The organism is Streptomyces sparsogenes (genome assembly GCF_001704635.1).
Taxonomy (GTDB): Bacteria; Actinomycetota; Actinomycetes; order Streptomycetales; family Streptomycetaceae; genus Streptomyces; species Streptomyces sparsogenes.
Genome location: NZ_MAXF01000028.1, coordinates 1 through 57671 on the forward strand (window position 1 = coordinate 1; position 57671 = coordinate 57671).

At 72.8% G+C, this 57671-nt stretch carries 52 protein-coding genes and 2 tRNA genes (1 of these 54 running past the window's edge); 12 read left to right on the forward strand and 42 right to left on the reverse strand.

The window, feature by feature from the left end:
- Window positions 1–1104: 2-isopropylmalate synthase (locus BBH68_RS05350; protein WP_141712953.1), on the reverse strand; the 1104-nt coding region annotated here is incomplete at its 3' end.
- A 340-nt stretch (window positions 1105–1444) separates the two neighbouring features.
- Between BBH68_RS05350 and BBH68_RS05355 the strand changes: the two genes are divergently transcribed.
- The 3 genes from BBH68_RS05355 to BBH68_RS05365 all read left to right on the forward strand — a co-directional run bounded on the left by BBH68_RS05355 (window position 1445) and on the right by BBH68_RS05365 (window position 4794).
- Complete coding sequence (locus BBH68_RS05355) at window positions 1445–2539, forward strand: M4 family metallopeptidase (protein WP_065959234.1); 1095 nt, start codon at window positions 1445–1447, stop codon at window positions 2537–2539.
- Window positions 2540–2566: 27 nt separating this feature from the next.
- Window positions 2567–2833: a protealysin inhibitor emfourin gene (locus tag BBH68_RS05360; protein ID WP_065959236.1), complete on the forward strand. Its 267-nt coding sequence runs from the start codon at window positions 2567–2569 to the stop codon at window positions 2831–2833.
- Window positions 2834–2976: 143 nt separating this feature from the next.
- Window positions 2977–4794, forward strand: a complete 1818-nt coding sequence (locus BBH68_RS05365; protein WP_245737905.1) for a cholesterol oxidase substrate-binding domain-containing protein — start codon at window positions 2977–2979, stop codon at window positions 4792–4794.
- Window positions 4795–4834: 40 nt separating this feature from the next.
- Here BBH68_RS05365 and era read toward each other — a convergent pair whose 3' ends face one another.
- The 13 genes from era to hrcA all read right to left on the reverse strand — a co-directional run bounded on the left by era (window position 4835) and on the right by hrcA (window position 16795).
- Window positions 4835–5800: a GTPase Era gene (gene era, locus BBH68_RS05370; RefSeq protein WP_065959238.1), complete on the reverse strand. Its 966-nt coding sequence runs from the start codon at window positions 5798–5800 to the stop codon at window positions 4835–4837.
- 50 nt (window positions 5801–5850) lie between these two features.
- A complete protein-coding gene (locus tag BBH68_RS05375) occupies window positions 5851–6213 on the reverse strand; it encodes a cytidine deaminase (protein WP_065959239.1) in 363 nt (120 codons plus the stop codon).
- A 93-nt stretch (window positions 6214–6306) separates the two neighbouring features.
- The gene (locus BBH68_RS05380; protein WP_065959241.1) at window positions 6307–7620 is read right to left on the reverse strand and encodes a hemolysin family protein; all 1314 of its coding nucleotides are present in this window, start codon (window positions 7618–7620) and stop codon (window positions 6307–6309) included.
- On the reverse strand, window positions 7617–8114 hold the full coding sequence (gene ybeY, locus BBH68_RS05385) for an rRNA maturation RNase YbeY (protein ID WP_065959243.1): 498 nt from the start codon (window positions 8112–8114) through the stop codon (window positions 7617–7619). Before ybeY ends, BBH68_RS05380 begins: the two co-directional genes overlap by 4 nt.
- Before the next feature lie 12 nt (window positions 8115–8126).
- A complete protein-coding gene (locus BBH68_RS05390) occupies window positions 8127–9128 on the reverse strand; it encodes a PhoH family protein (protein ID WP_065959245.1) in 1002 nt (333 codons plus the stop codon).
- Window positions 9129–9313: 185 nt separating this feature from the next.
- The gene (locus BBH68_RS05395; protein WP_065959247.1) at window positions 9314–10438 is read right to left on the reverse strand and encodes a carbohydrate kinase family protein; all 1125 of its coding nucleotides are present in this window, start codon (window positions 10436–10438) and stop codon (window positions 9314–9316) included.
- Window positions 10439–10619: 181 nt separating this feature from the next.
- Complete coding sequence (locus BBH68_RS05400; protein WP_065959248.1) at window positions 10620–11567, reverse strand: ribonuclease Z; 948 nt, start codon at window positions 11565–11567, stop codon at window positions 10620–10622.
- 5 nt (window positions 11568–11572) lie between these two features.
- Complete coding sequence (locus BBH68_RS05405) at window positions 11573–11932, reverse strand: histidine triad nucleotide-binding protein (protein ID WP_065959249.1); 360 nt, start codon at window positions 11930–11932, stop codon at window positions 11573–11575.
- Between the two features lie 127 nt (window positions 11933–12059).
- A complete protein-coding gene (locus BBH68_RS05410; RefSeq protein WP_245737906.1) occupies window positions 12060–12584 on the reverse strand; it encodes a hypothetical protein in 525 nt (174 codons plus the stop codon).
- Between the two features lie 162 nt (window positions 12585–12746).
- A complete protein-coding gene (locus tag BBH68_RS05415) occupies window positions 12747–13490 on the reverse strand; it encodes a 16S rRNA (uracil(1498)-N(3))-methyltransferase (RefSeq protein ID WP_065959251.1) in 744 nt (247 codons plus the stop codon).
- Window positions 13487–14578, reverse strand: coding sequence for a nitronate monooxygenase (locus BBH68_RS05420; protein ID WP_065959253.1), 1092 nt, complete (start codon window positions 14576–14578; stop codon window positions 13487–13489). Before BBH68_RS05420 ends, BBH68_RS05415 begins: the two co-directional genes overlap by 4 nt.
- A 60-nt stretch (window positions 14579–14638) precedes the next feature.
- Entirely contained in the window at window positions 14639–15778 is a 1140-nt protein-coding gene (gene dnaJ / locus BBH68_RS05425) for a molecular chaperone DnaJ (protein WP_065959255.1), read from the reverse strand.
- Window positions 15779–16795, reverse strand: coding sequence for a heat-inducible transcriptional repressor HrcA (gene hrcA, locus BBH68_RS05430; protein WP_065959356.1), 1017 nt, complete (start codon window positions 16793–16795; stop codon window positions 15779–15781). It lies immediately after the preceding gene.
- Window positions 16796–17127: 332 nt separating this feature from the next.
- On the opposite strand from hrcA, the gene BBH68_RS05435 reads away from it, so the two are divergent.
- Both BBH68_RS05435 and BBH68_RS05440 read left to right on the forward strand, forming a co-directional pair.
- Window positions 17128–17874, forward strand: coding sequence for an MBL fold metallo-hydrolase (locus tag BBH68_RS05435; protein ID WP_065959257.1), 747 nt, complete (start codon window positions 17128–17130; stop codon window positions 17872–17874).
- A 22-nt stretch (window positions 17875–17896) separates the two neighbouring features.
- Window positions 17897–18727 carry a DUF3097 domain-containing protein gene (locus BBH68_RS05440; RefSeq protein WP_065959258.1) on the forward strand — a complete coding sequence of 277 codons (831 nt, stop codon included), beginning with the start codon at window positions 17897–17899 and terminating at the stop codon, window positions 18725–18727.
- Between the two features lie 87 nt (window positions 18728–18814).
- Here the strand turns inward: BBH68_RS05440 and hemW are convergent, their stop codons facing one another.
- The 4 genes from hemW to lepA form a co-directional block, all read right to left on the reverse strand.
- Entirely contained in the window at window positions 18815–20047 is a 1233-nt protein-coding gene (gene hemW, locus BBH68_RS05445) for a radical SAM family heme chaperone HemW (protein WP_065959260.1), read from the reverse strand.
- A gap of 112 nt (window positions 20048–20159) precedes the next feature.
- Window positions 20160–22169, reverse strand: coding sequence for a SpoIIE family protein phosphatase (locus tag BBH68_RS05450; protein ID WP_425428777.1), 2010 nt, complete (start codon window positions 22167–22169; stop codon window positions 20160–20162).
- Between the two features lie 295 nt (window positions 22170–22464).
- The gene (locus BBH68_RS05455; protein WP_065959261.1) at window positions 22465–24354 is read right to left on the reverse strand and encodes an AMP-dependent synthetase/ligase; all 1890 of its coding nucleotides are present in this window, start codon (window positions 24352–24354) and stop codon (window positions 22465–22467) included.
- A 249-nt stretch (window positions 24355–24603) separates the two neighbouring features.
- The gene (lepA, locus tag BBH68_RS05460) at window positions 24604–26487 is read right to left on the reverse strand and encodes a translation elongation factor 4 (RefSeq protein ID WP_065959263.1); all 1884 of its coding nucleotides are present in this window, start codon (window positions 26485–26487) and stop codon (window positions 24604–24606) included.
- 284 nt (window positions 26488–26771) lie between these two features.
- Between lepA and rpsT the strand changes: the two genes are divergently transcribed.
- Window positions 26772–27038, forward strand: coding sequence for a 30S ribosomal protein S20 (gene rpsT / locus BBH68_RS05465; protein WP_065959264.1), 267 nt, complete (start codon window positions 26772–26774; stop codon window positions 27036–27038).
- A gap of 221 nt (window positions 27039–27259) precedes the next feature.
- Window positions 27260–28213: a hypothetical protein gene (locus BBH68_RS05470; protein ID WP_245737907.1), complete on the forward strand. Its 954-nt coding sequence runs from the start codon at window positions 27260–27262 to the stop codon at window positions 28211–28213.
- 101 nt (window positions 28214–28314) lie between these two features.
- Here BBH68_RS05470 and holA read toward each other — a convergent pair whose 3' ends face one another.
- Window positions 28315–29301, reverse strand: a complete 987-nt coding sequence (gene holA / locus BBH68_RS05475; protein WP_065959265.1) for a DNA polymerase III subunit delta — start codon at window positions 29299–29301, stop codon at window positions 28315–28317.
- A gap of 44 nt (window positions 29302–29345) precedes the next feature.
- Here holA and BBH68_RS05480 point away from each other — a divergent pair, with 44 nt between their 5' ends.
- Window positions 29346–29624 carry a hypothetical protein gene (locus tag BBH68_RS05480; protein ID WP_065959266.1) on the forward strand — a complete coding sequence of 93 codons (279 nt, stop codon included), beginning with the start codon at window positions 29346–29348 and terminating at the stop codon, window positions 29622–29624.
- 17 nt (window positions 29625–29641) lie between these two features.
- Here BBH68_RS05480 and BBH68_RS05485 read toward each other — a convergent pair whose 3' ends face one another.
- The 4 genes from BBH68_RS05485 to BBH68_RS05500 form a co-directional block, all read right to left on the reverse strand.
- Window positions 29642–29956 (reverse strand): helix-turn-helix domain-containing protein, encoded by a 315-nt coding sequence (locus BBH68_RS05485; RefSeq protein ID WP_065959268.1) that lies wholly within the window; start codon window positions 29954–29956, stop codon window positions 29642–29644.
- Window positions 29953–30258: a type II toxin-antitoxin system RelE/ParE family toxin gene (locus tag BBH68_RS05490; RefSeq protein ID WP_245737908.1), complete on the reverse strand. Its 306-nt coding sequence runs from the start codon at window positions 30256–30258 to the stop codon at window positions 29953–29955. The genes BBH68_RS05485 and BBH68_RS05490 overlap by 4 nt, the downstream gene beginning before the upstream one ends.
- Before the next feature lie 148 nt (window positions 30259–30406).
- Window positions 30407–33040, reverse strand: coding sequence for a ComEC/Rec2 family competence protein (locus BBH68_RS05495; RefSeq protein ID WP_065959269.1), 2634 nt, complete (start codon window positions 33038–33040; stop codon window positions 30407–30409).
- On the reverse strand, window positions 33037–33900 hold the full coding sequence (locus BBH68_RS05500; RefSeq protein ID WP_342673116.1) for a ComEA family DNA-binding protein: 864 nt from the start codon (window positions 33898–33900) through the stop codon (window positions 33037–33039). Before BBH68_RS05500 ends, BBH68_RS05495 begins: the two co-directional genes overlap by 4 nt.
- Window positions 33901–34260: 360 nt before the next feature.
- Here BBH68_RS05500 and BBH68_RS41375 point away from each other — a divergent pair, with 360 nt between their 5' ends.
- A complete protein-coding gene (locus tag BBH68_RS41375; RefSeq protein WP_141712954.1) occupies window positions 34261–34467 on the forward strand; it encodes a hypothetical protein in 207 nt (68 codons plus the stop codon).
- Between the two features lie 194 nt (window positions 34468–34661).
- On the opposite strand, the gene BBH68_RS05505 is transcribed toward BBH68_RS41375, so the two are convergent.
- The 6 genes from BBH68_RS05505 to BBH68_RS05530 form a co-directional block, all read right to left on the reverse strand.
- Window positions 34662–35507 carry a DegV family protein gene (locus tag BBH68_RS05505; protein WP_065959271.1) on the reverse strand — a complete coding sequence of 282 codons (846 nt, stop codon included), beginning with the start codon at window positions 35505–35507 and terminating at the stop codon, window positions 34662–34664.
- Window positions 35508–35562: 55 nt separating this feature from the next.
- The gene (locus BBH68_RS05510; RefSeq protein ID WP_065959273.1) at window positions 35563–36369 is read right to left on the reverse strand and encodes a hypothetical protein; all 807 of its coding nucleotides are present in this window, start codon (window positions 36367–36369) and stop codon (window positions 35563–35565) included.
- A gap of 164 nt (window positions 36370–36533) precedes the next feature.
- Window positions 36534–39407, reverse strand: coding sequence for a leucine--tRNA ligase (gene leuS, locus BBH68_RS05515; protein WP_065959276.1), 2874 nt, complete (start codon window positions 39405–39407; stop codon window positions 36534–36536).
- Window positions 39408–39727: 320 nt separating this feature from the next.
- Window positions 39728–39800 (reverse strand) — tRNA-Ala (locus BBH68_RS05520).
- A gap of 121 nt (window positions 39801–39921) precedes the next feature.
- Complete coding sequence (locus BBH68_RS05525; RefSeq protein WP_065959277.1) at window positions 39922–40155, reverse strand: hypothetical protein; 234 nt, start codon at window positions 40153–40155, stop codon at window positions 39922–39924.
- 200 nt (window positions 40156–40355) lie between these two features.
- A complete protein-coding gene (locus BBH68_RS05530; RefSeq protein ID WP_065959280.1) occupies window positions 40356–41885 on the reverse strand; it encodes an MFS transporter in 1530 nt (509 codons plus the stop codon).
- Window positions 41886–42033: 148 nt separating this feature from the next.
- Here BBH68_RS05530 and BBH68_RS05535 point away from each other — a divergent pair, with 148 nt between their 5' ends.
- Window positions 42034–42972, forward strand: coding sequence for a helix-turn-helix transcriptional regulator (locus BBH68_RS05535; protein ID WP_079150823.1), 939 nt, complete (start codon window positions 42034–42036; stop codon window positions 42970–42972).
- 31 nt (window positions 42973–43003) lie between these two features.
- Here BBH68_RS05535 and BBH68_RS05540 read toward each other — a convergent pair.
- From BBH68_RS05540 to BBH68_RS41810, 7 genes are all read right to left on the reverse strand, one after another.
- Window positions 43004–43076 (reverse strand) — tRNA-Ala (locus tag BBH68_RS05540).
- 95 nt (window positions 43077–43171) lie between these two features.
- Window positions 43172–43825 (reverse strand): histidine phosphatase family protein, encoded by a 654-nt coding sequence (locus tag BBH68_RS05545; RefSeq protein WP_065959281.1) that lies wholly within the window; start codon window positions 43823–43825, stop codon window positions 43172–43174.
- A complete protein-coding gene (rsfS, locus tag BBH68_RS05550; RefSeq protein ID WP_065959283.1) occupies window positions 43822–44262 on the reverse strand; it encodes a ribosome silencing factor in 441 nt (146 codons plus the stop codon). The genes BBH68_RS05545 and rsfS overlap by 4 nt, the downstream gene beginning before the upstream one ends.
- 83 nt (window positions 44263–44345) lie before the next feature.
- The gene (locus BBH68_RS05555; protein WP_065959286.1) at window positions 44346–46184 is read right to left on the reverse strand and encodes an LCP family protein; all 1839 of its coding nucleotides are present in this window, start codon (window positions 46182–46184) and stop codon (window positions 44346–44348) included.
- Window positions 46185–46194: 10 nt separating this feature from the next.
- The gene (gene nadD, locus BBH68_RS05560) at window positions 46195–46806 is read right to left on the reverse strand and encodes a nicotinate-nucleotide adenylyltransferase (protein ID WP_065959288.1); all 612 of its coding nucleotides are present in this window, start codon (window positions 46804–46806) and stop codon (window positions 46195–46197) included.
- Between the two features lie 59 nt (window positions 46807–46865).
- A complete protein-coding gene (locus BBH68_RS41805; protein ID WP_170066535.1) occupies window positions 46866–47030 on the reverse strand; it encodes a hypothetical protein in 165 nt (54 codons plus the stop codon).
- A gap of 87 nt (window positions 47031–47117) precedes the next feature.
- Window positions 47118–47270, reverse strand: coding sequence for a hypothetical protein (locus BBH68_RS41810; RefSeq protein WP_158080317.1), 153 nt, complete (start codon window positions 47268–47270; stop codon window positions 47118–47120).
- A 123-nt stretch (window positions 47271–47393) separates the two neighbouring features.
- Between BBH68_RS41810 and BBH68_RS05565 the strand changes: the two genes are divergently transcribed.
- Complete coding sequence (locus tag BBH68_RS05565; RefSeq protein ID WP_079150824.1) at window positions 47394–48581, forward strand: M48 family metallopeptidase; 1188 nt, start codon at window positions 47394–47396, stop codon at window positions 48579–48581.
- Window positions 48582–48605: 24 nt separating this feature from the next.
- On the opposite strand, the gene BBH68_RS05570 is transcribed toward BBH68_RS05565, so the two are convergent.
- The 5 genes from BBH68_RS05570 to proB all read right to left on the reverse strand — a co-directional run bounded on the left by BBH68_RS05570 (window position 48606) and on the right by proB (window position 53871).
- Entirely contained in the window at window positions 48606–49685 is a 1080-nt protein-coding gene (locus BBH68_RS05570) for an SCO2583 family membrane protein (RefSeq protein WP_065959289.1), read from the reverse strand.
- Between the two features lie 59 nt (window positions 49686–49744).
- On the reverse strand, window positions 49745–50398 hold the full coding sequence (locus tag BBH68_RS05575) for an SCO2584 family spore wall biosynthesis protein (RefSeq protein WP_065959291.1): 654 nt from the start codon (window positions 50396–50398) through the stop codon (window positions 49745–49747).
- Window positions 50399–50626: 228 nt separating this feature from the next.
- Complete coding sequence (locus BBH68_RS05580) at window positions 50627–51925, reverse strand: glutamate-5-semialdehyde dehydrogenase (protein ID WP_065959293.1); 1299 nt, start codon at window positions 51923–51925, stop codon at window positions 50627–50629.
- A gap of 117 nt (window positions 51926–52042) precedes the next feature.
- The gene (locus BBH68_RS05585; protein WP_065959295.1) at window positions 52043–52501 is read right to left on the reverse strand and encodes a hypothetical protein; all 459 of its coding nucleotides are present in this window, start codon (window positions 52499–52501) and stop codon (window positions 52043–52045) included.
- Window positions 52502–52713: 212 nt separating this feature from the next.
- Window positions 52714–53871 (reverse strand): glutamate 5-kinase, encoded by a 1158-nt coding sequence (gene proB, locus BBH68_RS05590; protein ID WP_065959297.1) that lies wholly within the window; start codon window positions 53869–53871, stop codon window positions 52714–52716.
- Window positions 53872–54182: 311 nt separating this feature from the next.
- Here proB and BBH68_RS05595 point away from each other — a divergent pair, with 311 nt between their 5' ends.
- Window positions 54183–56294, forward strand: a complete 2112-nt coding sequence (locus BBH68_RS05595) for a hypothetical protein (RefSeq protein WP_065959299.1) — start codon at window positions 54183–54185, stop codon at window positions 56292–56294.
- 171 nt (window positions 56295–56465) lie between these two features.
- On the opposite strand, the gene obgE is transcribed toward BBH68_RS05595, so the two are convergent.
- Window positions 56466–57671, reverse strand: partial view of a GTPase ObgE gene (gene obgE, locus BBH68_RS05600; protein WP_065959302.1) — the 3' portion only. It continues 228 nt past the right edge of the window; the window shows 1206 of its 1434 coding nt (coding positions 229–1434); its start codon lies off the right edge, out of view; the stop codon is at window positions 56466–56468.

Here is a 57671-nt window from a genome sequence, read left to right on the forward strand (position 1 = left end):
GAGCCGGAGAGTGTAGACCAGATCGCCCGCGTAGGGGTGGCGCGGGTGGACCTCCATCTGGTTGCAGTACTCGGCGGTGCGGCGGATCTCGTCGATCTGGGAGAAGTCGATCTGCGGGTCGACGCCCTGGGAGAAGAGGTTCATGCCCAGCGTCACCAGGTCCACGTTGCCGGTGCGCTCGCCCTGCCCGAACAGGCAGCCCTCGATGCGGTCGGCGCCCGCCATGATCGCCAGCTCGGCGGCGGCGACGGCGGTGCCGCGGTCGTTGTGCGGGTGGACGGACAGGCAGACGTACTCGCGCCGGGACAGGTGGCGCGACATCCACTCGAAGCGGTCCGCGTGGGTGGAGGGGGTGGAGCGCTCGACGGTGGCGGGCAGGTTGAGGATGATCTCCCGGCCGTCCTCGGGCTGCCAGACGTCCATGACGCCCTCGCAGACCTCCAGCGCGAAGTCCAGCTCGGTGTCGGTGAAGATCTCGGGGCTGTACTGGTAGCCGAAGACGGTCTCGTCGCCCAGGATCTTGTCGGCGTACTCCATCACCAGCCGGGTGCCGTCCACCGCGATCTGCTTGACCTGCTCGCGCGAGCCCCGGAAGACCACCCGGCGGAAGACGGGGGCCGTGGCGTTGTACAGGTGGACGGTCGCCTTGTGGGCCCCGCGCAGGGACTCCACGGTGCGCTCGATCAGCTCCTCGCGCGCCTGGGTGAGGACGGAGATCGTCACGTCCTCGGGGATCGCGCCCTCCTCGATGATCGACCGTACGAACTCGAAGTCGGTCTGCCCGGAGGAGGGGAAGCCGACCTCGATCTCCTTGTAGCCCATGCGCACCAGCAGGTCGAACATCTCGCGCTTGCGGGCCGGGGACATCGGGTCGATCAGCGCCTGGTTGCCGTCGCGCAGATCGGTGGACAGCCAGCGGGGCGCGGCGGTGATGCGCTTGTTCGGCCAGGTGCGGTCCGGGATGTCCACGGCCTCGTACTGGCCGTACTTGTGGATCGGCATCCCGGAGGGGCGCTGGGTGACGGTCGCGGCGGTGATCGGCGTACGGCGGCCGACCGGGGTCGAGGTGGTCGCGGCGGTCGCAGAAGGGTCGGGCGTGCTCATGATGAGGGAGGCTCCTCGTATGTCCGCTGGGCGGCCGACGAGGCGTGTGCACCGCAACGCCGAACTCCGCGGGGAGGGGGTCGGCCTACGACTACAGGCCCTCGCCGCGGCAGCTAAGAAGAAGCAGCCCGAAACGCATGATGCCCAGCAGCCTAACCGAGACCCACGGGACCGGCCGACCCGTATCACTATGCGGGATGCGCGTCTCCCGTCCACGGCCCGCCCGCACCTCGCGCATACCCCCGCTCTCGTCACCTCGGAATGCCCATGAACCACTCGATTTCGGGAATCATGACTGCAAGGCGTGACAACGACTGGACACGGTGCCACATTGCCTCGCATGGACGCCAACGCCACCACCTGCGCCGTTTTCTGCACCATCGTGCCGCCGCACGTCCTCGACAAGCTGGCCCGCGCCGAAGACCCCGCGCTGTCCGAGCCCGCCCGCCGCACCCTGGAGCGGGACGCCCTGGAGCGCACCCGCCGCCGCATCACCACCGTCCGCGCCCTCGCCGCCCCCACCGGAGCCCCCTCCGACAAGCCGAAGCGCACCATCTTCGACGCCGGGCGCAAGGAGCACCTGCCGGGGAAGAAGGTGCGCGGCGAGGGCGGCCGGCCGACCGCCGACGACACGGTGACCCGGGCCTACGACGGGCTCGGCGCGACCTTCGAGATGTTCCTCAAGTCCTACGGCAGGCACTCCATCGACGACTCGGGGCTGCCGCTGAACGCCACCGTCCACTACGGCGAGGACTACGGCAACGCCTTCTGGAACGGCGAACAGATGGTGTTCGGCGACGGCGACGGCGAGATCTTCAAGGACTTCACCATCCCGGTCGACGTGGCGGCCCACGAACTCACCCACGGCGTCACCCAGTACACGGCCAACCTGGACTACTTCGGCCAGTCGGGAGCGCTCAACGAGTCCATGTCGGACGTCTTCGGCTCGCTCACCAAGCAGTTCCAGCTCGGCCAGACGGCCGAGGAGGCCGACTGGCTGATCGGCGCCGGGCTGCTGGCGGACCGGGTCAGCGGGGTCGCGCTGCGCTCCATGAAGGCCCCCGGCACGGCGTACGACGACGACGTCCTCGGCAAGGACCCGCAGCCCGCGACGATGGACCACTACGTGCGCACGTCGCGCGACAACGGCGGTGTGCACATCAACTCCGGCATCCCCAACCACGCCTTCTACCTCGTCGCCCGGGCGCTCGGCGGCCACGCCTGGGAGCGGGCGGGGCAGATCTGGTACGACACGCTGACCGGCGGGGAGCTGGCCTCCGACGCGGATTTCGCCGACTTCGCCCAGCTCACCGTGGCGGCGGCGCAGGCGCGGTACGGGAAGGGCGAGGAGCAGCGGGCGGTGCTGGAGGCCTGGACCAAGGTGGGCATCTCCGACCTGCGGGCCCGGATGGGGACGGTCGTGGGAGCGCGCTGACGGCCCCTCCCGGGTACTGATGGACGCATGCGCATTTCCGTCACCCGCACCGGCGGGTTCGCCGGTATCGAGCGTCGGGCCGAGCTGGACACCACCGGCCGGCCCGACGCCAGGCACCTGGAAGCCCTGGCCCACCAGGCCGTCGAGACCGGGCAGATCACGGCCTCGCGCGGCGTCCCGGACGGCTTCCACTACGAGATCGCGGTGGACGGGCGGACCGTCCACTGCGCCGATCCGCACCTGAGCGACGCCCAGCGGGAGCTGGTGCGCACGGTCCTCAAGGAGGGCGCGTAGCTCACCCGCACTCGCCCGCACTCCCCCGCACTCCCCCGTACGGCTGAACGGCGCCGCCCCTCGCGAAGAGGAGAAGGGGAACTCACTCGTTCGAGTGAGTTTGGCGGCTGAACGGTTTGACTTCGCATCATCGGTGCAGCGACATGCGCATGCCTACTCTGCCGCAACCGCCTTCCCGCCCTGCTCAGCCCGCTCAGCCCGCTGGGCCGGAATCCCCCGCCGCGGAATTACTGTCCCGCCGCAACGCCCTGAAAGCCGCGGCCGTCGCCGGAACGCTGGCCGTCCCGCCCCTGCTCGCCGGGGCGCCCGCCGCCGCGGCGGCGGCCGGGGCCGAGCCGCCGGAGCTGCCCGCCGGGCTCACCGCCCACCGCTCCCCCTATCTGAACTGGTCCGGGGAGATCGCCCATCACGGGCTGTGGGCCTGCGCCCCCCGCACCCCCGAGGACGTCGTGGCGCTGGCGAACTGGGCGCACGAGGCCGGCTGGCGGCTGCGGCCCCGCGGCAAGGCGCACAACTGGTCCCCGCTGACCATCACCCCCACCACCGCGGACGACGCGAAGGTGCTGCTGCTGGACACCACCGAGCACCTGACCGCGCTACGCCTGGAGAGCCCGGCCCCCGACGGCGTCGTCCGGGCCCAGACCGGGGTGACCGTCGAACAGCTGCTGGAGTTCCTCGGCGGCCACGGCCTCGGGGTGACCAACACCCCGGCCCCCGGTGAGCTGACGCTCGGCGGGGTGCTCGCCATCGACGGGCACGGCACCAGCGTCCCGGCCGACGGCGAGACACCGCTCCCCGGCCACACCTACGGCACGCTCAGCAACCTCATCCTGCGGCTCACCGCCGTGGTCTGGGACGCGGACGAGGGCGTGTACGTCCTGCGGACCTTCGATCGCGCCACCGACCGGGACACCGACGCGCTCCTGACCCACCTCGGCCGCGCCTTCATCACCGAAGCCGTGCTCCAGGCCGGCCCCGACACCCCCCTGCGCTGCCAGAGCCGGATCGACCTCACCGTCGACGAGCTGTTCGCCGCGCCGGGCAGCCCCCTGGCCCGCCGCGGGCGCACCTTCGCCGACTTCCTGAACGAATCGGGCCGGGTGGAGGCCATCTGGTTCGCGTACACGGACAAGCCGTGGCTGAAGGTGTGGAGCGTCAGCCCCCGGCGCCCGGCCGCCTCCCGCCCCACCACCGGCCCGTACAACTACCCGTTCTCCGACTCGCTCCCCACGCCCGTCTCCCGGCTCGCCGGGCGGCTGGTCGGCGAGGGCGCCTGGTATCTGGCGCCCGAGCTGGGCGCCGCGCAGTACACGGTCGCCGCGGCCGGGCTCACCGCCACCGCCTCGGCCGACCTGTGGGGCCCGTCCCGGGACCTGCTGATGTATCTGCGGCCCACGACCCTGCGCGAGACGGCCAACGGCTACGCCGTCGTCACCTCGCGGTCCCAGGTGCAGCGGGTGGTCTCGGAGTTCACCTCCTACTACCGGGAGCGGCTGGAGGCCTGGGCCCGCGAGGGCCGGTTCCCGGTGAACGGGCAGGTCGAGATCCGGGTCAGCGGCCTGGACCAGCCGGCCGACGTACGCGCCGAGGGCTCCCGCCCGCCCCTGCTGTCCGTCCTGCGGCCACGCGAGGACCGGCCGGAGTGGGACGTCGCGGTGTGGGTGGACGTCCTCACCCAGCCGACGACCCCGGGGGCGATGGAGTTCTACCGCGAGCTGGAGCGGTTCTGCCTGCGGACCTTCGACGGCGGATACGCGGAGACGCGGGTCGAGTGGTCCAAGGGCTGGGGCTACACCGACACGGCCGCCTGGGACGCGGAGGAGGTCATCTCCGACACCGTCCCCGGCACGTACCGGGCGGGCCCCGACCCCTCCTGGGACCGCGCGGTGCGCACCCTGGACCGGCTGGACCCGCACCGCGTCTTCGGCAACCCGTTCCTGGACCGGCTGCTGAGGTCGTAACCGGTCAGGCCGTCAGAATCCCAGCTTCAGAACCCCGGCTTCAGAACCCCAGCTTCCGCAACTGCTTCGGATCCCGCTGCCAATCCTTCGCGACCTTCACATGCAGATCGAGGAAGACCGGCGTACCCAGCAGCGCTTCAATGTGCTTGCGGGACTTCGTCCCGACCTCCTTCAGGCGCTTGCCCTTGGGCCCGATGATGATGCCCTTCTGGCTGGGGCGCTCGATGTAGAGGTTGGCGTGGACGTCGAGGAGGGGCTTGTCCGCGGGGCGGTCCTCGCGGGGGAGCATCTCCTCGACCACCACGGCGATGGAGTGCGGCAGCTCGTCCCGTACGCCCTCCAGCGCCGCCTCGCGGATCAGCTCGGCGACCATGACCTGCTCGGGCTCGTCCGTGAGGTCGCCCTCGGGGTAGAGCGCCGGGCCCTCGGGGAGCAGCGGGACGAGCAGGTCGGCGAGGAGGCCCACCTGGGCGCCGCCGGTGGCGGAGACGGGGACGATCTCGGCCCACTCGATGCCCAGCTCCTTGCCGAGCCGGTCCACGGCGATCAGCTGCTCGGCGAGCTGCTGGGAGTCGACCAGGTCGGTCTTGGTGACGATGGCGACCTTGGGGGTCTTCTTGATCCCGGCCAGCTCGCCCGCGATGAAGCGGTCGCCGGGGCCGAGCTTCTGGTCGGCGGGAAGGCAGAAGCCGATCACGTCGACCTCCGCCCAGGTGGTCCGCACGACGTCGTTCAGCCGCTCGCCGAGCAGGGTGCGCGGCTTGTGCAGGCCCGGGGTGTCGACGAGCACCAGCTGGGCGTCGGGGCGGTGCACGATGCCGCGCACGGTGTGGCGGGTGGTCTGCGGGCGGTTGGAGGTGATCGCGACCTTCGTCCCCACCAGTGCGTTGGTCAGGGTCGACTTGCCCGCGTTGGGGCGGCCGACGAAGCAGGCGAAGCCCGCGCGGTGCGGGGTCGCCCGCGACTCGGGCCGGGAGGGGGAGGTAGCGGCACTCATGCCGCCCATTGTCCCCGATCCCCCGCCCCCCGCCGACACGCCCGGTGCGGTACGGGCCCTCAGGCCTGGACCGTGATGCGCGGCTCGCCGTCGGGGCCCGCCAGCAGCACCGGGGTGCCCGGCCCGCCCAGGTCCCGTACGGCCGCGACGTCCTCGTCCGCGACGGCCTCCGCCTCGGTCACGACGGCCGCCGCCTCCAGGGACTTCGCCCCGCTGGCGACCGCCATCGCGACGGCGGTCCGCAGCGCGCTCAGCGGGAGCGAGGGGAGGGCGACGGTGCCGGCGACATAGGTGCGGCCGGTCTCGTCGCGTACGGCGGCGCCCTCGGGGACGCCGTTGCGGGCCCGCGCGGAGCGGGCAAGGGTGATGATCTTGCGGTCTTCGGGGTCCAGGGGTGCGGCTTCGCTCATGCGGACGAGCATAGGCGGGGGGCCGGTGCGGGGCGGGCGGAGGGCCGGAGGTCGGAGATCCGGAGGTCGGGGACGGGGACAAGAACGACGGGGCGAGAACGGGCCTCAGTCCTCCGGCTCCGTCTCCGCCGTCGCGCGGACCGGCTCGACCAGGACCGTGACGATGCGGTTGCGGCGCCCGGCCGGGGACTCGGCGGTCAGCCGCAGGGCCTTGAGGTCGGAGTCCGGGCCGCCGTCCGCCACCTCGACCTCCGCCGTGGCGCCCGCGATCGGCACCCGCCCCAGCGACTTGGCCAGCAGCCCGCCGACCGTCTCGACATCCTCGTCGTCCAGGTCGATCCCGTACAGCTCGCCCAGGTCGTCGAGGCCGAGCCGGGCGGTGACCCGGTGGGTGCCGTCGCCGAGGTCCTGCACGGGCGGCAGCTCGCGGTCGTACTCGTCGGTGATCTCGCCGACGATCTCCTCGAGGATGTCCTCGATGGTGACGATCCCGGCCGTGCCGCCGTATTCGTCGACGACGACCGCGACGTGGTTGCGCTCCTGCTGCATCTCGCGCAGCAGGTCGCCCGCGTTCTTGGTGTCGGGCACGAAGGCGGCGGGCCGCATCGCGGTGGAGACCAGCTCGGACTCGGCCTCCCGGTTGATGTGGGTCCTGCGGGCCAGGTCCTTGAGGTAGACGATGCCGACGATGTCGTCCTCGTTCTCCCCGGTGACCGGGATCCGGGAGAAGCCGGAGCGCAGCGCGAGGGTCAGGGCCTGCCGGATGGTCTTGAAGCGCTCGATGGCGACGAGGTCGGTGCGCGGCACCATCACCTCGCGCACCAGCGTGTCGCCCAGCTCGAAGACGGAGTGCACCATGCGCCGCTCCTCGTCCTCGATCAGCGACTCCTTCTCCGCGAGGTCCACCAGGGCGCGCAGCTCGGCCTCGGAGGCGAACGGGCCCTTGCGGAAGCCCTTGCCGGGCGTCAGCGCGTTACCGATGAGGATCAGCAGCGGCGGGATGGGGCCCATGACGCGGGCCAGGGGCAGCAGGACGTACGCGGCGGCGGTCGCCGTGTTCAGCGGGTGCTGGGCGCCGATGGTGCGCGGCGAGACGCCGACGGCCACGTACGAGACGAGGACCATCACGCCGATCGCGAGGGTCAGCGCCTTCCAGGTCTCGTCGAACTGGCGCAGGCAGGCGTAGGTGACGACCGCGCCGGCCGCCACCTCGCAGGCGACCCGCACCAGCAGCGCCACGTTCAGATAGCGGGTGGGGTCCTCGGCGACCTGCATCAGCTTGGCGCTGCCGCGCCGCCCGGCCCGTACGGCCTCCTCGGCGCGGAAGCGGGTGGTGCGGGCCAGGCCCGCCTCGGCGCAGGCCGCGAGCCAGGCGACCACCACCAGCAGGACGGCGGCTGTGATCAGGCGGCCGGTCATCGGGTCGTGGGGGCCGGGGAGGGGCCGGTGATGCCGCGCTCGGCGCGCCAGCCGTCGATGATGGCGGCCTGGAGGCCGAACATCTCGGCCCGCTCGTCCGGCTCCTCGTGGTCATAGCCGAGGAGGTGGAGGACGCCGTGGACGGTGAGGAGCTGCAGCTCCTCGTCCATCGAGTGTCCGGTCGGCGCCTCCTCCCCCTGCTTCCTGGCCACCTCGGGGCAGAGCACGATGTCCCCGAGGAGGCCCTGCGGGGGCTCGTCGTCGTCCTTCGAGGGCGGACGCAGCTCGTCCATCGGAAAGGACATGACATCGGTGGGCCCCGGCAGGTCCATCCACTGGATGTGGAGCTGCTCCATGGCGTCGGCGTCGACGACGATCACCGAGAGCTCGGAGAGCGGGTGGATGCGCATCCGGGCCAGGGCATAGCGGGCGACGTCCAGCACCGCGCGCTCGTCGATCTCCGTGCCGGACTCGTTGTTGACGTCGATCGCCATGGGAGTGTTGTTTTACTTTCCGTTCCGGCTGTCGTACTGGTCGTATGCGTCGACGATGCGGCCGACCAGCTTGTGGCGGACCACATCGACGCTGGTGAGCCGGGAGAAGTGGACGTCCTCGACGCCCTCCAGGATCTCCTGCACCTGGCGCAGACCGCTCTTGGTCCCGCCCGGGAGGTCGATCTGGGTGATGTCACCCGTGATCACTATCTTGGAGTCGAAGCCGAGCCGGGTGAGGAACATCTTCATCTGCTCGGGGTTCGTGTTCTGCGCCTCGTCGAGGATGATGAACGCGTCGTTGAGCGTGCGGCCGCGCATGTACGCCAGGGGCGCGACCTCGATCGTGCCCGCGGCCATCAGGCGCGGGATGGAGTCGGGGTCGAGCATGTCGTGCAGCGCGTCGTACAGCGGGCGCAGATACGGGTCGATCTTCTCGTAGAGCGTGCCGGGCAGGAAGCCGAGCCGCTCGCCCGCCTCGACCGCCGGCCGGGTCAGGATGATCCGCGTGACCTGCTTGGACTGCAGGGCCTGGACCGCCTTGGCCATGGCCAGATACGTCTTGCCCGTACCGGCCGGGCCGATGCCGAAGACGACGGTGTGCTTGTCGATGGCGTCGACATAGCGCTTCTGGTTCAGGGTCTTGGGGCGGATGGTGCGGCCGCGGTTGGACAGGATGTTCTGCGTGAGCACCTCGGCCGGGGTCTCCTCCCCGCCCTCGCCGTTCTCCGCCGAGCGCAGCATGGCGATCGAGCGCTCCACCGCGTCCTCCGTCATCGGTTGACCGGTGCGGAGCACCAGCATCATCTCGTCGAACAAGCGCTGGATGAGCGCGACTTCCCCGGGGTCCCCGGTGGCGCTGACCTCATTGCCCCGCACATGGATATCGGTCGCCGGGAAGGCCTTTTCGATGACGCGCAGCAGCGAGTCGCCCGATCCCAGCACCATGACCATCGGGTGCTTGGTCGGAACCGTGAACTGCGCATGCGCCTGGCGTGCTGTGGTTGGTTGCGTCATGGGCCGGCTCTCAGGCCTGCTCCTACCTCCTCTTACGGGGTTCTCGCTGCTCGACAACCTCGAGTACAAGGGTACGACGGAGCACTGACAAGACCCGAGTGCTTTTACTCCACTCCTGCTCCGCCCCTGCCCCGCTCCGGCTCCGGCCCTGTTCCATCCCGGCTCCTGCCCCGCTCCGCCGCCCCTCAGGCCTGCCGGAAGCCGATCGTGGGCACCGCCCGGCGCAGCGGCCAGGGGCGGGCGGCCGCCGGGAGGATCCGGTCCAGGAAGGCGTAGCGGCGCAGCGCGGAGGCGTCCTGGTCGTCGTACGACTTCGCGTGCTGCCACCAGGCGGCGATCTCCACCCAGCCGGGCGCCGACAGCGAGCCGCCGAACTCCTGCACGGACAGCGCGGCGGTCAGGCCCGCGAAGGCCAGCCGGTCGGCGAGCGGCCACCGGGCGAGGGTGCCCGTGACGAATCCGGCGACGAACACATCCCCGGCGCCGGTCGGGTCCAGGGCCTCCACCGCGATCGCGGGCACCTCGGCGGTCTCGCCGGTGCGCCCGTCCACCGCGTACGCCCCCTCGGCGCCGAGGGTGACGACCGCGAGCGGCACCTTGTCGGCGAGCGCGCGGGCGGCTGCGCGCGGGCAGTCGGCGCGGGTGTAGCGCATCGCCTCGGCCGCGTTGGGCAGGAACGCCTCGCAGTGCTCCAGATCGGCGAGGTCGGCCGGGTCCCAGCGGCCGGTGTCGTCCCAGCCGACGTCCGCGAAGATCAGGCTGCCGTGGCCGGCGGCCTCGGCGACCCACTCCTCGCGGTTGCCCGGGACCAGGGAGGCGATGGCGGCCCGGGCGGGGGGCGGGCACTCGGGGGCGGGCTCCTCCGGCGGCGGCGCCTCGTGGCCGTGGGAGACCATGGTGCGCTCGCCCTCGTAGGCCATGGAGACGGTCACCGGGGAGTGCCAGCCGCGCACCGTGCGCGACAGCGACAGGTCGATGCCCTCGCCGCGGTCCAGGGCGTCGCGGCAGTAGTCCCCGTACATGTCGTCGCCGAACGCGGCGGCGAGTGAGGTGCGCAGGCCCAGGCGGGCCAGCGCGGTGGCCATGTTGGCCACGCCGCCGGGGCTGGAGCCCATGCCGCGCGCCCAGGACTCGGTGCCGCGCACGGGGGCGGAGTCCAGGCCGGTGAAGATGATGTCCAGGAAGACCGTGCCGGTGAGGTAGACGTCCCAGGTGGGGTCGCCGGGTTCGCGGACGGCCGCGAGCGGGTCGAGCAGGGGGTACGTCGCCGGGCAGGCCGCCGCGAGCGGTTCGCCGTGATCTGTGGTCACCGTGCGCTCCCAGATCGGACCGGCCTCATTGCCGGTCCCGTTCAGTGCTTGCAGTTCAGAGCTTGCTGTTCCGTGCAGTTCAGTTCAGTTCAGTTCAGTGCGTGCTTGCAGTTCGGTGCTTGTTGTTTCGGAGGGCGATGCGGCCAGTGTGCACGATGGCACCGACAGGGCCCCGCGGGCGTCAGCGCCGCTTGGGCAGCGGCACGCTCATCAGGTCCCGGGCCACCGTCAGCTCCCCCTCGAAGCCCGCCGCCCGGGCCTGGCGCTCGAAGTCGGACGGGTCGCCGTAGCGCTGCGAGAAGTGGGTCAGCACGAGGTGCCGCACCCCCGCCTCCGCGGCCAGCCGGGCCGCCTGCCCGGCCGTGAGGTGCCCGTACTCGATCGCCAGCGGCTCGTCCTCGTCCAGGAAGGTCGACTCGATCACCAGCAGGTCACAGCCCTGCGCTAGCTCTTGCGCTCCCTCGCACAGCCGGGTGTCCATGACGAAGGCGAAGCGCTGCCCGCGCCGGGCCTCGCTGACCTCCTCCAGCGTCACCGTGCGCCCCTCCCGCACCAGCGCCCCCTCCCGCTGCAGCCGGCCGATCTCCGGCCCGCGGATGCCATGCGCCGCGAGCCGCTCGGGCAGCATGCGGCGGCCGTCGGGCTCGATCAGCCGATAGCCGTAGGACTCGACCGGGTGGGAGAGCTTGCGCGCCTCCAGCGTGTACCCGGCGGTCCCGGTGCTCCCGGCTGCCCCGGCGGCACTGGCGAGGACCCCGCCCTCGCCGGCCACCGGCGCCTCCGTCAGCGACACCGTCTCGCGGTAGGCGGTCGCGTACCGCAGCCGCTCGAAGAAACGCTGTCCGCTCGCCGGGTAGTGCGCGGTCACCGGGTGCGGCACCCGGTCCAGGTTGATCCGCTGGACGACCCCGGCCAGGCCCAGCGAGTGGTCCCCGTGGAAGTGCGTGATGCAGATCCGGTTGATGTCATGGGCCGCCACCCCCGCGCGCAGCATCTGGCGCTGGGTGCCCTCGCCGGGGTCGAAGAGGATGCCCTCGCCGTCCCAGCGCAGCAGGTAGCCGTTGTGATTGCGGTGCCGGGTCGGTACCTGGCTCGCGGTGCCCAGGACGACCAGTTCACGTGATGACAAGGGCTCTACCCGGGGGGCCAGTTGAGGCCGCGGCCGCCCAGGACGTGGGCGTGGGTGTGGAAGACGGTCTGGCCCGCGCCCGAGCCGGTGTTGAACACGACCCGGAAGCCGGTGCCGTCGATCTTCTCGTCGGCGGCCACCGAGCCCGCCTCGCGCAGTATGTCGGCGGCGATCCGCGGTTCGGCGGCGGCGAGGGAGGCGGCGTCCGGGTAGTGGACCTTGGGGATCACCAGGACGTGGGTCGGGGCCTGGGGGTTGATGTCCCGGAAGGCGAGGGTCGTCTCCGTCTCGCGGACGACGGTCGCCGGCACCTCCCCCGAGACGATTTTGCAGAACAGGCAGTCGGCCTGCGGTTCTCCCGCCACCGGTGGCTCCTTACGCGTCGTCGGCTGCTACGGAACCGGATGCTACCGGGACGTCCGAGGCCGCGTGCCGGAACCACCGGGTGGTCACCCGCCCGTCAGGAACCCGACGCGCTCCACGCGGACGCCGCTACTTGCCGACCGGGGTGGTGTGCTGGCCGGGGTGCCGGTCCGCGGGCCGGTCGGTCCGCCGGTCCCAGGGGTGGGTGGTGGCCCGGGACGGCTTGGGGTAGCCGGCCTTCCGCGCGTTGCAGTCGCCGATCACATTCGCCTGGAAGACGCGGTGGTCGTCCACCTTGGCCGTCAGATCGCCCCGTACGCACAGGTTCTTGCGTTCGTACGTCACCACGCCGGTGATCTTGATGTCGCGGTCGTCCCTGGTCTCGCCCCGGCAGTGGACGGAGGCCTTCGCGTCCCGGGAGGCGGACGGGCCGGACGTGTGCTTGCCCTTCACATCCGCGTTGCACGTCATCCACCGGACGTCGATGCCGCCCTTTTCCAGCGCGCGGGTGCTGACCCGGTCCGTGGTGACCGCCACACCGATGGCGCTGAGCTCGCTGTCGTCCCTGGGCTCGCAGGCCGTCACCGCGACGGCCGCCAGGACCGCCGCCGCCACCGCCAAGAGCCCGTTCTTCCGCTGCCTCAATGCCCCCATACAGAGAGGTTCCCACCGGAGCGGGGGAAACCGGAAGAGCACACTCGGCCACATGATCCGCGGCCGACCGCTGTGACGGCCCGTCAGGCCGGAGACCCTCCGGCCCTCCTCAGCCCTTGGCGATGTCGTCAGGCCCGGTGAGTCGTCACGCGCGGCACCCCGTCACGCCCAGCGGCCCGTCCGGCCCAGCAGCAGCGCGGCTGCCGCCGTGCCGGCCGTGGAGGTGCGCAGCACCGTCGGGCCCAGCCGGTACGGGCCCGCGCCCACCTCGGCGAAGGCCGCCAACTCCTCGGGTGACACGCCCCCTTCCGGGCCGACCACCAGCACCACGCTTCCCTCGGCGGGCAGCGGAGCGGTCGCCAGCGGCTCGCTGCCCTCCTCGTGCAGTACGGCCGCGAAATCCGATTCGGCCAGAAGCCGGGCAACCTGGCGGGTCGTCATCGCGTCCGCCACCTCCGGGAAGATGAGCCGCCGCGACTGCTTGCCCGCCTCCCGGGCCGTCGCCCGCCACTTCCCCAGCGCCTTGAGGCCGCGCTCGCCCTTCCACTGGGTGACGCAACGCGCCGCCGCCCAGGGCACGATGGCGTCCACGCCGGTCTCGGTCATGGTCTCCACGGCCAGCTCGCCGCGGTCCCCCTTCGGCAGCGCCTGCACCACGGTGATCCGCGGGCGCGGCGGCGCCTCGTGACGCACCTCGGCCACCTCGACCAGCAGCCGGTCCTTGCCCTCGACGGCCGCCACGGCGCCGAACGCGCCCGTGCCGGCCCCGTCCGTCAGCACCACCGGCTCGCCCACCCGCAGCCGCCGCACCGACACGGCGTGCCGTCCCTCCGGCCCCTCGAGCGTCAGCCGCGCCCCGACGGCCGCCTCCGCCAGGGAGTCGGCCAGGAAGACGGGGGCCGTCACGACTCCGCCCCCTGAGCCCGCGCGACGCCCGAACCGGCGCGTGCCGCGTCCAGTTCGGCCATCAGCACCTCCACCAGCCGCGCGGCGGGCAGCTCCCGGGCCAGCCGGTGCCCCTGCCCCGCCCACAGCGCCATGCCCTGCGGGTCGCCGGCCTTCGTCGCCGCCTTCCGCAGCCCGGAGGTGAGGTGGTGCACCTGGGGGTAGGCGGCCGGGGCGTACGGGCCGTGCTCGCGCATGAAGCGGTTGACCAGCCCGCGCGCGGGGCGCCCGGAGAAGGCGCGGGTCAGCTCCGTACGGGCGAACAGCGGGTCGGTCATGGCCTGCTTGTGCAGGGTGTTGGCCCCCGACTCGGGGCAGACCAGGAAGGCCGTCCCCAGCTGGGCCGCGCAGGCGCCCGCGGCCAGCACCGCCGCGATCTGCGAGCCGCGCATCAGCCCGCCCGCCGCGATCACCGGGATCTCCACGGCCTCACGGACCAGCGTCAGCAGCGCCAGCAGGCCGAGCCCGGCGCCCGTGCCGTCGGCGCGCGGGTCGTCGCGGTGCGTGCCCTGGTGGCCGCCCGCCTCCACGCCCTGCACGCACACAGCGTCGGCGCCCGACCACTGCGCCGCCTGCGCCTCGGCGGGCGAGGTGACGGTCACCACCGTCCGCGTCCCGACCCTGCCGAGGGCCTCGATGGCGGAGCGGGCGGGGCAGCCGAAGGTGAACGAGACGACCGGCACCGGGTCGTTGAGGAGGATGGCCAGCTTGGCGTCGTACGCGTCGTCGCCCCCGGCGTCCGGGTCGCCCAGCGGGGTGTCGTACCAGGCCGCCTCGCCCGCGAGCTGCTCGCGGTAGACCTCCACGGCGGCGGGGTCGGCGGCGAGCGGCTGCGGCATGAAGAGGTTCACGCCGAAGGGCCGGGCGGTCTCGCCGCGCACCTGCTTGATCTCCTCGTACATCGCCGCCGGCGTCTTGTACCCGGCAGCGAGGAACCCGAGGCCCCCGGCCTCGGACACGGCGGCGGCCAACCGCGGGCAGGACGGCCCGCCCGCCATCGGGGCCTGCACGATCGGATACCGAAAGAGATCGGTCAGCGCGGAGGACATGGCGTCATCGTGCCATGTCCCCCACGCCGATCAGCACCTACCGTCCACGCCGAGCAGCGCCTACCGTCCGTTGAACGCATCCTTCAAGCGCGAGAACAGCCCCTGCTGCCCTGGCTTGAATTCGCCCATCGGCCGCTCCTCGCCCCGCAGCTTGGCCAGCCGCCGCAGCAGCTCCTCCTGCTCCGGGTCGAGCTTGTTCGGGGTCTGCACCTCGACGTGGACGATCAGGTCGCCCCGGCCGCCGCCGCGCAGGTGGGTGACGCCGCGCTGGTGGAGGGGGATCGACTGGCCGGACTGGGTGCCGGGCCGGATGTCGACCTCCTCCAGGCCGTCGAGCGTGTCCAGGGGCACCTTCGTACCCAGGGACGCCGCCGTCATCGGGATGGTGACCGTGCAGTGCAGATCGTCGCCGCGGCGCTGGAAGACCGGGTGCGGCAGTTCGTGGATCTCCACGTAGAGGTCGCCCGCCGGGCCGCCGCCGGGGCCGACCTCGCCCTCGCCGGCGAGCTGGATGCGGGTGCCGTTGTCCACACCGGCCGGGATCTTCACGGTCAGCGTCCGCCGCGAGCGGATCCGCCCGTCGCCCGCGCACTCCGGGCAGGGGGTCGGCACCACGGTGCCGAAGCCCTGGCACTGCGGGCACGGCCGGGAGGTCATCACCTGGCCGAGGAAGGACCGCGTGACCTGGGACACCTCGCCCCGGCCCCGGCACATGTCACAGGTCTGCGCCGAGGTGCCGGGCGCCGCGCCCTCGCCGCTGCAGGTCGTACAGACGACCGCGGTGTCGACCTGGATGTCCTTCGTGGTCCCGAAGGCCGCCTCGTTGAGCTCCACGTCGAGGCGGATCATGGCGTCCTGGCCGCGTCGGGTCCTGGACCGCGGGCCGCGCTGCGAGGCGGTGCCGAAGAAGGCGTCCATGATGTCGGAGAAGTTCCCGAAGCCCGCGCCGAAGCCACCGGCGCCGCCCCCGGCTCCGCCCGAGGCGGACAGCGGGTCTCCGCCCAGGTCGTAGACCTGCTTCTTCTGGGGATCGGACAAGACCTCGTAGGCGGCGTTGATCTCCTTGAACCGCTCCTGGGTCTTGGGATCCGGATTCACGTCCGGGTGCAGCTCGCGCGCGAGCCGGCGGAATGCCTTCTTGATCTCGTCCTGCGAGGCATCACGCCGCACGCCCAGGACTGCGTAGTAGTCCGTCGCCACTTACGACTCCGCCAGGATCTGTCCGACGTAACGTGCCACTGCGCGTACCGCTCCCATCGTTCCGGGGTAGTCCATGCGGGTCGGTCCGACCACGCCGAGTTTGGCGACCGCCTCGTCGCCCGAACCGTAGCCGACCGCCACGACCGATGTGGAATTCAGGCCCTCGTGAGCATTTTCATGCCCGATCCGTACGGTCATACCCGAGTCCTTCGCCTCGCCGAGCAGCTTGAGCAGAACGACCTGCTCCTCCAGCGCTTCCAGCACGGGCCGGATCGTCAGGGGGAAATCGTGTGCGAAGCGGGTCAGATTGGCGGTGCCGCCGATCATCAGCCGCTCCTCGGTCTCTTCGACCAGGGTCTCCAGCAGCGTGGCCAGGACCGTCGAGACGGTCGCCCGGTCCTCCTGCTCGAAGGACTCGGGCAGGTCCTGCACCAGCTGTGGCACATCCGAGAACCGCCGGCCCACGACCCGGCTGTTCAGCCGGGCCCGCAGGTCGGCGAGCGACTCCTCGCTCACCGGCGCCGGGCAGTCCACCATGCGCTGCTCGACCCGCCCGGTGTCCGTGATCAGCACGAGCATCACCCGGGCCGGGCTCATCGACAGCAGTTCCACATGGCGGACCGTCGAGCGGGTCAGCGACGGGTACTGCACGACGGCGACCTGCCGGGTCAGCTGCGCGAGCAGCCGGACCGTGCGCCCCACCACGTCGTCGAGGTCCACGGCGCCGTCCAGGAAGTTCTGGATGGCCCGCCGCTCCGGCGTGGACAGGGGCTTCACCCCCGCCAGCTTGTCGACGAAGAGCCGGTAGCCCTTGTCGGTGGGGATCCGGCCGGCGCTCGTGTGCGGCTGGGCGATATAGCCCTCGTCCTCCAGGGCCGCCATGTCGTTGCGCACCGTGGCCGGGGAGACGCCCAGCCGGTGCCGCTCGGTGAGCGCCTTGGAGCCGACCGGCTCCTCCGTCCCCACGTAGTCCTGGACAATCGCACGCAGTACCTCGAGTCTGCGTTCGCTGAGCACCGCGCGCACCTCCAGTCCAGCCGTCTCATCAGGTCTTCCCCCTGGCACTCGATGGACACGAGTGCCAGAACCCCTCAGCCAGTGTACGGCGGGGGCGCGGCGGGGTGCCATGGCCCGGGCGAGAGCCGCCGCTTTGCCGTGATCGGTCGGTGTGCGACTAAGCGGCCTTGGGTAGGTCCGGGTGGGAGAAGGAGCGGGTCGAGGGGCAAGCATGGGCGTGCCCCGTGAGGAGAGCGCAGCGGCGCTGCGTGCGACGAGCGGGGTGCGGCCAGGCGCCGCCCATCGGCACGCGACGCCGCCCGGACCTACCCGAGGTCGCTTAGCGTCTCCGTATGGACACCCGTTGGGAAGATCCGGGCGAGGAGTCGCGCTGGGAACGTCTGACCCCCTCGGTCGCCCGGTGCCGGCTGCCCGGCTGGGACGCGACCGTCGGCGCGATCGCCGGCCGGAGCGGCGTCCTGGTCGTGGACACCGGCGCCGACCTGGGCCAGGGCGCCCGGGTGCGGCGCGAGGTCACCCGGCTCTTCGGCCGCCGTCCCACCCACATCGCCCTCACCCACCCCCACTTCGACCATGTCCTGGGCACCGCCGCCTTCGCGGGCTGCGAGGTGTACGGGGCCGCCGGCCTGGACGGGCTGCTGCGCCGGGAGCGGGACGTGCTGCGCGAGGACGCGGTGCGCCACGGCGCGGATCCCGGCGCCGCCGCGGAGGCCGCCGACCACCTCGTGTGCCCGCACCACCCGGTGTCCGGCGAACTCACCCTGGACCTGGGCGGCCGCACCGTCCTGCTGGCCAACGTGGGCCCCGGCCACACCACCCACGACCTGGCCGTCCTGGTCGCCGGGCAGGCCCCCGGCGAGCCGGAGGTGGTCTTCTGCGGGGACCTGGTCGAGGAGTCGGGGCCGCCCCAGGCGGGCGCCGACGCGATCCCCGCCCAGTGGCCCGCCGCGCTGGACCGGCTCCTGGCCCTCGGCGGCCGGGACGCGCTGTACGTCCCGGGGCACGGGGCCGCCGTGGACGCCCGTTTCGTCCGGGCGCAGCGTGACGAACTCGCGGCTCGTTTCGGCGTGTCCTCCTGACGCCGGCGCTAGGGTCATTCGGGTGCGACAGTACGACCCGGACCTGACCCCGCCCTGGAAGCGCCAGGCGCCCGCGCCCGAGGTGCCCGCCGAACCCGATCTGGTGGTCGAGGAGGTCACCACGGGGTTCTGCGGTGCGGTGATCCGCTGCGAGAAGACCGCGCAGGGCCCCACGGTGACCCTGGAGGACCGTTTCGGCAAGCACCGGGTCTTCCCCATGGAGCCGCGCGGCTTCCTCCTGGAGGGGCGCGTCGTCACCCTGGTGCGCCCGCGCGCGGCCGCCCCCGCCGCCCCGCGCCGCACGGCCTCCGGCTCGCTGGCCGTCCCGCAGGCCCGCGCGCGCGTCGCCCGCGCGGGGCGCATTTACGTCGAGGGGCGCCACGACGCGGAGCTGGTGGAGCGGGTGTGGGGCGACGACCTGCGCGTCGAGGGCGTGGTCGTGGAGTACCTGGAGGGGATCGACGACCTTCCGGCGATCGTCCGCGACTTCTCCCCCGGCCCGGACGCCCGGCTGGGCGTGCTGGTCGACCACCTGGTCCCGGGCACGAAGGAGTCCCGGATCGCGGCCGAGGTCACCGACGAGCACGTCCTGGTCGTCGGCCACCCGTACATCGACGTGTGGGAGGCCGTGAAGCCCTCCTCGGTCGGCATCCCCGCCTGGCCCACGGTGCCGCGCGGCCAGGACTGGAAGACGGGCGTCTGCCGGGCGCTGGGCTGGCCCGCGAACACGGGGGCGGCCTGGCAGCGGATCCTGTCCTCGGTCCGCTCCTACAAGGACCTCGAGCCGGCCCTGCTGGGGCGGGTGGAGGAGCTGATCGACCACGTGACCGTGGGCGGCCCGGACCGGCCGTAGCGACCGCGCGAGGCTGTGTGCGGCCGTAGCGACCGCGCGCGGCCGTGTGCGACCGGGCGCGACCGCGTGCGGCCGCGTGCGACCGCGTCAGTCGACGAGGTCGCGCACCACCGCGTCGGCCAGCAGCCGCCCCCGCAGGGTGAGCCGCGCCCGGCCCTCGGCGTACGGCTCGGGCTCCAGCAGGCCGTCCGTCACGGCCCGGGCCGCCGCCGCGGCGCCCGCCGGGGCCAGCAGGTCGAGCGGGCAGCCCTCGGCGAGCCGCAGCTCCAGCAGGATCCGCTCCACCCGGCGCTCCTCATCGGTCAGCACCTCGCGGCCCGCCCCCGGGGACCGGCCCTCGCTCAGCGCCTGCGCGTAGGCGCCCGGGTGCTTCACGTTCCACCACCGCACGCCGCCCACATGGCTGTGCGCGCCGGGGCCCGCGCCCCACCAGTCGGCGCCGCGCCAGTACAGCTCGTTGTGGCGGCAGCGGCCCGCGTCCGAGGTGGCCCAGTTCGACACCTCGTACCAGCGGAATCCGGCCGCCGACAGCGCCTCCTCCGCGATCAGGTACCGGTCGGCGTGCACATCGTCGTCGGTCATCGGCACCTCGCCGCGCCGGATCCGCCGCGCGAGCTGGGTGCCCTCCTCGACGATCAGCGCGTACGCCGACACATGGTCGGGCCCGGCGCCCAGGGCGGCGTCCAGCGAGGCGCGCCAGTCGTCGTCGCTCTCCCCCGGGGTGCCGTAGATCAGGTCCAGGTTCACATGGTCGAACCCGGCCGCCCGCGCCTCGGCCACACAGCGCTCCGGGCGGCCCGGGGTGTGGGTGCGGTCCAGGACCCGCAGCACATGCTGCCGGGCGCTCTGCATGCCGAACGAGACCCGGGTGAACCCGGCCTCCCGCAGCCGCTCCAGATACCGCGGGTCGACCGACTCCGGGTTGGCCTCCGTGGTGACCTCGGCCCCCTCGGCCAGCCCGAACTCGTCCCGGACGGCGCCGAGCATCCGCCCGAGGTCGGCGGCGTCCAGCAGGGTCGGCGTGCCGCCGCCGACGAACACGGTCTCGACCCGCCGGGGGTCGTCGCCCAGCACCTTGCGGGCGAGGCGGGTCTCCTCGACGACCATCTCGGCGTAGTTCTCGCGCGAGGCGAGCACACCGCCGGATCCGCGCAGCTCGGTGGCGGTGTAGGTGTTGAAGTCGCAGTACCCGCAGCGGGTCGCGCAGTAGGGCACGTGCAGATAGAACCCGAGCGGCCGGCCGGCCGCCCCGGCCACGGCGCTCGCGGGCAGCGCGCCGTCCTGGGGCATGGGCTCGCCATCGGGCAGTACGGAAGGCATGGCCCCATTGTCCGCCATCGGCGCCGGAGCCCGGCCCGCCGCCGGCCACGCCTACGCCCCGGCCCCTCCTACCGCGTTCCACCCCGCCCTAGCGCGCTCGTCCTAGCGCGTCCTAGCGCGCCCGCAGGACCAGCATCGCCAGGTCGTCGTCCGGGGGCTCGACCGCGAAGGCGTGCACCGCCTCCCGGATCCGCTCCGCCACGTCCTTCGCGCCCAGTCCCGCGCAGTCCCCGAGCAGCGACGCCAGCCCGTTCCCGTCGTCGAACTGCCGGGCGCCGGATCTGTGCTCCGTGACCCCGTCCGTCACGCACACCAGCGTCTCCCCGGGCGCCAGCTCGAAGGTCTCGCAGTCGTACGCGACGTCCTCCACGACGCCCAGCAGGATCTGCGGCTCGGCCACGGTGCGCACCGACCCGTCGGGCCGGACGACCAGGGGCAGCGGGTGCCCGGCGCTGGCGAGGGTGCAGCGGACGCCGCCGTCGCCGTCCTCGCCGAGCGGCACCAACTCCCCGTACAGCAGCGACAGGAACCGGGAGACGCCACCGCCCACCGGCAGCCCCACGCCCGCGGCCACCGCCTCCGCCGCGCCCTCGACCGCGGCCTCGACGGCCTCCTCGCCGAGCATCCGGTTGAGCCGCTCCAGGACCGCGCCCACGCCGTACCCCTCACGGGCCAGCAGCCGCAGCCACGGCCGTACGAGCCCGGTCACCACGGCCGCCTCCGGCCCGTTCCCGCACACGTCGCCCAGGACGAAGACCCAGCGGCCGTCGCCCGCCGGGAAGATGTCGTAGAAGTCGCCCCCGGCCGAGGTGCCGCCGGTCGGCTCGTACACCACCGCCGACTCCACGCCCGGGATCTTGGCGAGCCGGGAGGGCAGCAGCCCGCGCTGCAGCACCCGGCTGATCGTCGCCTGCCGCGTGTACTGCCGGGCGGAGGCCAGCGCCAGCGCGACCCGGCGGGCGAAGTCCTCGACCAGGTCGGCCACCTCGTCCGGCACCCGCATCAGCCCGGCGCGGCCGAGCAGCAGGGTGCCGACGGCGCGCCCGCCCGCGATCAGCCGGCAGGCGAGGGCGGCGCCGCCGGGCCCGTACGCGGCGGGGTCGCTGGGCCACGGCCAGGGGACCGCCCGGCCGCGCGCGGTGGCGGGCAGCTCCGGCGGTTCCTTCTCCAGCAGCCGGCTGAGGGTCTCGATCCGGCTCTCGCTCGCGTGCCACACCATGGCGAGCCGCGGCGGGCCGCCTTCCGTGTCGAGCCACACCGCGCTCCAGTCGGCGAACCGCGGTACGAGCAGCTGGGCGGCCAGCGAGGTCACCAGGTCCTCGTCGAACTGCCCGGCCAGCAGCTCGGACGCGTCGGCGAGGAAGGACAACGCGCCCGCCCGGGTCCAGTCCTCGTCGGCGTCGCGGGCGCCGACGCGCGCGGGGGCGGGAGCCAGGAGCTCGACGACGTACGCGTCGTCGCCCGGCGAGTCGCCGTTCAGGCAGTCGCCGCCGCCCTTGAGGGCGCCGTTCCGCCGCGTGTCGTCCCTGAGGGAGCCCTCGGCGGACTCGACAAACCCCCCGGACTCAGCCGCCTCGCCGGACTCACCCGCCTCGGCGGAGCTGACGGGCAGCTGGAACCACACCGTCTTGCTGGCCCGGCGATAGGCCGTGCCCCAGCATTCGGCGAGCTCGGCGACCAGCCGCAGCCCGTGTCCCGCGCACCCCGGATCGTCCTCGTCGTGCGGCTCGCCGCGCAGGAACCGGGTGGGGTGGTGGTCCGTCACCTCGACGACCACGGAGGGCACTTCCCCGTCCCCGCTCGGCCCCTCCCCGCTCACCACGTCCAGCGCACAGCTCACCTCCACCGCCGTCCCGGCGTGCACCACGGCGTTGGTGACCAGTTCGCTCACCAGCAGCACCACCTCGTCCGCGACCCGGTCGGGGATCCGGCCGACGGCGGGGAAGTCGAGCGCGCTCCAGTCGGCGAGGGCCGCGCGGGCGAAGCGGCGCGCGGCGGAGGCCGCCAGGGGGTTGCCGGGCAGGCTGGTGCGCGCGGCGGCGACCCGCGCGGCCGGCGCGGCGCCGGGCACGGCCGCGAGCGCCGGCCCGGCTCCGGACCCGGGCCGGGGGCGGGGCACCACGCCCGGCACCGCCCCCGGCGCCGGATCGGAGGTGACAGAAGCGGGTGTGGCAGAAGAAGACGTCCCCACTGTGCGGCTCCTGAGCAGTCCCGGCGTAAACGCCGTAGTCCGACACCGACAGAGTGGCAGACATGCCGCCCTCATATGCGCCGAGTTACGCAAGTGAGCCGCGATGAGGGGAAAAATCAGGTGAACAGCGCGCCGGAGCCCGGGTGGTGGTGCGGAGGGACGCCTCGTACGGCGCATGGGCCCCACCCGGCACAGCCGCCCGCGGCGACCGGCGCGCCAGGAGTCCTCAGTCTTCCCGCGAGCCGGCGTACATATCCTCCAGCAGGTCCTTGTATTCCCGCTCGACTACCGGTCGCTTCAGCTTCAGGCTCGGCGTCAGCTCACCGTGCTCGACGTCCATGTCCCGCGGCAGCAGCCGGAACTTCTTGATCGTCTGCCAGCGCTGCAGCCCCTCGTTGAGCCGCCGCACATAGCCGTCGATCAGCTCCCGCACCTCCTCGGTGGCCACCACCTCGGCGTACGACTTGCCCTCCAGGCCGTGCTCCCGCGCCCAGTCCATGATCGTGGGCTCGTCGAGGGAGATCAGCGCGGTGCAGTAGTTGCGGTCCGCGCCGTGCACCAGGATGTTGGAGACGAACGGGCACACCGCCTTGAACTGGCCCTCGACCTCGGCCGGGGCGACGTACTTGCCGCCCGAGGTTTTGATCAGGTCCTTCTTGCGGTCGGTGATGGTGAGGTAGCCGTCCGGCGAGAGCTCGCCGATGTCACCGGTGTGGAACCAGCCGTCGGACTCCAGCACCTGCTCGGTCAGCTCCGGCAGCCCGTGGTAGCCCTGCATGATGGACGGGCCGCGCATCAGGATCTCGCCGTCCTCGGCCACCCGCACCTCCAGGCCCGGGAACGCCTTGCCCACCGTGCCGGTGCGGTACTCCACCGGGTTCAGGAAGCCGGGGCCGCTGGTCTCGGTGAGCCCGTAGCCCTCCAGGATGTTGATGCCGGCGCCGGCGAAGAAGTAGCCGATCTCGGGCGCGAGCGCGGCCGCGCCGGACACCGCGGCCCGCAGCCGCCCGCCGAACGCCTCGCGCAGCTTGGCATAGACCAGCTTGTCGGCGACGGCGTGCTTGGCCCGCAGGCCCATGGGCACGGAGGCGGTGCCGGTGCGGCGGAAGTTGTCCTGGGAGGTCTTGGCGTAGTCGCGGGCGACCTCGACCGCCCAGCGGAAGATCTTGTACTTGGCGGCCCCGCCCGCGCGCGCCCGCTGCGCCACGCCGTTGTAGACCTTCTCGAAGATCCGCGGCACGGCGCACATGTACGTGGGCCTGACCACCGGCAGATTCTCGATGATCTTGTCCTGCCGGCCGTCCACGGCCGTCGTGTGCCCGACGTACACCTGCCCCGCCGTCAGCACCTTGCCGAAGACGTGCGACAGCGGCAGCCACAGGTACTGCACATCGTCGGGGAAGAGGATCCCGTCGAGATTGCCGATCACGATGGCCATGTACGACCAGGTGTCGTGCGGCAGGCGCACGCCCTTGGGGCGGCCGGTGGTCCCGGAGGTGTAGATGAGGGTGGCGAGCTGGTCGGAGCGGAGCGCGTCCATGCACTCCCGCACCACGTTCGGGCGCTCGTCGAGGAGGGCCCGGCCGCGCTTCTCCAGCTCGGCGAGCGAGAGCACCCAGCCCTCGGGGTCGCCCTCGGCCGGGGTCGCGTCCCCGTCCTTGATCACCACGACGTGGGCCAGCTCGGGAAGCTCCTCGCGCTGCTCCCGCGCCTTGGCGAGCTGCGCGGCGTCCTCGGCGATCAGCACCCGGCTGCCGGAGTCGGAGAGGATGAAGGCCGTCTCCTCGGCGTTGGTGTTCGGGTAGACCGTGGTGGTCGCCGCGCCCGCGCACAGCACCCCGAGGTCGGTCAGGATCCACTCGATGCGCGTGGAGCAGGCCAGCGCCACCCGCTCCTCGGGACGGACGCCGAGATCGATCAGTCCGGCGGCGATGGCGAAGACCCGGTCCGCGGTCTCGCGCCAGGTCAGGGGCTGCCAGTCGTCGGGGCCTTCGCCCGAGGCGGGTGGGATCGGATAGCGGTAGGCCTCGGCGTCCGGCGTCGCCTCGACGCGCTGGAGGAAGAGCGTCGCCAGGGACGGCGGGCGGTTCTCGAGCAAAGTCTGTGTGTCGGTCACGGCATCCTCCGGAGCCCGCCTCATTGCTTGCCTCTGTGCTTATTGACTCGCGAGTAACCTTCGAGCAGTGATCAGGGTAAGGGGCGGAACCTTACCGCGTAAGGGGGGTTCGGCCACCTTGTCGAAACTTCGGGAACGGTGCGGCGGAACGTCGGGAGCGGTGCGGCGGAAGTGACGAATGAGTCAGCGGGCCCGCACCGGACCCGCTGACCCACGACCCGCCCCGGGGCGCGTCGGCTGCTTCTTCGGCTACTTCTTCGCCTTCGCGTCGCCCTCGGAGTCGGAGGACAGCACCGCGATGAAGGCCTCCTGCGGGACCTCCACGCTGCCGACCATCTTCATCCGCTTCTTGCCTTCCTTCTGCTTCTCCAGCAGCTTCCGCTTCCGGGAGATGTCACCGCCGTAGCACTTGGCCAGGACGTCCTTGCGGATGGCGCGGACCGTCTCACGGGCGATGACCCGGCTGCCGATGGCGGCCTGGATCGGCACCTCGAAGTTCTGCCGCGGGATCAGCTCGCGCAGCTTGGCGACCAGCCGGACGCCGTACGCGTACGCCTTGTCCTTGTGGGTGATCGCGGAGAACGCGTCGACCTTGTCGCCGTGCAGCAGGATGTCGACCTTGACCAGGTCGGAGGCCTGCTCGCCGGTGGGCTCGTAGTCGAGTGAGGCGTAGCCCCGGGTCTTGGACTTCAGCTGGTCGAAGAAGTCGAAGACGACCTCGGCGAGCGGGAGGGTGTAGCGGATCTCGACCCGGTCCTCGGAGAGGTAGTCCATGCCGAGCATCACACCGCGGCGGTTCTGGCAGAGCTCCATGATCGCGCCGATGAACTCGCTCGGGGCCAGGATGGTGGCCCGCACCACCGGCTCGTGGACCTGCGAGATCTTGCCCACCGGGAACTCGCTCGGGTTGGTGACCGTGTGCTCGGAGCCGTCCTCCATGTCCACGCGGTAGATCACATTGGGCGCGGTGGCGATCAGGTCGAGTCCGAATTCGCGCTCCAGGCGCTCGCGGATGACCTCCAGGTGGAGCAGGCCGAGGAAGCCGACGCGGAAGCCGAAGCCCAGGGCGGCCGAGGTCTCCGGCTCGTAGACCAGCGCGGCGTCGTTGAGCTGCAGCTTGTCCAGGGCCTCGCGCAGCTCGGGGTAGTCCGAGCCGTCCAGCGGGTACAGCCCGGAGAAGACCATGGGCTTGGGGTCCTTGTAGCCGCCCAGCGCCTCGGTGGCCCCGTTGCTGTGCTGGGTGATCGTGTCGCCGACCTTGGACTGGCGGACGTCCTTCACACCGGTGATCAGATAGCCCACCTCACCGACCGACAGGCCGTCGGCCGGGGTCATCTCGGGCGAGTTGGTGCCGATCTCCAGCAGCTCGTGGGCGGCGCCGGTGGACATCATCTTGATGCGCTCACGCTTGCCCAGTGTGCCGTCGACGACCTTCACGTACGTCACGACGCCCCGGTACGCGTCATAGACCGAGTCGAAGATCATCGCCCGGGCGGGGGCGTCCTTGACGCCCACCGGGGCCGGCACCAGCCTGACCACCTCGTTCAGCAGCTCGGCCACGCCCTCGCCGGTCTTGGCCGAGACCTTGAGCACGTCGGAGGGGTCGCAGCCGATGATGTGGGCCAGCTCGGCCGCGTACTTCTCGGGCTGGGCGGCCGGGAGGTCGATCTTGTTGAGGACCGGGATGATCGTGAGGTCGTTCTCCAGCGCCAGGTAGAGGTTGGCGAGGGTCTGCGCCTCGATGCCCTGGGCCGCGTCGACCAGCAGGATGCAGCCCTCACAGGCGGCGAGGGAGCGCGAGACCTCGTAGGTGAAGTCCACGTGGCCCGGGGTGTCGATCATGTTGAGGATGTGGGTGGCGCCCGCACCCCCGCCCTGATCCCCACCCTGGGTGGGCGCCCAGGGCAGCCGGACCGCCTGGGACTTGATCGTGATACCGCGCTCGCGCTCGATGTCCATGCGGTCGAGGTACTGCGCGCGCATCTGCCGCTGCTCGACCACACCGGTCAGCTGGAGCATCCGGTCGGCGAGCGTCGACTTGCCGTGGTCGATGTGCGCGATGATGCAGAAGTTACGGATGAGAGCCGGGTCGGTACGGCTCGGCTCCGGCACATTGGTAGGGGTCGCGGGCACGCAGGGTCCTGTGTCTAGGCGGGACTCGGTGTTGTCAGTCAGTCCATGGTCCCACGACTGGCGACCGCCTCCGGGTTCGGTACGCTTCCGGGCCCCCATCGGCGGACGCGCCGGACGGGGCTCGGGGCGCCCGGGGGTGGTGGTGCGGGGCGGCCCGGCTCGTGGTTTGGGTGGCCGGGAAGCCTGCTGGTAACCTGGCCGACTGTGTCTCGTGCCCCTCTCGCGCGCGACACCGGATGCGAAACGAAACAGCGAAATCCAACGAACCTGCGAAGGCTCTTTACGTGGCGAACATCAAGTCCCAGATCAAGCGGAACAAGACGAACGAGAAGGCGCGCCTGCGCAACAAGTCCGTCAAGTCCGAGCTGAAGACCGCGATCCGCCGGACCCGCGAGGCCGTGGCCGCCGGTGACGCCGAGAAGGCCACCGCCGCCGCCCGCGTCGCCGCCCGGAAGCTGGACAAGGCCGTCAGCAAGGGTGTCATCCACAAGAACAACGCCGCCAACAAGAAGTCGGCCCTGGCCCACCAGATCGCCGGCCTCCAGGGCTGATTTCCGGGGCGCCTCGCCCCACCCCGCCGGGATACGGGCACAAGCGGTCCCTCTCACCCGCTCCGACCGGCAGCCGGCAGCTTCGACTGCGGCACCGCGCCGCACGCGGCCTGCGTTCGCCACGCGGGTGCGGCGCACTCGGCTTCGAACGAAAGCCCCAGGCTCGTCCTTTCCCCGGGACAGCCTGGGGCTTTTGGCCTTTAATCGGGTATGTTCACGTCATGTCGATACCGGGGGAGTCTCCCAACCCGTACGGGCAGCCCCAGCAGCCCCAGCCACCTCAGCCCGGCGTGCCGGCCCCGCAGCCGAACCCGTACAGCCAGGGCCCGCAGCAGCAGTCTCCGTATCCGTACGCGCAGCCGACGATGCCGGCCATGCCCGCTGTCACCGCGCCGCCCCCGGGACCCGCCGGCTCCGGCGGCTGGTCCCCGCCCGAGACGGCGGCCGGCGGCGGATACGGCCCGATGGGCGCCCAGCCCCCCATGCCGCCCGCCGGCCCGGGCGGCCCGAGCGGCGGCGGCGGAAAGGGCTGGCTGTGGGCCCTGGGCGGGGCGGTCGTCGCCTCGGCCGTGTGGGCCGGGGTCGTCTTCTCGACCGGCGGCTTCGGGAGCGGCGAGAAGGAAGCCGATCTGGGGACCTACCAGTACGCGAGCGACCTGTGCGCCTCCAGCGACTTCACCCCCATCGAGAACGCCTCCTTCAAGGAGAAGGACAGCACCAGCGGGAGCAACCCGCAGCACAGCAGCTCGAAGGACCCGGCCATGGACTCGATGACGTGCAACGTCGACTATGAGCCGAGCACGTCCTCCAGCAGCGACTACTCCTCCGCCTGGCTCTACACGACGGCGTACCTGCACCGGAAGACGGACCCGACGCCGGAGTTCAAGGCGACGTACATGTCGTACAAGAACCAGAAGACCTCCTCCACCCACTACAAGGTGACCAAGGTCAGCGGCGTCGGCGACGAGGCGTATGTGGTGGCCCAGGAGTACGAGAGCAGCAGCAACAGCAGCGCCTATGTGATCCTCGGCGTGCGCGACGGCTGGATGACGTACCAGACGACGTGGTCGCAGTACGCGTCGAGCTCCTCGGACCACCCGGTCAAGAGCAACTCCGAGATCACGGAGATGCTGAAGGAGAGCGCCAAGGGGACGCTGGAGAAGCTGCAGAAGTAACGCGGACACCGAACCGCCCCGCCCCGGGGTCCGCCCCGGGCGGGCCGGGGCGGGGCGGGGGCTGTGTGCGATCCCGCGCCGCCCGCGCCAGGGCGCGGGGGCTAGCGGCCCGCGCGGGCGGCGCGGGCGATGGTGACCACTGCCTTCTCCAGCGCGTACTCCGGGTCGTCACCGCCGCCTTTGACCCCCGCGTCCGCCTCGGCCACCGCGCACAGCGCCACCGCCACGCCGTCCGCCGACCAGCCGCGCATCTGCTGCCGCACCCGGTCGATCTTCCACGGCGGCATGCCCAGCTCACGCGCCAGGTCGCCGGGGCGCGCGCCGCGCGGCGCGGAGGCGAGCTTGCCGATGGCGCGCACGCCCTGGGCGAGGGCGCTGGTGATCAGCACCGGCGCCACGCCCGTGGCCATGGCCCAGCGCAGTGCCTCCAGGGCCTCGGCGGTGCGCCCCTCGACGGCGCGGTCGGCGACGGTGAAGCTGGACGCCTCGGCGCGGCCCGTGTAGTAGCGGGCGACGACGGCCTCGTCGATGGTGCCCTCGACATCGGCGGTGAGCTGGGTGCAGGCGCTCGCCAGCTCACGCAGATCGCTGCCGATGGCGTCGACGAGCGCCTGGCAGGCCTCCGGCGTCGCGGACCGCCCGATGGCCCGGAACTCCGTGCGCACAAAGGCCAGCCGGTCGGCGGGCTTGGTCATCTTGGGACAGGCGACCTCCCGCGCGCCCGCCTTGCGGGCCGCGTCGAGCAGCCCCTTGCCCTTGGCGCCGCCGGCGTGCAGCAGCACGAGGGTGATCTCCTCGGCAGGGGCACCCAGATACCCCTTCACGTCCTTGATCGTGTCCGCCGAGAGGTCCTGCGCGTTGCGCACCACCACGACCTTGCGCTCGGCGAAGAGGGAGGGGCTGGTCAGCTCGGCCAGCGTGCCGGGCTGCAGCGCGTCCGGCGTGAGGTCGCGCACATCGGTGTCCGGATCGGCGGCCCGGGCCGCCGCCACGACCTGCTGCACGGCGCGGTCGAGCAGCAGGTCCTCCTGGCCCACGGCGAGAGTCACGGGGGCGAGCGGATCGTCGGTCGTCGTCTTCCTGGCCATCGCCGTCCAGCATCCCACGGACCGCCGACAGCCCGGCTTTCCGGATGCCCGACAATGATCCGGTGACCGACGCGCGACCCGACCCCGTACGACACGTCCTGGTGCTGCCCGACCGCGACGCGGCGGAGGAGGTGGCCGAGGCGCTGTCCGAGCGCTTCGGCGTCCCCGAGGAACCCCACCTGGTCCGCGACGCGCTGGCCGGGGAGGACGACGCGGAGGACGCGCAGTGGCTGGTGGTCGTGGAGGACCCGGCCGGGGCGCTGGACCCGGCGGCACTGGACGCGTTCGCCTCCGAATACGAGGGGTGGCTGGAGGCCGAGTAGCCCCGCCGGCCGTGCGGTTACGCGCTATCGGCGTGCGGAGTGAGCTCGACGCGCAGGTCCAGGTCAAGGGCCCGGGCGAGTCGGTCGAGGACCGGAATCGTGGGGACGGTACCGCCGCCCTCGAACCGCGCCACCGCTGACTGGGTCATCCCCGCTCGCCGCCCCAGCTCACTCTGCGACAGTCCGAGATCCGTCCGCCGTTCGCGGACCGTCTCACCAAGCTCGAAGCGCAGCCGCGCCGCCGCGTACTCCTCTTCGATCTCGGGCGTGAAGGCCCGTGCCAGACGCGCCTGCGCGAGGCCGGTCCGTTTGGTCTCGGTCTCAGCGGTCACGACTCCTCCTCATCCACGGTGTGGCCTTCCGACTGGCAGCGCTTGAGGGCCTGTCTCGCACGCTCCACCTCAGCAAACTCCCGCATGCGCGTCTTGGGAAAGACCGTGAGCATGATGATGCGTCGCTCAGGCGCGATCCAATACGTGATCCGGACCCGCTGGCCGCCACAGTAGAACCGAAGCTCGCGCAACTTCCCGTCCAGCTGACGCGTGTACGGCTCACCCAGGTGGACACCACGTTCCTCAAGCAGATCCAAGTGCATGAGGGCCTGCGCCCAGCGCTTGTCGTCCAGGCAGGCCAACCACGACTCCACCTCAGGCTCCAGTTCGACACTACCCCACCTCATAGCATTAACGCTATGGAAGGCGTCGGTGCCCGAGAGGTCGATCGAGGGTTGGTCCACCCGATCGAGACCGGGTCGGACATGTGCACGAGTGAGATGACCCAGGTCATGTGACCGCTGCCCTCAGGTCCGGGCCGGTGATGGCGATCGGGCCGGCGGAGTCGGTGCGCAGGACGGCGGCGCCCTGGGCGCGGAGCGTGGCGACGGTTCTGGGCGACGGGTGGCCATAGGGGTTGTCGGCACCACAACTGATCACGGCCAGTCGCGGGCTCAGCCGGCGCAGCAGGCGCGGGTCCTGGTAGGCGGAGCCGTGGTGGGCGACCTTGAGGACGTCCACCTCGGGCAGCGCGGGGTGGGCCGCCAGCAGGGCGCTCTGGGCGGGTGGTTCGAGATCGCCCAGGAGGAGGAGGGTCAGTCCCGCCGTGCGGACCAGAAGGGTGACGCTCGCGTCGTTCGGCCCCTCCACGCCCGGCGCGACGGGCGTGGAGGGTGTGGTCGGCCCGGCCGGCCCGGCCGGCACGGTGGGCCCGGCCGGGGGCGGGGGCCAGAGGACCTCCCAGGACAGGGAGCCGACCCGGCGGCGCTCCCCCGGCGTGGCGGTGATCACCGGGATGTGTGCCGCCTCGGCCCGGCGGCGCACGGACTCGGCCTGTTCCGGCGGATCCCGCAGGGCCGTCGTCTCGATCGCCCCCACCGCCCGCCCCCGCACCGCGCCACTCAGCCCGGCCACATGGTCGGCGTGGAAGTGGGTGAGGACCAGCAGCGGTACGCGGACCACGCCGAGCGCCCGCAGGCAGCGGTCCACGGCGCGCGGCTCCGGCCCGGTGTCCACGACGACGGCCGTGCCGGGTCCGGCGGAGAGGACCAGCGCGTCGCCCTGGCCGACGTCGCAGACCACCATGCGCCAACCGGGCGGCGGCCAGCCGGTGATGACACGGACCAGCGGGGCCGGGCGGAGGAGCGCGAGCAGCAGGAGCAGCGCACAGAGCGCGCACAACACCCGGTGTCTCAGCAGGCGACCGCCGGTGAGCACGGCCACCGCCGAGACGGCGGCCAGCAGCAGTCCCCCCGCCCAGCCGCCCGGCCAGGCCGTCTCCGCCCCGGGCAGCCCGGCGCCGGTGCGCGCCACGGTGGCGATCCACCGGGCCGGCCAACCGGCCAGCCAGGCCAGGCACTCGGCGACCGGAAACGCGAGCGGGGCCGCCGCGAGGGCCGCGAAGCCGAGGACCGTGGCGGGGGCGACCGCGAGCTCGGCGACCAGGTTGCAGGGGATCGCCACCAGGCTCACCCGCCCGGACAGCAGCACGACGACCGGGGCGCACACCGCCTGGGCCGCCACCGCCGCCGCCAGCATCTCGGCCGGCCGGGGTGGCAGCCCGCGCCGCCGCAGGGCGGCGCTCAGGCCGGGCGCGAGGGTGAGCAGCGCCCCCGTGGCCAGCACGGACAGCACGAACCCATAACTCCGCGCCAGCCACGGGTCGTAGAGGACCAGCACGAGCACGGCGGCGGCCAGGGCGGGCAGGAGGGACCGGCGCCGGCCGGTGGCGATGGCCAGCAGCGTGATCAGCCCGCACGCGGCGGCGCGCAGCACGCTGGGATCGGGTCTGCAGACGATGACGAAGCCCAGCGTGAGCGCGCCACCGAGCAGCGCGGTCAGCCGCAGCGGGATGCCCAGCCGGGCGGCGAGACCGCGCCGCTCGACCCGGGCGGCCAGATGGGGCGGGCCGATCAGCAGGGCCAGGATCAGGGACAGGTTGCTTCCGCTGACCGCCAGCAGGTGCGTCATGTCCGCGGCGCGGAACGCCTCGTCGAGGTCCGGCGGCACCCGTGAGGTGTCCCCCACGACGAGTCCCGGGAGCAGGGCCCGCGCGTCGGGGGCCAGCCCGTCGGTCGCCGCGCGCAGTCCGGCGCGCAGCCGTCCCGCCGCGCGCTGGGCCGCGCTGGGCCCCGCGAGGATCCGCGGCGCACTCCCGCCGTCGACGACGCGCACCACGGCGGCGAGGCGGTCGCCGTCGTGGGAGGGCGGGGCGAGGCGGCCGTGCACGCGCAGGCGCGTGGAGGGCAGCAGCCCGAGCCAGGCGGCCCGCTGCCGGGGCGATGCGTAGGTGATCACGAGGACCGGAGCGCGGGTGGTGGCCGCCGGGCCACCACGGTCGGGGGCGACACGGGTGACCTCCGCCTCCATCACCACGGACGCGTCCGCGAGCGCGGCCCCGCGCACCCGGGGGCGGGTGGGGCGCGGGTCGCCCGTGACGGTCAGCTCGACGATGGCCTCGGCGTACGCCCCGGCCAGCGCCGGCACCGGCCCCCGCCGCACGTCCGCCGCGTGCGCCCATGCGACGGCAGCCGCCACGACCCCAGCCACCAGCGCCGCGAGCACACTCCCCGCCACCCCGCACCACCCCGCGCGGCGCGCCCCACCGCGCCCCGCCGCGCCGGGCCGCCGGGGTGGGGTGCCGTTCGCAGGTGGAGGCTCGGTGTGGGGCGGCGGTGGGGCGCCGCGGGAGCGGTGGGTGGTCCACAGGAGGGCGGCGGCCGCCAGGCACGCTGTCACGCAGACCAGGACCACCGTGCGGCCGGGCGCATCGAGGGTGAGCGCGGCCGCGAGCCAGGCCGCGAGGGCGGGGGGTACGAGGCGCAGGTCGGTCGGGCCCTCCTGACGTGGGGCGGAGGCGCCACGCGGGGAGGCGGCCTCGGCGTGCACCGGGGCGCGGGGGCGCGCGGCCTGCTGGGGCGTCATGGGCGTACCAGGGGGCGGAGGTCGGCGAACCGGCGCTCGCCGATCCCGTTCACCTCGCGGAGTTCGTCGATGGAGCGGAAGCCGCCGCGCTGAGTGCGGTAGTCGAGGATGTGGCGGGCCAGGACGGGGCCCACCCCGGGGAGGGTGTCCAACTGCTCGGCGGTGGCGGAGTTCAGGCTGATCGGCCCGACCGGCGCGGGGCCCGCGCCACCCGCTCCCCCGCCCGCACCGCCGCCCGTACCTCCGCCCGCTCCGGCTGGGGCGGCGGGGCCGCCGCCGGCGGCGCTGGGGGCGGGCGGCGCGCCCACCACGATCTGCTCGCCGTCGGTCAGGACCCGGGCCCGGTTCAGCCCGCGGAGGTCCGCGCCCGCCCGGACCCCTCCGGCCGCCTCCAGCGCGTCGGCGACCCTCGATCCGGAGCGCAGCCGGTGCACCCCCGGGTCGCGGACCTTGCCCGACACATCAACCACGACCGAGCCCTCGGCACCGGCCGTCGGCGCCGCCCCGGCGGCGGGCCGCGCCCCGGGCGGCGGAGCCGGGGGCCGCTCGGAGGCCGCCGCGCGGGGAGGCTCCGGGGGCGGCGCGGCGACCGTCTGCGGTCGGCCGGTCCAGAAGTGGTACGCGGCGAAGGCCACCGCGATGAGCAACGCGACCGCCAGGGCGGCCAGGGTCCGCGGCTCGATGCCACAGCGGAGCTGAAGCCACAGCGGCAGCCGCTCCCTGAGCGCGAGCCGCACCCGGTCGCGGCGCGGGAGGGCCGAGTCGCGGGGTGGGAGGGTCGAGTCGCGGCGCGGAAGGACCGGGTCCGGGCGCGGCACCGTCGCCTCGCGGCGCGGCGTGTCCAGAGCACGGCTCGGCACGGTCGCCTCCCGGCCCGACACAGCCGCCCCGCCGCGCGGCGTGTCCAGAGCGCCGCGTGGCCTGTTCAGGGCGCGACGTGGCACGGTCGTGCGGGTGGTGCCCTCCGGAGTGCCTGGGCCGTTCGGGGCTCCGGGGTCGCCCGGGGCAGCCGAGGAGTTCGGTGCGCCCGGGCCGTCCGGGGCGTCCGGGTCATCCGGGGCGCCGAGGCCGTCCGCGGCATCTGCGCCGGCGGCCTCGGCGCTCGTCTTGGCCGACACCGGGTCCCGCTCCGGGGCCGGTCCCGTGGTCGGCCCCGCGCCCCGTGCCGTATCCCGCGCCGCGCACGGGGTGTCCGGGCGCCCAGGGGCACCGTCCGGCGGGTGAGCGCCATTCGGGGCGGCCTCCGGGGGTGGTGGGGGTGGCGCCGCGGGGAAGAGCGCGGCCGCACGCGCCTGGCGGTGGTATGCGGCGGCGGCCGGGCGCGCGCCGAGGCGGCGGCGCAGCTGATGCGCCGTACCGGAGGGCGGTCGGCGGCGCAGTTGGTGCCCCGTACCGGAGGGCGGGCGGCGGTCGTGGCGGCGGCGTGAAGCCGGCCTCGTGGTTACTGTGCGTGATCGTGCTCCCATGCGTCCTGACGGTAGGCCGCCTCGCCCGATCTCGCCGACGGGCCCCGATTTCCGGGGATAACCCACCGGTTGTGGATAACCCGGTCACCCGGACGTGTCCCCGAACCGGCCCCGTCGAGCCACCGCCCCACCGAGCCCGGCCCGCCGCCGCTCCCCTACCGCGGTGAGACCACCGCGCCCAGCAGTCCGGGCCCCGTGTGGGCGCCGATGACCGCGCCGACCTCGCTCACGTACAGCTCCGCCAGCCCGGGGACCCGCTCGCGCAGCCGTTCCGCGAGGGCCGTCGCACGGTCGCTCGCGGCGAGGTGCTGGACCGCGATGTCCACGGGGCTCCGGCCCGCCCGTTCCACCACGATCTCCTCCAGCCGGGCGATGGCCCTGGACGCGGTGCGGACCTTCTCCCGCAGTTCGATCCGGCCCTCGTCCAGTTGCAGCAGCGGCTTGACCGCCAGGGCCGAGCCGAGCAGGGCCTGGGCCGCCCCGATGCGGCCGCCGCGGCGCAGGTAGTCGAGGGTGTCGACGTAGAAGTAGGCGGCCGTGGACTCGGCCCGCTTCTCGGCTGCCGCGACGGCCTCGTCCAGCGTGCCGCCGCTCTCGGCGGTCTCGGCCGCCGAGAGCGCGCAGAAGCCGAGGGCCATGGCCACCATGCCGCTGTCCACGACCCGCACCGGCACGGGGGCGTCCTGGGCCGCGAGCACGGCGGCGTCGTAGGTGCCGGAGATCTCGGCCGACAGGTGGAGGGAGACGATGCCGGTCGCGCCCGCCTCGGCGGCGGCCCGGTAGGCGGCCGCGAACATCCCCGGGCTGGGCCGGGACGTGGTCACCGGTCTGCGCTTCTGCAACGCCTGCGCGAGGGACCGGGCCGAGATCTCGGTCCCCTCCTCGAGGGCCCGGTCTCCGAGCACCACCGTCAACGGCACAGCGACGATGCGGTGCCGCTCCATGGCCTCCTGCGGAAGGTACGCCGTGGAATCGGTCACGATCGCGACATGGCGGGACATGACTGGGAGGTTATCGGGGGACGGCCCGGGCCGACAGCGCGACCCCGCCGGATGATCAGGTCGTGTTCTCGCGGCGCGCGCCCGGGGTGTCGGCCGCCGCTGTCTCCGGAGCGTCGGCCGCTGACGTCCCCTTCTGCCACCAGCGGTCCGTCCCGACCGTGGGGGCGGGGCCGGTGATCGACCTCGGTGGTCCGTCGGCCGCCGCGGGCCCGGCCTCAGGGCCGGGATGAGCCGCACCCCCGGAACCGGCCGCACCCTCCGAAGCCGATGAAGCCCCGGGGACCCCCGAGGCCCCGGACGCCGCCGCCGGCTCCGGGCCCGGCGCCCAGTGCCGCAGCGCGCTCGCCTCGAACGCGATCTCCCGGTCCAGCTCGTCCAGGTCGTCCCGGGCGAACCGCTGCGCCCGGTCATGTGCCGCCCAGCGCAGCGAGTCGGCGGAGCGCGTGATGCGCTCGGCGCGCTCCCGCAGCTCGGGCAGCCGGGACTCCAGGCGGGGCTTGGTGGGCTCCTGCTCCAGCCGCTTCAGCTCCTCGTCCAGCTCGCGGCCATGGGCGCTGAGCCGGTCGAACAGGGCCAACGCCTCGGACAGCGAGGCGTCTTGCGGCGCCCCCGCGCGCAGCGCCTCGTCGGTCGCCCGCAGCGAGGCGCGCAGCGACAGGCGCAGCTCGGCGAGCTCGCCGGCCGGGCCGGGCCGCGCGAGCCGCATGGCCCGCAGGCGGGTGTCCTCCACGGTGCGGCGGGCCTGGCCGACCGTGCGGTCGATGCCGCGCTTGGCCGCCTTGACCGCCCGCACGCTCACATAGACCCCGGCCGAGACGAGGACCAGGAAGAGAAGCAGCAGGGTCCAGACAAGGGCTTCCATGCGCGCTCCTTCGCGGCGGTGGGCCGGGCGGCACCGGGCGACACCGGGCGGCTGCGCCGACCGATGGCACCGGACTCGTCCTCCCACCGTAAACGGAAGGGGCGGGCCGGGGGTTCCCGACGAACCCCCGACCCGCCCTTCCGCACCAAACGGTCAGCGGACGATCACGCGGGGACGATGTTGACCAGCTTCGGTGCCCGCACGATCACCTTGCGGATGTCCGCGCCGCCCAGCGCCGCCACCACCGCCGGGTCGCCCAGCGCCAGCTTCTCCAGCTCCTCCCCGGAGACCGAGGGCGAGACCTCCAGGCGCGCCTTGACCTTGCCCTTGACCTGCACCACACAGGTCACGGTCTCGTCCACGACGTACGCCGGGTCGGCGACCGGGAAGGGCTCGTGGACGACCGTGGTGTCGTGGCCCAGCTTGCGCCACAGCTCCTCGGCGATGTGCGGGGCCAGCGGCGCGACCAGCAGCACCAGGGCCTCGGCGACCTGGCGGGGCACCTCGGGCGCCTTGGTGACGTGGTTGTTCAGCTCGGTGATCTTGGCGATGGCGGTGTTGAAGCGCAGGTTCACCATGTCCTGGCGGACGCCGTCGATCGCCTTGTGCATGGCGCGCAGCGTCGCCTCGTCCGGCTCGGCGTCCACGACGGTGACCTCGCCGGTGGCCTCGTCCACCACGTTGCGCCACAGCCGCTGCAGCAGCCGGTACTGGCCGACCACCGCGCGGGTGTCCCACGGCCGCGACACGTCCAGCGGCCCCATGGCCATCTCGTACAGGCGCAGCGTGTCGGCCCCGTACTCGGCGCAGATCTCGTCCGGGGTGACGGCGTTCTTCAGGGACTTGCCCATCTTGCCCAGCAGGCGGCTGACCTTCTCGCCCTGGTAGCAGTAGGCGCCGTCGCGCTCCTCGACCTCCGCCGCCGGGACCGCGATGCCGCGCTTGTCCCGGTAGACATAGGCCTGGATCATGCCCTGGTTGTACAGCTTGTGGAACGGCTCGGCCGAGGAGATGTGCCCCAGGTCGTACAGCACCTTGGACCAGAAGCGCGCGTACAGCAGGTGCAGCACGGCGTGCTCGGCGCCGCCGACGTACAGGTCGACGCCGCCGGTCGGCTGTCCGTCGCGCGGCCCCATCCAGTACCGCTCGATGTCGGGGTCGACCAGCCGCTCGGCGTTGTGCGGGTCCAGGTAGCGCAGCTCGTACCAGCAGGAGCCGGCCCAGTTGGGCATGGTGTTGGTCTCGCGGCGGTACCGCTTGGGGCCGGCGCCGTCCCCCAGGTCCAGCACCACGTTGACCCAGTCCTCGTTCCGGGACAGCGGGGTCTCCGGGGAGGTGTCGGCGTCGTCGGGGTCGAAGGTGCGCGGCGAGTAGTCCTCGACCTCGGGCAGCTCCAGCGGCAGCATCGACTCGGGCAGCGGATGGGCCACGCCGTCCTCGTCGTAGACGATCGGGAAGGGCTCGCCCCAGTAGCGCTGGCGGCTGAACAGCCAGTCGCGCAGCCGGAAGTTGACGGTGCCCTCGCCGATGCCGCGGGCGGCCAGCCACTCGGCCATCCGGGTCTTGGCCTCGGCGACGCCCAGACCGTCCAGCGAGATCCCCTCGCCCGTCGAGTTGATGATCTTGGCGTCGTACGAGCTGAAGGCGTCGTCCCAGGTCGAGGGGTCGGTGCCGCGGTCGTCCGACGGTTCGACGACGCAGCGCATCGGCAGCTCGAAGGCCCGGGCGAAGGCGAAGTCGCGGGTGTCGTGGGCGGGGACGGCCATGATCGCGCCGGTGCCGTAGCCCATCAGCACGTAGTCGGCGATGAAGACCGGCACCCGCTCGCCGCTGACCGGGTTGATCGCGAAGGCGCCCGTGAAGACGCCGGTCTTGTCCTTGACCTCGGCCTGCCGCTCCACGTCCGACTTGGCGGCGGCCTGCTTGCGGTACGCGGCGACGGCCTCCGCGGGGGTGGCGTGGCCGCCGGTCCACACCTCGTGGGCGCCCTCGGGCCAGGCGGCCGGGACGATGGCGTCCACCAGGTCGTGCTCGGGAGCCAGCACCATGTAGGTGGCGCCGAACAGGGTGTCCTGGCGGGTGGTGAAGATCGTGATCTTGGCGTCGGGGTGGTCCGCCACGGGGAAGTCCACCCGGGCGCCCTCGCTCCGCCCGATCCAGTTGCGCTGCTGCAGCTTGATGGCCTCCGGCCAGTCCAGCGGCTCCAGGTCCGCCAGCAGCCGGTCCGCGTAGGCGGTGATCCGCATGTTCCACTGCCGCAGGTTGGCCTTGAAGACCGGGAAGTTGCCACGCTCGGAGCGTCCCTCGGCGGTGACCTCCTCGTTGGCCAGCACGGTGCCCAGGCCCGGACACCAGTTGACGGGCGCGTCGGAGGCGTACGCCAGGCGGTAGCCGCCCAGTACGTCGGCCCGCTCGGCGGCGGTCAGCGCTTCCCAGGGGCGGCCGTCCGGGGTCGGGCGCTCACCGGAGGCGAGCTGCTCGACCAGCTCGGCGATGGGGCGCGCCTTCTGGGCCTGCTCGTCGTACCAGGAGTTGAAGATCTGCAGGAAGATCCACTGGGTCCACTTGTAGTAGTCCGGGTCGATCGTCGCGAAGGAGCGGCGCGGGTCGTGGCCCAGGCCCAGGCGGCGCAGCTGGCGCCGCATGTTCTCCATGTTGGCCTCGGTGCTCACCCGGGGGTGGGTGCCGGTCTGCACCGCGTACTGCTCGGCGGGCAGGCCGAAGGCGTCGAAGCCCAGGGTGTGCAGGACGTTGTGGCCCGTCATGCGGTGGAAGCGGGCGTAGACGTCGGTGGCGATGTAGCCCAGGGGGTGGCCGACGTGCAGACCCGCGCCCGAGGGGTACGGGAACATGTCCATGACGAACTTCTTGGGTCGCGCCACGATCTCCGGGGCGCCGGCCAGCTCACCGCTCGGGTTGGCCGCGTCATACGTGCCGTTCGCGTCCCAGAAGTCCTGCCAGCGGGCCTCGATCTCGGCGGCCAGCGCGGCGGTGTAGCGGTGCGGCGCGGCCGCCTCGGCGGCATTGGTCTCGCTCATGGTCCTCAAAGCTCCATCGGTCGTCTCTGCCTGCGGTACCGGGCGACTCTTGTCGCAGCCGCGTCTGAAACAAAAAGACCCCTCGCACAGGAGGGGACGCCGCGCCGATTCCGACCGGGTGGATCATCGGCCGGGACTGATCAGCGCGGCCCGCTAAGCAGAAGGCGTACGGCACGCATGGAGTCAGGTTACCGCAGGGCACAGGCGGCCCGCACGAAGGTGGCGGCCGCGGGGCCGGGACCCCGGAGCCATGGGAGCGGTCTCCGGACAGACGACGAGGGGCGGGCCGTCCTCATCGGACGACCCGCCCACTCACACTGTGGAGCTAAGGAGAATTGAACTCCTGACCTCTTGCATGCCATGCAAGCGCTCTACCAACTGAGCTATAGCCCCAGGTCTTGCTCCGCCCGGTTCCCCCGGCGGCATCGCCTACATTACACGGACCGCCCGGCCTTCTGCCAAATCGGTTTCCCCGCCCCCGCGCGCGGCCCCGTTGGGCCGTCGCGGAGAACCCTTACGCCGTCGCGAACGAGTAGAAACGCTTCAGGGTGCAGTGCTCGTCGAGGAGCCGTCCGTAGATCGGCTCCCCCTCGAGCTCCCGGTAGGTCTCGATCGGGTCGCCCTTGATGATCAGCGCCCGCGCGCACTCCACACACCAGTACTGGTAGTCGGGGTTGAGCGGCTCCATGTCGCGCACGATCGGCGTACCGCTGCCACACCAGTCGCACTTCCGGCTGTGCGCTCCCAATCTCACTCAGCTCCAGCTGTGGCCGCAGGCCGTACACACATAGGAAACACCGCCGTTGTCACCGAGGACTTGGGCCACCTCGCCGGAGCCGCAGGACGGACATCGCAGGATGCTGGTCCGCGTTCCCACCGGCCCCTCCCCTTCGGACTCGTCGCCCCATCCCCTCCGGCCGCCGATTCTGCCACGGGAGGGCGCCCAGGTCAGCGGAGATACCTCACACGCCTCACCAGACCCGCGATCGCTCCGCACAGCGCCGTGCCCGTCAGCGCCAGGCAGGTCACCCACAGGGCGTCCGCCGAGGCCCCCGCGCCCGTCGTGCGGCCCAGGAAGACGGCGCCGAAGACCGCCACGCCGGTCAGCAGGCCGAGTTGAAGCGATGTCACCAGCACCCCGCTGGCGTCCGCCGCGTCCTGCGGCTTGACGGTCGCCAACGTCCGGGTCAGCACGGGGCTGTAGGCCAGCGAGAGCCCCGCCCCGACTCCCAGCAGGCATACGAACAGCCAGGCGCCGCCGTCGGATCCGTCCCGCAGCACGAGCCCGACCCCGGCGAACGAGACCGCCGCCAGCAGAAATCCGGCCGCGCTGGTGACGGGGTGCCAGCGGGTCGGCAGACGCCGCCAGTTGAGGCCGACCAGGCCGAACGCCGCGCAGGTGGGTGCGAAGGTCAAGCCGGCCCGCAGGGCGTTGTAGCCGAGCGCGCCCTGCATGTGCAGCGTCAGCACGAACAGGAAGCCCCCGTTGGCCGCCATCGACAGGAGGATCCGCACGACCGCCAGCGGCATGCCAGGCGCCCCCACCACCCGCGGCGAGATCAGCGGCGCCCCGCCGCGCCGGGCCAGCCGGGACTCGTACGCCGCGAAGGCCGCCGCCAGCACCGCGGCCAGGCCCAGCATGAGCCAGCCCCACAGCGGCCAGCCCCGCTCCTGCCCCAGCACCATCGGCACGGTGAACAGCAGCACCGCCCCCGCGAGCAGCAGCAGTCCGGCCAGGTCCAGGGACCCGTACCGCCCCGCCGCCCCGCCGCCCGCGGCGCCCGGGCGCCCCTCCTCGGCGCCGCGCAGCCCGCGCGGCCCCAGGACCAGCAGCACCAGCCCGATCGGCACATTCACCAGGAAGACCGGCCGCCAGCCGGTCCCGAACAGATCCGCCTGCACCAGCACCCCGCCCAGGATCTGCCCGAGGGCGGCGCCGGAGGCCAGCACCGCGGAGTAGGCGCCGAGGGCCCGGGCCCGCGGCGCACCCGTGAAGGCGCGCTGGATGAGGCTGAGCACCTGCGGCATCATCACCGCCGCACCCGCGCCCTGGACGAACCGGAAGGCGATCAGCGCGCCGGTCCCGGGGGCCAGCCCGCAGGCGAGCGAGGCGGCGGTGAAGGCCGCGAGGCCGGCGAGGAACGCCTGCCGGTGACCGATCAGGGCGCCGAGACGGGCGCCGATGATCAGCAGCACGGCGTAGGAGATCGTGTAGCCCGCGACGACCAGCTGCATCCCGGCGCCCGAGGCGTGCAGATCGGTGCGGAGGGTCGGCACGGCGACATTGACGATGAAGACGTCGAGGACCGCCATGAGCTGCCCGGTCAGGACGATCGCGAGCAGCCGGCCGGGGCCGGCCGCGCGGCGGGCCCGGTTGTCAGTGGCATCGCTTCTACTGGATCCACCGGCGTCGTCGACGGCGCCGGACGGCGCGGAGCCGGTCGGGATGGTCGAGCCGGTCGGGGTGGTAGGTGTCATGGAAGCGAGCCTGGGGCCGGGCCGGTACGGGTAACGAGAGCCCGCCGATGCTGGTACTGGCAGCACCTGGCAGCCTTCCCCGGCGGCGGGGAGCATGGTCGGGAGCGTGGCCGAGGGCATGGCCGGAGGGACTGTGGGGGAGACGACGATGACAGCGAAGACCCAGCGCCGGCGGCCCGAGCTGGCCGCCTTCCTGCGCACCCGCCGCGCCCGGGTCACGCCCGCCGACGTGGGCATGGCCCCGGGCCTGCGCCGCCGCACCCCGGGGCTGCGCCGGGAGGAGGTCGCCCAGCTCTCCGGGGTCGGCGTGACCTGGTACACCTGGCTGGAGCAGGGCCGCCCGATCAACGCCAGCGCGCAGGTGCTCGACGCGGTGGCCCGCACCCTGCGCCTGGACCAGGCCGAGCGCGAGCACCTGTACCACCTCGCCGAGGTGCCGTACGTCCCCGGCCCGGCGGCCGAGGCGCAGACGGTCAGCCCCGAGGTGCAGGGCATCATCGACGGCCTGGACCCGCTCCCGGCGGTGGTCTACAACGCGCGGTACGACATGCTGGCGCTGAACGCCGCGTACCGGGCCCTCTTCCCGTCCCTCGCGGTAGCCCCCCGCTCCGAGCGGAACGCGCTGTGGCAGCTGTTCAGCCACCCCGATTGCTGTTCCATGTTCATCAACCGGGCCCATGAGCTGCCGCTCATGGTGGCGACGCTGCGCGGCGGATACGGCCGCCATGTGGGCGAGCCCGCCTGGGAGGGGTTCATCCACCGGCTGCTGGGCGCCAGCGAGGAATTCGGCCGGATGTGGCACAGCGGAGACGTCGCCCCGCCCGGCTCGCGGATCAAGGTCGTCCGCCATGCCTCGGTCGGCGAGCTGCGGCTGATCTCGACCTCCCTGGTGATCCAGGGGGCCCCGGAGAGCCGTGTCGTGGTCTACACCCCGAGCGACGAGCAGAGCCACGCCCTCCTGGCCCGGCTGCGCACGATCGACGACCCGCTGATCGGCTGCCCCCGCCACGCCCGTCGGGTCTCCGAGATCCTGGCGGAGCGGGCGGCGGTCATGGACGCGGACACGAAAGATCCCGCCTCCCTGTGAGAGAAGCGGGATCGGTGTGACTCGACTTCTGTGGAGCTAAGGAGAATTGAACTCCTGACCTCCTGCATGCCATGCAGGCGCTCTACCAACTGAGCTATAGCCCCGTGCTCCGTCGCGCCGGAGCGCTTGGAACGAGATGAAGCTTAGCCTGTGACCTGCCGGAAAAGGAAATCCGGTCGCTCGCCGCCCCGACCGCCTCCTAGACGTCGTCGCCGAGCACCGGCTCGGGCAGCGATCCGGCGTTGTGCTCCAGCAGCCGCCAGCCGCGCCCGCCCTCGCCCAGCACCGACCAGCAGCAGTTCGACAGCCCGCCGAGCGCCTCCCAGGACATCGGCTCCAGGCCCAGCAGCCGGCCGATGGTGGTCCGGATCGTGCCGCCATGGCTCACCACGACGAGCGTGCCGCCGTCCGGCAGCTTGTCGGCGGCCTCCACCACGACCGGCGCGGCGCGGTCGGCCACCTCGGTCTCCAGCTCGCCGCCGCCGCGCCGCACCGGCTCGCCGCGCTTCCACGCCGCGTACTGCTCGCCGAAGCGCGCCGTGATCTCCTCGTGGGTGAGCCCCTGCCACTGCCCGGCGTAGCTCTCCCGCAGCCCGGCGTCGTAGTTGACCTCGAGGCCCGTGACGGCCGACAGCTCGGCGGCCGTCGCCTTGGCGCGGCTGAGGTCGGAGGCCAGGATCGCGTGCGGCTTCAGCGCGGCCAGCAGCCGGGCCGAGCGGCGCGCCTGGGCGACCCCCGTCTCCGTCAGCTCGATGTCCGTGGTCCCCTGGAAGCGGCGCTCCAGATTCCAGGCCGTCTGGCCGTGCCGCCACAGGACTATGCGGCGGCCCCGGCCGCCCTGGGAGCCGTTCAGCGCAGCTCACCGTCCAGCCCGCCGCCGGCGCCCTGCGCCTGGGCGTGCTCCTCCGCCTTGCCACGGGTGGCCTCGGCGTCGGCGGGCAGCTCGAGCTGCGGGCAGTCCTTCCACAGCCGCTCCAGGGCGTAGAAGACGCGCTCCTCGCTGTGCTGGACGTGCACCACGATGTCCACGTAGTCCAGCAGCACCCAGCGGGCCTCCCGGTCGCCCTCGCGGCGCACCGGCTTGGCGCCCAGGTCCTTGTTCAGCCGCTCCTCGATCTCGTCGACGATCGACTTGACCTGGCGGTCGCTGGGGGCGGAGGCCAGCAGGAAGGCGTCGGTGATCGACAGCACGTCGCTGACGTCGTACGCGATGATGTCGTGCGCGAGCTTGTCGGCTGCGGCCTGGGCGGCGGCGTTGATGAGCTCGATGGAGCGGTCCGTGGCGGTCACAGGCGAGGCTTTCGGTCGGTGGGACGTGATACCCCAAGGGTCTCACGCCCCACCGTCACCCCGTCCGGCCGTTCGCCCGCCGGTCAGCTCTTCGGGTCGTAGTCCTGGCCGAGGACCACCGTGATGTCCGCGTTCGAGGCGACCTTGCCCTTCCGCGCGGCGCCGGCGGCCAGCCCGAGCGTCTTGGCCACCTCCTTGGCCTGGGCGGCCTGCTTCGCGTCCGCGTACAGCACCTGGGAGGCCGCCTGCGGGGTGCCGCCCTGCTCGCTGGCGCCGACGACCGTGAAGCCGCCGTTGACCAGCGCGACCTGCGCCTCGCCCGCCGCGCCCCGCACCGAGCCCGCGTTCCGCACGCTGACGCGCGGCGCCGCGTCCTGGTCGGTGTTCTTGACCGCGCCGCCCAGGATGGTCCTGACCACCCGGTCGGTGGACCGCTCGCTGAGCGTCCCGTCCGGCTGGACGGGCAGCATGGTGGTGTCGTACGAGCCGTTCTTGGCCCGCTCGGCCAGCCGGGCCAGCGAGGCGCCGAGCTGCTGCTCGCTCAGCGACGGGTCCGGGATCTGGGCGAGCGACTCCACGGTGCTGGTGGCGCCGTCCGGATCGCTGGAGACCTCCTTCAGCGCCGCGTGCATGACCTGCCCGAAGCGGGCGAGCTGCTTGGTCTGCGCCTCGCCCTGCCCCCGGTAGGTGGCGTACGCGACGGCGGCCTCGCCGCTCAGCTCGCGCCCCTTGCCGCGCTCGACGAGCGGGCCGTCGCCCTTCGCGGCGCCCGGGACGGTGGCGTCGGCGTCCACGGTGATGCCGCCGACGAGCTGGACCAGGTTCTCCAGATACGGGGTGTCCAGCCGCCAGGTGCCCTGGATGTCGGCGCCCAGCAGGGTGCTCAGGGAGTCCCGGGTGGCGTCGGAGCCCTCGTCCACCACCGACTTGCCGAGCGTGGTGGAGCCGCCGTCCTCGGTGGACAGGGCGAGCGCGTTCGGCAGCAGGACGGTGGTGCCCTTCTTGGTGGTCTCGTTGTCGACCAGCAGGGCGGTGGAGGTGCGCCCGCCCTTGGTCTCGCGCAGGTTGACCACGATCACGTCGCGCTTCTGCGAGCCCCCGGCGGCGGCCGGGTCCTGCCCGTCGTCGGACAGGCCCGGCAGCTTGCCCGCGTACCAGAGGTAGCCGACCCCGCCGACGACGGCGAGGACCAGCACCACCACGAGCGCCACCAGGCGGTTGCGCCCCTTCCGCTTGCGCTCGTCGCGCCGCTCGGTGCGGGTCTCGGCGAACTTGAGCCAGTCGATGACGTCCTCGGAGTCCTCGTCGGGCTCCTCGACGAACGAGAACTGCTCGGTGCGGTAGTCCTCGCCGTCGGGCTGCTTGGCTGTCCGCGCGGACGGCACCGGGGATGGCTCCGTGGCCGGCTCTGCGGCCGGCTGCGCGGACGGCTCCGCGGGGCGTTCGGCGGGTCGTTCGGCGGGGCGGGGCCGCTCGTACGTCTCGTAGGGGCCCGCTTGCGCCGCGCCGGTGCGGTCGTACGGCGAGGTGCCCTGCGAAGAGGTGTCGTACGTGCCGGTGTCGTATGTGCCGGTGTCGTATGTGCCGGGGTCGTACGTCGCGGTGTCGTACCCGGAGCCGCCGTACGCAGAGGTGTCGTACGTCGTGCCCTCGTACATCGTGGTGTCGTACGCGGCCTGGTCGTAGCCCTGCTGCTGCGGGTCGTGCTGCTGCGGGTACTGCTGCCCGCCCGCGTACGGGTCGTAGCCGTAGCCGTCCTGCTGCTGCGGCTGCTGTGGCTGCTGCGACTGCCCCTGCGCGTACGGGTCGTAGGGCTGTGGCTGATACACCGGCCGGCCATAGGCGTCGTAGCCGTAGATCTGCGGGTCCTGGGGATGCGGATCCCGCGCGTACGGGTCGTACGGGTCCTGTCCGTCGTTCACCGGTGCCCCTTCAGCAGTCGTGCCGGTACAGCTCGCGCTTGTCGATGTAGCGCACCACGCCGTCCGGCACCAGATACCAGACCGGCTCGCCGTGGGCGACCCGCGCCCGGCAGTCCGAGGAGGAGATCGCCAGCGCGGGCACCTCGACCAGCGACACCCCGCCCTCCGGCAGCCCCGGATCGGCCAGTATGTGACCCGGTCTGGTCACCCCGATGAAGTGCGCGAGCGAGAAGAGCTCCTCGGCGTCCCGCCAGGTGAGGATCTGGGCGAGCGCGTCCGCGCCCGTGATGAAGAACAGGTCCGCGTCCCTGTTCAACGCGCGCAGATCGCGCAGCGTGTCGGTGGTATAGGTGGGGCCGCCCCGGTCGATGTCGATGCGGCTGACCGAGAACTGCGGGTTCGAGGCCGTCGCGATCACCGTCATCAGATAGCGGTCCTCGGCCGGGGACACCTTCTTGTGGCTCTTCTGCCACGGCTCCCCGGTCGGTACGAACACCACTTCGTCGAGGTGGAACTGCGAGGCCACTTCGCTGGCGGCGACCAGGTGACCGTGGTGGATGGGGTCGAACGTCCCGCCCATCACCCCTAGGCGCCGCTTGACGTGCCCCTTCTGCTCTCCCATGCGAGCAGACCCTACTGGGCCCGGCCCCGCGCCGGGACCCGTGGGGGCTGTGACCTCGGTCAGCGGTCCCGGTTGAAGCGCGTGGTGACCCACAGCAGCAGGAGGAGGATGAGCAGGGCCGCGCCGCCGGTCATGAAGGGGCTGATGCTCGGGTGGTTGCCGCCCTTCTCGCCCTCGGCGGCGAGGGTGGTCAGGGTGTGCGCGGTGCTGTGAAAAGCGGTCATCGCAGGCAGAACCTATCCGGATCGAGGCGGGCAAGTGCGTCCGCCACATCGTATGCGAGCCGGATCTCCGTCCTGCTCGTACCCGTCTCAGTCCTGCTTGTACCCCCGCAGCAGGAACCAGGCGAGCAGCACGGCGCCCACGATCCCCACCACGAGGACGATGCGCAGCAGCGCTCCGGGCCCTCCGCCGTGCTTGGTGGTGGCGGCGAGCACTTCGGTGAGACCAGTCATGTCGGGCATGCCTCCACGCTAACCCTCCCCCGGCCGGGGCCCCCGCCCACCCCGCCACGAGCGGCGGGGGCCCTAGGCTGGGGCATGGGCCGGGGACGGCACCGGCCATGAGTTGCGGCGAGGGGGCCCTGGATGAGCGACAGCGACACCTCGAGCGGCGGGGGCGGCGGTCCTGAGCGGGTGCCGGGGCGTGAGCGGCGCCGGTTCCCGGGGATCTCCTCGCGCGCGTACGAACACCCGGCGGACCGCTCGGCGCTGGTCGCGCTGCGCAAGCTGACCGGCTTCGACACCGTCTTCAAGGCGCTGAGCGGGCTGCTGCCCGAGCGGAGCCTGCGGCTGCTCTACCTGTCCGACTCGGTGCGGGTGAGCGACCGGCAGTTCGCGCACCTCAACGACATGCTGCGGGACGCCTGCTACATCCTGGACCTGGACAAGGTCCCCGCGATGTACGTCACCCAGGACCCCCGGCCGAACGCGATGTGCATCGGCATGGACGAGCCGATCATCGTCATGACGACCGGCCTGGTCGAGCTGCTCGACGAGGAGGAGATGCGGGCGGTCGTCGGCCACGAGGTGGGCCACGCGCTGTCCGGGCACTCGGTCTACCGCACGATCCTGCTGTTCCTGACGAACCTCGCGCTGAAGGTCGCCTGGATCCCGCTCGGCAATGTCGCGGTGATGGCCGTGGTGACGGCGCTGCGCGAGTGGTTCCGTAAGTCGGAGCTGTCGGCGGACCGCGCCGGGCTGCTGGTCGGCCAGGACCTGAGGGCGTCGATGCGGGGGCTGATGAAGCTCGCGGGCGGCCACCACCTGCACGAGATGAACGTGGACGCCTTCCTGGAGCAGGCCGAGGAGTACGAGGCCGGGGGCGATCTGCGGGACTCCGTCCTCAAGATCCTTAACATGCTGCCGCGCAGCCACCCGTTCACCACCGTGCGCGCCGCCGAGCTGAAGAGGTGGGCCGCCGGCCGCGACTACCAGCGGATCATGGACGGTCACTACCCACGGCGCGACGAGGACAGGAACACCTCGGTCAGCGACTCCTTCCGGGAGTCGGCGAACCACTACGCGGAGTCGGTGCGCGCCGGCAAGGACCCGCTGATGGCGTTCGTGCGGGATGTGGCGGGCGGCGCGGGGGACCTGGGCAGCAAGCTGCGCGAGAAGTTCACCGGCGGGGGCGGCGCCGCGCCGTCCGACAGGGCCCGGGAGAAGTCCCAGTCCCAGGAGAAGTCACAGGAGAAGTCACAGGAGAAGCCCCGGGGAACGTCCCAGGACCCGTCCCAGCCGCCCCAGGGCGGCCCCGAGCCGGACCTTCCGTAAGTCCCGTAACGGATCGGGAAGCGGCTACGAGGGGGGCAGGTGGGGCAGGGCGGAGGGGGACAGCACGCCGCACAGGGATGCCTTGGGGCGGCCGATGCCGTACGGGTTGGTGCCGGGCGGCGCGTCGTCCTTGGTGCTCTGCCCGGCCAGCAGCGGCCGCAGATATCCGGCCGCGTTCGCGGCGCAGGCCTGCGGGCCGGCCAGCACGGAGGACTGCACCAGCTCCAGGTGGTGGTCGCGCAGGTCGACACGGTCGAAGCGGAACCGCGTCTCGCGCCGCACGGTGAACAGCGAGGCGTGGTCCGTGCCGCCCTCATGGGGCCGCCGCACGGCGTAGACGAAGGTGTGGTCGGCGGTGACCTCGAGGGTCGAGGCGTTCCGCTCGGTGGCCGTCAGGGTGCCGTGGACCCGTACGGCAGGCATGGCCAGCGCCACCTCGGCGGGGTTGAAGCGGGTCAGCCAGCCGGTGGCCGCGTACCGCCCGTCGTCGACCGGGTGTTCGAAGCTGCGGTCGAACTGGTCGAGTTGGTCGGGGTCGAGCAGCAGCCGCAGCGGCCGCACTTCGCCGCCGGTGAGCACGTCCGGGTCGAGGGCCGACTTGACGAGGTATTCCTTGGCGGTGGTGAGCGCGGCCATCACCTGGCTCTCGGAGAAGCTGTGGGTGCGCCGCACACCGGGCAGGGTGACGCCCTCGGCGCCGGTGGCGAAGGAACTGGCCGGGCTGTTCTCGAACAGGGCCGCGGGCTCCCCGCCGGGCACCTCGCCGCGCGGCGCCAGCGGCACCACGCTGCTGCGCAGCGGCTCGGCGGTCTGCGGCTGGGGGGTCTCGTAGGGGTGCCGTACGCCCATGTAGACGGCGACGGCGAAGGCGAGGGCGATCAGCAGCACCAGGACGACGGCCTGGCGCGAGGCCCCCGCCCGGGCCCAGGCGTGCCGGCTGCGCACCGCCCTGGCGTGTTCGCCCATGCGCTCCTGGGCGGAGAATTCCTGGAGCCGGGCAGCACGGACGAACGACTCGTCGAAAACGACGGAGCGATACTCGTCGTCGCCATCTCCCGGGACGCCCTCGGGGGTCCCCTCAGGAGGGTTTCCACGCCCGGTCATACCTCAAGAGTAGGTCGCGGGAGGCGCCGGTAAACGCGGTGATACTCCACAACTTCCGTTCACGGGGAGCTGTGCGCAGCCGAGGCCGCGGGCGCGTCAGAGCCGGCGGACACCGGGGGCACGGACGGAACGGCGCCCGGGCGCTCGGTGGGTGTGGCGTCGACACCGCTGGTGGCCGGTGGTGGGGCCGGGTCCTGGCGGTTGCCCGAGGCGCCGCGGTAGACGGCAGTGAAGGCCAGCGCGACCACCCCTATGCCCATCAGGACGGCCAGCAGCCAGGCCACGGGGCGGTGCCAGCGGGCATGACCCCGGTAGGGGCGCCCGGCGCTGCCGTACCGCCCGTATGGTCCGTACGGGCCATAGGGCCCGTCGGCGTCCCGGTCGGGGCCGTATCCGCCGGCCGGGTAGGTGTCGGCGTCGGCGTCATAGTGGTCGTATCCGAACTCGGCGTCGCCGTCGGGGCCGTAGCCGTCCTCGTAGAGCTCGTCCTCGGGCGGGACGCCCGCCCTGCGGCGGCGGGACGCCTCGGCCTCGGCGCGGGCCTGGGCGGCGGCCAGCATCCGCTCGATGGCGGTGGGTTCGTGGATCGCGGCGGACCGTACGAAGTCCTCGTCGAAGACCACGGCGGCGAACTCGTCGTTCGCTTCCCCGTGGCTGCGGTCGTCGGGCTCGTCACCGTCCGGGAACGGCTTGCCTCCCACGTCGTCCGGCACCCATTCAGAGTAGACCTGCCGGGTCAATTTGGGCAGGGTGAAATGCTATTCGGGGGAATGGCGGACGGGAGCGGACGGCGGAAACACCACCCGACCGGCGTACCCCCCGACCGACCGTCACATCCCCCGAACGGGTGACACCGGACGGGGGACTCCAAACGGGTGACGTCGGACGGGTGACGTCGGGCGGGTGACGTCGGGCGGGTCATGCCGGACGGGGGACCCCGCTCAGCGGATGTGGCCGTCCCCGGTGAGGATGTACTTGGTGGAGGTCAGCTCGGGCAGGCCCATCGGGCCGCGCGCGTGCAGCTTCTGCGTGGAGATGCCGATCTCGGCGCCAAAGCCGAACTGGCCGCCGTCCGTGAACCGGGTGGAGGCGTTGACCGCGACCGTCGTCGAGTCCACCAGCTGGGTGAAGCGGCGGGCGGCCGCCTGGGAGGTGGTGACGATCGCCTCGGTGTGGCCGGAGGACCACAGCCGGATGTGGGCCACCGCGGCGTCCAGGGAGTCCACGACCGCGGCCGCGATGTCGTACGAGAGGTACTCGGTCTCCCAGTCGTCCACGACCGCCGGGACCACCGTGGCCTTGGAGCCCTCCGACAGGGCCAGCACCCGCTCGTCGGCGTGCACCGTGACCCCGGCCTCGGCCAGCGCGTCCAGCGCGCGCGGCAGGAACACCGGCGCGATGTCCTGGTGCACCAGCAGCGTCTCCGCGGCGTTGCACACGCTGGGCCGCTGCGCCTTGGAGTTCACCAGGATCTCGACGGCCATGTCGAGGTCCGCCTGCGCGTCAACGTACACATGGCAGTTGCCGGTGCCGGTCTCGATCACCGGGACCGTCGACTCCTGGACGACGGTACGGATCAGTGAGGCGCCTCCGCGCGGGATCAGCACGTCGACCAGGCCGCGGGCGCGCATCAGCTCGGCCACCGACTCCCGGCTCTCGCCCGGCACCAACTGCACCGCGTCGGCGGGCAGTCCGGCCCCGCCGACGGCGTCGCGCAGGACCTTCACCAGCGCGGTGTTGGACTGGTACGCGGAGGACGAGCCGCGCAGCAGGACCGCGTTGCCCGACTTCAGGCACAGCGCGGCGGCGTCCACCGTCACGTTCGGCCGGGCCTCGTAGATGATGCCGACGACGCCGAGCGGCACCCGCACCTGGCGCAGGTCGATCCCATTGGGCAGGGTCGAGCCGCGCACCACCTCGCCGACCGGGTCGGGCAGCGCGACCACGTCCCGCACGTCCGAGGCGATGGCCCGCACCCGCTCGGGGGTGAGGGTGAGGCGGTCGACGATCGCCTCGCTGGTGCCGGCCTCGCGGGCCCGCGCCACGTCGAGCGCGTTGGCCTCGACGATCTCCTTGGTCCGCACCTCGAGCGCGTCGGCCATCGCGAGCAGCGCGTCGTCCTTGACGGCGCGCGGCAGCGGGGCGAGGTCGGCGGCCGCGGCCCGGGCCCGGTAGGCGGCCTGGAGGACCGGCGACTTCGGCCAGGGGTCGGTGAGGGGCGAGGTGGGTGCGCTGCTCATGGACTGAAGCCTACTGAGCGCCCGGCCGTATGCCCCGCGTCGTTTCGCCTTTCGAGACGGAATTCTCACCTATCAGTACAGGCGCGGTCAGTACGGGTGCGGCCAGTGCGGCTGCGGTCAGTACGGGTGCACCCCCACCGGGGAGGCGGGCGGCGGGCCGTACCCCTCCGCGACCCGCTGGTGGTACGTGTCGCGGTCGATGACCTCGAGCCCGACGATCTCCCAGGGCGGCAGCTTGGCCGTGGCCCGGTGCTCGCCCCACAGCCGCAGCGCGACCGCCGCCGCGTCGTGCAGGTCCCGGGCCTCTTCCCAGTAGCGGATCTCGGCGTGGTCGTTGGCATAGCGGCTGGTCAGCAGGAACGGATGGTCCTGGGCCAGCCGCTCGAGCGCCTGCCGGACGTCCCTGAGCGGCGCCTCGGCCCCCGACAGACTGAGGGTGACATGCCACAGCCGGCCGGCCTCGGCGGGCGCGCCCACCGCGTCCGGCGCCCCCACGGGCCCGGCGCCGGCGGTCCCGACACTGGTCAGGGTGCGTGCCGCCGCGTGGGGCGGCGCCCCCGAGCGCCCTCGTCTCACCGGCGGCCTCCTGTTGCTCGCTGCTCCGCTCACGCACCGGGCGGAGCCGTGGTTCTCCTGCGGTTACCCGCGGTTCGGTGTACGGGCCCGCTGCCGGTGCGACCCCGTGCAACAAAGTTGACCAGCCCACGGGAGGCCGCGGGGCGGTTTTCCGGAAGCTCTCCGTTGAATGAACGGACTTGTCGGATTTTCTCTCCCCTGAGTGACGCCCGTCACGGGTGCAATACGACCAGGTCGTCGCGGTGCACGACCTCGCGCTCGTAGGCGGGGCCCAGCTCCCGGGCCAGCTCACGGGTCGACCGCCCGATGAGCCGCGGGATCTCCTTGGCGTCGAAGTTGACCAGCCCACGGGCGACGGCCCGCCCCTCGGTGTCGCGCAGCTCGACCGGGTCCCCGGCGGTGAACTCGCCCTCCACGGCGGAGATGCCGGCCGGCAGCAGCGAGGTGCGGCGCTCCACCACGGCCCGCACCGCCCCGTCGTCCAGGGTGAGCGCCCCGCGCGGGGCGGAGGCGTGGGCCAGCCACAGCAGCCGGTCGGCGGAGCGGCGGCCGGTGCGGTGGAAGTAGGTGCCGGTGGGGCGGCCCAGCAGGGCGTCACCGGCCCGGCTGGCGGAGGTGAGCACCACCGGGACGCCGGCCGCGGCCGCGATGCGGGCGGCCTCGACCTTGGTGACCATGCCGCCGGTGCCCACCCCGGAGCGGCCCGCGCTGCCGATCGAGACCCCGTCCAGGTCCTTGGGGCCGGTGACCTCGGCGATCCGGGAGGCGCCGGGGGTCCTGGGGTCCCCGTCGTAGAGGCCGTCCACGTCGGAGAGCAGCACCAGCAGGTCGGCCCGCACCAGGTGGGCGACCAGGGCGGCGAGCCGGTCGTTGTCGCCGAAGCGGATCTCGTCCGTGGCCACCGTGTCGTTCTCGTTGACGATCGGCACCGCGCCCATGGCCAGCAGCTGGTCCAGCGTGCGGGTGGCGTTGCGGTAGTGGGCGCGGCGGCTGGTGTCGTCGGTGGTGAGCAGCACCTGGCCGACCCGGCGCCCGTAGCGGGCGAAGGAGGCGGTGTAGCGGGCCACCAGGAGGCCCTGGCCGACGCTGGCGGCGGCCTGCTGGCGGGCCAGGTCGCGGGGGCGCTTCTCCAGGCCCAGCGGCGCCAGGCCCGCGGCGATGGCGCCGGAGGAGACCAGGACTATCTCCTTGCCCTCCGCGTCGCCGGCGCCCTCCAGGAACTTGGCCAGGACGTCGACCAGCGCGTCGACCCGGTCGGCGTCCAGGCCCCCCGCCGCGGTGGTGAGGGAGGACGAGCCGACCTTGACCACGATCCTGCGGGCCGCGACCACCTCGTCCCGTACCGCCGCCGCCCCATCCCGCTCGCTCACGCCGCTCCTCTGCTCGTCATCAGCTCGTCCACGCCCCGATGAGCGCTTGCCCTACACACTCATCATGACAAGCGGGCAATCTACGTCAGTCACGGCATCTCACGCCCGAGCGTTTCAGCCCCCGGACGCGTCCCGCGCCGGCGCCGCGGGGCCCGGCACAGGCCGCGTGGGGCCCCGGGCGGCTCCTTTGGACCCGATTCGGGGCGGTTGGCGCGGGCGCGGATTGTCACCGGACCTGACGGCGGCATACGGTCAGGGATCCTCCATAGTTAGTTGTTAGTTCCTCCGTTCTCCTGCCAGGAGCCCAACCCGTGCCCTCTGCCGGAATCGCCCCCCGCCGGGCCGTACAGCTGGCGGCGCTGCTCGCGATGCTGGTGTTCTTCACCACACAGCTCATCGGCGCCGTCCTCCCGAACGTGCCCCTCCTCATCGCCGCGTCGGCGGGTGGCCTCGCGCTCGATCTGTATCTCCAGCACCAGCAACCGGGACTGCTGTCGCTGCTGAGCAAGGTCCGCTTCGACGTCACGGTGCGCCAGCTGTTCCGGGACATGCTCATCGTGGTGGGCCTGCTGCGCATAGAGGGCATCGACCCGCTGCACGAGCAGGCGCCGCTCACCGTCGGGCTGCTGCTCTTCTACGTGACGCACTTCGCCTGCCAGGCGGTGGCCGTCCTGGTCCGCCGCCGCCGCCAGCTGCCGTTCGTCACCCGCAACATCGACACCTCGGCGCTGCGGCTGAGCGACGCCCCGCCGCGGCTGTTCGCCCGCCAGCACGGCCGCCGGCTGCTGCGCCTGTCCGCCCCGATCACCGCGGGTCTGCTGGTCACCGCGGGCACCACGAACGGCTGGTGGGGCGGGATCGGCGTGGCCGTCGGCCTGCTGGTCGCCGTCGTCGGCACCGTCCACCTGGGCACCTGGCTGCTGCCGGGCAAGCGTGTGGTGAGCGAGGCCAAGGCGCTGGAGTGGCTGGACAAGTGGCTGGCCGAGTACCGGCCGACCGTGGGCATGTACTTCTCCGGCGGCACCACCTCGGCGTACCAGGCGAACATGTGGCTCTCCACGCTCGCCGCGCTCGAGGGCAACCCGATCATCGTGCTCCGCGAGCGCTTCATGGTGCAGAAGATCGACGCGACGGACGTGCCGATCGTGTGCCTGCCGAAGGTCGCGCACCTGATGCGGCTGGAGCACTCCACGCTCAAGGTGCTGCTGCACCCGGCGAACTCCGGCAAGACCTCGCAGGTGCTGCGCATCCCGTCGATCAAGCACGCCTTCATCAACCACGGCGAGAGCGACAAGCTCTCCAGCTGCAACCCGTACGCCAAGGCGTACGACGAGGTGTGGGTCGCGGGACCGGCGGCGCGGGAGCGCTACCAGCTCGCCGACATCGGCGTCGAGGACAAGGACGTCGTCGAGGTCGGCCGCCCGCAGCTGGCCCCGATCCGCCCCTACGCGGCCGCGTCCACCGGCGCGCTCGGCGGCGCGGGCGGGGAAGACTTCACCACCGTGCTGTACGCGCCGACCTGGGAGGGCTGGGACGGCAACCCGGGCAACACCTCGGTCATCCTGGCGGGCGAGAACATCGTCCGCGAGCTGCTCGCCGACCCCAAGGTGCGGCTCCTGTACAAGCCGCACCCGATGACCGGCTCGGTCGACCCGCGCGCCGGCCGCGCCGACGAGCGCATCAGGGCGATGATCACCGAGGCGAACACCAAGCGCGGGGGCGCCCGGCCCGGCGCGGAGGCCGCCGCCGAGCTGGCCCGACGCACCGAGGAGCTCAACCGCCTCACCAGCACCTCCTTCCGCGCCAGCGCGGATGAAATCGAGCGCATGAAGCTCCAGGGCGCCCCGGACGGGGACCGCGCCGCGGCGGTCACGGCGGCCATCACGGCCTGGGAGAACGCCTACTGGGCGTCGATCCCGGTGTGGGAGCACCAGATCATCACCGGCCCGCGGCCGGCCCTGTTCGCCTGCTTCAACCAGTCGGACCTGCTGATCAGCGATGTCTCCAGCGTGGTCTCGGACTATCTGACCAGCGAGAAGCCGTACGCGGTGGCGAACACCAGCGGTCTGTCCGAGGCCGAGTTCAAGGCGGGCTTCCCGACGGTGCGCGCCGCGACCATCCTCACCCCGGACGCCCACGGCGTCCCCGCCCTCCTCGAAGCGGTCCGCGACCCGGAGAAGGACACGAACGTGGCCGCCCGCGCCGAGCTGAAGGTGCACCTGCTCGGCCCGTCCGACCCGCCGTCGCTGGTGCGCTTCGACCGGGCCGCCCAGGCCCTGTGCGCCAAGGCCGACGCCCGCCGGGCCCGGATGGCCACCCGCCTGTCGGACGAGATCCCCGCGCAGCGCGAGGCCAGGGACGCCGCCGAGGAGGCGGAGCTGGAGGCCGGCTCGCCCGAGACGGAGGAGACGGCGGCGGTCTGAGGACCGCGGCTCTACGCACCACCCCCACGGGCCCTGGGAGTTCGCTCCCGGGGCCCTTGGCGTACGTTGCGCCCAGTGTCCGCCCTTGCCTTTCTTCGAACGAGCCCGTCTTCGAACGAACCCGGCGGGACGCGGTACGCGCGCGGGTCACGCGCCGCGCGGCTTACGCGGTCAGAACGGCTTGAACGTGTCGTACTCGGCTTCCGCGTCGTCCCGCGCCGCGTCCCGCTCGCGGCGGCGCTGCGCGGCCGGGCGCGGGGCCTCGAAGCGGTGGTCCTCGCCGCGGCGGCCGAGCATCTCCGCGCCGGCCGTGACGGTCGGCTCCCAGTCGAAGACGACGGCGTCGTCGGTGGCGCCGATGACGACCTCGTCGCCCGCCCGCGCCCCGGCCTTCACCAGCTCCTCCTCGACCCCCAGGCGGGCCAGCCGGTCCGCGAGGTAGCCGACGGCCTCGTCGTTGTTGAAGTCGGTCTGGCGGACCCAGCGCTCGGGCTTCTCGCCCACCACGCGGTAGAAGCCCTCCTCGACGACGACCCTGAAGCCCGCGTCGTCCACGGCCTTCGGGCGGATGACGATGCGGGTCGCCTCCTCCTTGGGCTTGGCCGCACGCGCGTCGGCGACGATCTTCGCCAGGGCGAAGGAAAGCTCCTTGAGGCCGTGCCGGGAGACCGCCGACACCTCGAAGACCTGGTAGCCGCGGGCCTCCAGGTCCGGCCGGATCATGTCGGCGAGGTCCTGGCCGTCGGGGACGTCGACCTTGTTGAGCGCGACCAGCCGCGGCCGGTCCTCCAGGCCGCCGTACTGCGCCAGCTCCGCCTCGATGACGTCGAGGTCGGTCAGCGGGTCCCGCTCGGACTCCAGCGCCGCCGTGTCCAGGACGTGGACGAGCACCGAGCAGCGCTCGACGTGGCGCAGGAACTCCAGGCCCAGGCCCTTGCCCTGGCTGGCGCCCGGGATCAGGCCCGGCACATCGGCGATGGTGTAGACGGTCGAGCCGGCCGTCACCACGCCGAGGTTGGGCACCAGGGTGGTGAAGGGGTAGTCGGCGATCTTCGGCTTGGCGGCCGAGAGCACCGAGATCAGCGAGGACTTGCCGGCGCTCGGGTAGCCGACGAGGGCCACGTCCGCGACCGTCTTCAGCTCCAGGACCACGTCCCCGGCCTGGCCCGGCTCGCCCAGCAGCGCGAACCCGGGGGCCTTGCGGCGGGCCGAGGCCAGGGCGGCGTTGCCCAGGCCGCCGCGGCCGCCCTGGGCGGCGACGTAGGTGGTGCCCTGCCCGACCAGGTCGGCCAGGACGTTGCCCTGCTTGTCGAGCACGACGGTGCCGTCCGGGACGGGCAGCACCAGGTCCGTGCCGTCCTTGCCGGAGCGGTTGCC

Coding starts and splice junctions, on each gene's coding strand:
- BBH68_RS05510 (WP_065959273.1), bottom strand. CDS start 36,369: ATGGAAGCCCTTGTCTGGACCCTGCTGCTTCTCTTCCTGGTCCTCGTC.
- era (WP_065959238.1), bottom strand. CDS start 5,800: ATGGGCGGCATGAGTGCCGCTACCTCCCCCTCCCGGCCCGAGTCGCGG.
- BBH68_RS05470 (WP_245737907.1), top strand. CDS start 27,260: ATGTCGATACCGGGGGAGTCTCCCAACCCGTACGGGCAGCCCCAGCAG.
- BBH68_RS05570 (WP_065959289.1), bottom strand. CDS start 49,685: ATGACCGGGCGTGGAAACCCTCCTGAGGGGACCCCCGAGGGCGTCCCG.
- BBH68_RS05580 (WP_065959293.1), bottom strand. CDS start 51,925: ATGAGCAGCGCACCCACCTCGCCCCTCACCGACCCCTGGCCGAAGTCG.
- BBH68_RS05375 (WP_065959239.1), bottom strand. CDS start 6,213: ATGCTCGTCCGCATGAGCGAAGCCGCACCCCTGGACCCCGAAGACCGC.
- BBH68_RS05420 (WP_065959253.1), bottom strand. CDS start 14,578: ATGTCCTCCGCGCTGACCGATCTCTTTCGGTATCCGATCGTGCAGGCC.
- BBH68_RS05355 (WP_065959234.1), top strand. CDS start 1,445: ATGGACGCCAACGCCACCACCTGCGCCGTTTTCTGCACCATCGTGCCG.
- leuS (WP_065959276.1), bottom strand. CDS start 39,407: ATGAGCGAGACCAATGCCGCCGAGGCGGCCGCGCCGCACCGCTACACC.
- BBH68_RS05390 (WP_065959245.1), bottom strand. CDS start 9,128: ATGACGCAACCAACCACAGCACGCCAGGCGCATGCGCAGTTCACGGTT.
- BBH68_RS05365 (WP_245737905.1), top strand. CDS start 2,977: ATGCGCATGCCTACTCTGCCGCAACCGCCTTCCCGCCCTGCTCAGCCC.
- BBH68_RS05480 (WP_065959266.1), top strand. CDS start 29,346: ATGCCCGACAATGATCCGGTGACCGACGCGCGACCCGACCCCGTACGA.
- ybeY (WP_065959243.1), bottom strand. CDS start 8,114: ATGGCGATCGACGTCAACAACGAGTCCGGCACGGAGATCGACGAGCGC.
- BBH68_RS05360 (WP_065959236.1), top strand. CDS start 2,567: ATGCGCATTTCCGTCACCCGCACCGGCGGGTTCGCCGGTATCGAGCGT.
- BBH68_RS05530 (WP_065959280.1), bottom strand. CDS start 41,885: ATGACACCTACCACCCCGACCGGCTCGACCATCCCGACCGGCTCCGCG.
- BBH68_RS05410 (WP_245737906.1), bottom strand. CDS start 12,584: ATGGGGGCATTGAGGCAGCGGAAGAACGGGCTCTTGGCGGTGGCGGCG.
- BBH68_RS05435 (WP_065959257.1), top strand. CDS start 17,128: ATGGACACCCGTTGGGAAGATCCGGGCGAGGAGTCGCGCTGGGAACGT.
- BBH68_RS41805 (WP_170066535.1), bottom strand. CDS start 47,030: ATGACCGCTTTTCACAGCACCGCGCACACCCTGACCACCCTCGCCGCC.
- BBH68_RS05505 (WP_065959271.1), bottom strand. CDS start 35,507: ATGTCCCGCCATGTCGCGATCGTGACCGATTCCACGGCGTACCTTCCG.
- BBH68_RS05535 (WP_079150823.1), top strand. CDS start 42,034: ATGACAGCGAAGACCCAGCGCCGGCGGCCCGAGCTGGCCGCCTTCCTG.
- BBH68_RS41810 (WP_158080317.1), bottom strand. CDS start 47,270: ATGCCCGACATGACTGGTCTCACCGAAGTGCTCGCCGCCACCACCAAG.
- BBH68_RS05565 (WP_079150824.1), top strand. CDS start 47,394: ATGAGCGACAGCGACACCTCGAGCGGCGGGGGCGGCGGTCCTGAGCGG.
- hemW (WP_065959260.1), bottom strand. CDS start 20,047: ATGCCTTCCGTACTGCCCGATGGCGAGCCCATGCCCCAGGACGGCGCG.
- holA (WP_065959265.1), bottom strand. CDS start 29,301: ATGGCCAGGAAGACGACGACCGACGATCCGCTCGCCCCCGTGACTCTC.
- BBH68_RS05380 (WP_065959241.1), bottom strand. CDS start 7,620: ATGACCGGCCGCCTGATCACAGCCGCCGTCCTGCTGGTGGTGGTCGCC.
- BBH68_RS05495 (WP_065959269.1), bottom strand. CDS start 33,040: ATGACGCCCCAGCAGGCCGCGCGCCCCCGCGCCCCGGTGCACGCCGAG.
- nadD (WP_065959288.1), bottom strand. CDS start 46,806: ATGGGAGAGCAGAAGGGGCACGTCAAGCGGCGCCTAGGGGTGATGGGC.